The sequence below is a fragment of the uncultured Pseudoflavonifractor sp. genome (genome assembly GCF_944387805.1).
GTDB lineage: Bacteria > Bacillota > Clostridia > Oscillospirales > Oscillospiraceae > Pseudoflavonifractor.
Map to the genome: position 1 here is coordinate 115,064 of NZ_CALXGI010000001.1, position 44,327 is coordinate 159,390.

47 protein-coding genes (1 of these 47 cut by a window edge) are annotated in these 44,327 nt (G+C 61.4%); 34 read left to right on the top strand and 13 right to left on the bottom strand.

The annotated features are described in order from the left end of the window. Positions 1-112, bottom strand: the start of a protein-coding gene (locus Q0K06_RS00490; RefSeq protein ID WP_294547153.1) for a polysaccharide deacetylase family protein. Its footprint begins 464 nt before the window's first position; the window shows 112 of its 576 coding nt (coding positions 1-112); its start codon is at positions 110-112; its stop codon lies beyond the left edge, outside the window. Between the two features lie 502 nt (positions 113-614). Here Q0K06_RS00490 and Q0K06_RS00495 point away from each other — a divergent pair. The 11 genes from Q0K06_RS00495 (at position 615) to Q0K06_RS00545 (ending at position 13,568) form a co-directional block, all read left to right on the top strand. Continuing rightward, positions 615-1,877, top strand: coding sequence for an amidohydrolase family protein (locus Q0K06_RS00495; RefSeq protein WP_294547156.1), 1,263 nt, complete (start codon positions 615-617; stop codon positions 1,875-1,877). Then, complete coding sequence (locus tag Q0K06_RS00500; protein ID WP_294547252.1) at positions 1,870-2,871, top strand: LLM class flavin-dependent oxidoreductase; 1,002 nt, start codon at positions 1,870-1,872, stop codon at positions 2,869-2,871. The genes Q0K06_RS00495 and Q0K06_RS00500 overlap by 8 nt, the downstream gene beginning before the upstream one ends. Positions 2,872-2,903: 32 nt before the next feature. Continuing rightward, positions 2,904-4,340, top strand: coding sequence for a M20 family metallopeptidase (locus Q0K06_RS00505; protein WP_294547159.1), 1,437 nt, complete (start codon positions 2,904-2,906; stop codon positions 4,338-4,340). A gap of 20 nt (positions 4,341-4,360) precedes the next feature. Beyond that, a complete protein-coding gene (locus Q0K06_RS00510) occupies positions 4,361-5,398 on the top strand; it encodes an LLM class flavin-dependent oxidoreductase (RefSeq protein WP_294547161.1) in 1,038 nt (345 codons plus the stop codon). Between the two features lie 389 nt (positions 5,399-5,787). After that, the gene (locus tag Q0K06_RS00515) at positions 5,788-6,801 is read left to right on the top strand and encodes an ABC transporter permease (protein ID WP_294547163.1); all 1,014 of its coding nucleotides are present in this window, start codon (positions 5,788-5,790) and stop codon (positions 6,799-6,801) included. 41 nt (positions 6,802-6,842) lie between these two features. Next, positions 6,843-7,727: an ABC transporter permease gene (locus tag Q0K06_RS00520; protein WP_294547165.1), complete on the top strand. Its 885-nt coding sequence runs from the start codon at positions 6,843-6,845 to the stop codon at positions 7,725-7,727. A gap of 46 nt (positions 7,728-7,773) precedes the next feature. Further along, positions 7,774-8,628, top strand: coding sequence for an ABC transporter substrate-binding protein (locus tag Q0K06_RS00525; RefSeq protein ID WP_294547167.1), 855 nt, complete (start codon positions 7,774-7,776; stop codon positions 8,626-8,628). Then, positions 8,592-9,419, top strand: coding sequence for an ABC transporter substrate-binding protein (locus Q0K06_RS00530; RefSeq protein ID WP_294547170.1), 828 nt, complete (start codon positions 8,592-8,594; stop codon positions 9,417-9,419). Before Q0K06_RS00525 ends, Q0K06_RS00530 begins: the two co-directional genes overlap by 37 nt. A gap of 96 nt (positions 9,420-9,515) precedes the next feature. Beyond that, on the top strand, positions 9,516-10,511 hold the full coding sequence (locus tag Q0K06_RS00535; protein ID WP_294547255.1) for an ABC transporter ATP-binding protein: 996 nt from the start codon (positions 9,516-9,518) through the stop codon (positions 10,509-10,511). Further along, positions 10,504-11,481: a dipeptide ABC transporter ATP-binding protein gene (locus Q0K06_RS00540; RefSeq protein ID WP_294547173.1), complete on the top strand. Its 978-nt coding sequence runs from the start codon at positions 10,504-10,506 to the stop codon at positions 11,479-11,481. The genes Q0K06_RS00535 and Q0K06_RS00540 overlap by 8 nt, the downstream gene beginning before the upstream one ends. Positions 11,482-11,576: 95 nt before the next feature. After that, on the top strand, positions 11,577-13,568 hold the full coding sequence (locus Q0K06_RS00545) for a S9 family peptidase (RefSeq protein ID WP_294547175.1): 1,992 nt from the start codon (positions 11,577-11,579) through the stop codon (positions 13,566-13,568). A gap of 118 nt (positions 13,569-13,686) precedes the next feature. Here the strand turns inward: Q0K06_RS00545 and Q0K06_RS00550 are convergent, their stop codons facing one another. The 7 genes from Q0K06_RS00550 to Q0K06_RS00580 form a co-directional block, all read right to left on the bottom strand. Then, positions 13,687-14,064, bottom strand: a complete 378-nt coding sequence (locus Q0K06_RS00550) for a RidA family protein (RefSeq protein ID WP_294547177.1) — start codon at positions 14,062-14,064, stop codon at positions 13,687-13,689. Between the two features lie 105 nt (positions 14,065-14,169). Continuing rightward, positions 14,170-14,814 carry an NADPH-dependent F420 reductase gene (gene npdG / locus Q0K06_RS00555; protein ID WP_365924101.1) on the bottom strand — a complete coding sequence of 215 codons (645 nt, stop codon included), beginning with the start codon at positions 14,812-14,814 and terminating at the stop codon, positions 14,170-14,172. Positions 14,815-14,849: 35 nt separating this feature from the next. Beyond that, positions 14,850-16,100: a pyridoxal-phosphate dependent enzyme gene (locus tag Q0K06_RS00560; protein ID WP_294547179.1), complete on the bottom strand. Its 1,251-nt coding sequence runs from the start codon at positions 16,098-16,100 to the stop codon at positions 14,850-14,852. A 3-nt stretch (positions 16,101-16,103) separates the two neighbouring features. Further along, entirely contained in the window at positions 16,104-17,288 is a 1,185-nt protein-coding gene (locus Q0K06_RS00565; RefSeq protein WP_294547181.1) for a Xaa-Pro peptidase family protein, read from the bottom strand. A gap of 130 nt (positions 17,289-17,418) precedes the next feature. Next, positions 17,419-18,438 carry an LLM class flavin-dependent oxidoreductase gene (locus Q0K06_RS00570; protein ID WP_294547183.1) on the bottom strand — a complete coding sequence of 340 codons (1,020 nt, stop codon included), beginning with the start codon at positions 18,436-18,438 and terminating at the stop codon, positions 17,419-17,421. Positions 18,439-18,483: 45 nt separating this feature from the next. Next, positions 18,484-19,101, bottom strand: coding sequence for a 2-phospho-L-lactate guanylyltransferase (cofC, locus tag Q0K06_RS00575; RefSeq protein ID WP_294547185.1), 618 nt, complete (start codon positions 19,099-19,101; stop codon positions 18,484-18,486). 31 nt (positions 19,102-19,132) lie between these two features. Then, entirely contained in the window at positions 19,133-19,798 is a 666-nt protein-coding gene (locus Q0K06_RS00580; protein WP_294547187.1) for a PAS domain-containing protein, read from the bottom strand. Positions 19,799-20,202: 404 nt separating this feature from the next. On the opposite strand from Q0K06_RS00580, the gene cofE (Q0K06_RS00585) reads away from it, so the two are divergent. From cofE (Q0K06_RS00585) to cofD, 5 genes are read left to right on the top strand one after another with little or no spacing between them, the layout of a single operon-like run. After that, positions 20,203-21,000, top strand: coding sequence for a coenzyme F420-0:L-glutamate ligase (gene cofE / locus Q0K06_RS00585; RefSeq protein ID WP_294547188.1), 798 nt, complete (start codon positions 20,203-20,205; stop codon positions 20,998-21,000). Continuing rightward, complete coding sequence (locus Q0K06_RS00590) at positions 20,997-21,560, top strand: ECF transporter S component (RefSeq protein ID WP_294547189.1); 564 nt, start codon at positions 20,997-20,999, stop codon at positions 21,558-21,560. The genes cofE (Q0K06_RS00585) and Q0K06_RS00590 overlap by 4 nt, the downstream gene beginning before the upstream one ends. Further along, positions 21,553-22,287, top strand: a complete 735-nt coding sequence (gene cofE / locus Q0K06_RS00595) for a coenzyme F420-0:L-glutamate ligase (protein WP_294547191.1) — start codon at positions 21,553-21,555, stop codon at positions 22,285-22,287. Before Q0K06_RS00590 ends, cofE (Q0K06_RS00595) begins: the two co-directional genes overlap by 8 nt. Before the next feature lie 12 nt (positions 22,288-22,299). Next, the gene (locus Q0K06_RS00600) at positions 22,300-22,908 is read left to right on the top strand and encodes a nitroreductase family protein (RefSeq protein ID WP_294547193.1); all 609 of its coding nucleotides are present in this window, start codon (positions 22,300-22,302) and stop codon (positions 22,906-22,908) included. Positions 22,909-22,932: 24 nt separating this feature from the next. Next, on the top strand, positions 22,933-23,856 hold the full coding sequence (cofD, locus tag Q0K06_RS00605; protein WP_294547195.1) for a 2-phospho-L-lactate transferase: 924 nt from the start codon (positions 22,933-22,935) through the stop codon (positions 23,854-23,856). Between the two features lie 298 nt (positions 23,857-24,154). On the opposite strand, the gene Q0K06_RS00610 is transcribed toward cofD, so the two are convergent. Both Q0K06_RS00610 and bilS read right to left on the bottom strand, forming a co-directional pair. Further along, a complete protein-coding gene (locus tag Q0K06_RS00610; protein ID WP_294547197.1) occupies positions 24,155-25,306 on the bottom strand; it encodes a D-alanyl-D-alanine carboxypeptidase family protein in 1,152 nt (383 codons plus the stop codon). 143 nt (positions 25,307-25,449) lie between these two features. Further along, a complete protein-coding gene (bilS, locus tag Q0K06_RS00615; RefSeq protein WP_294547199.1) occupies positions 25,450-25,968 on the bottom strand; it encodes a flavodoxin family protein BilS in 519 nt (172 codons plus the stop codon). Positions 25,969-26,135: 167 nt separating this feature from the next. On the opposite strand from bilS, the gene Q0K06_RS00620 reads away from it, so the two are divergent. Continuing rightward, on the top strand, positions 26,136-26,501 hold the full coding sequence (locus tag Q0K06_RS00620; RefSeq protein ID WP_294547202.1) for a hypothetical protein: 366 nt from the start codon (positions 26,136-26,138) through the stop codon (positions 26,499-26,501). A 69-nt stretch (positions 26,502-26,570) separates the two neighbouring features. Here the strand turns inward: Q0K06_RS00620 and Q0K06_RS00625 are convergent, their stop codons facing one another. Both Q0K06_RS00625 and Q0K06_RS00630 read right to left on the bottom strand, forming a co-directional pair. Continuing rightward, a complete protein-coding gene (locus Q0K06_RS00625; protein ID WP_294547259.1) occupies positions 26,571-30,365 on the bottom strand; it encodes a M14 family metallopeptidase in 3,795 nt (1,264 codons plus the stop codon). Positions 30,366-30,652: 287 nt separating this feature from the next. Continuing rightward, complete coding sequence (locus Q0K06_RS00630) at positions 30,653-30,955, bottom strand: Dabb family protein (protein WP_294547204.1); 303 nt, start codon at positions 30,953-30,955, stop codon at positions 30,653-30,655. 233 nt (positions 30,956-31,188) lie between these two features. Between Q0K06_RS00630 and Q0K06_RS00635 the strand changes: the two genes are divergently transcribed. Next, positions 31,189-31,620 carry a hypothetical protein gene (locus tag Q0K06_RS00635; RefSeq protein WP_294547206.1) on the top strand — a complete coding sequence of 144 codons (432 nt, stop codon included), beginning with the start codon at positions 31,189-31,191 and terminating at the stop codon, positions 31,618-31,620. Positions 31,621-31,753: 133 nt separating this feature from the next. On the opposite strand, the gene Q0K06_RS00640 is transcribed toward Q0K06_RS00635, so the two are convergent. Next, positions 31,754-33,448, bottom strand: a complete 1,695-nt coding sequence (locus Q0K06_RS00640) for a zinc ribbon domain-containing protein (RefSeq protein WP_294547209.1) — start codon at positions 33,446-33,448, stop codon at positions 31,754-31,756. A gap of 208 nt (positions 33,449-33,656) precedes the next feature. Between Q0K06_RS00640 and Q0K06_RS00645 the strand changes: the two genes are divergently transcribed. The 16 genes from Q0K06_RS00645 to rplE form a co-directional block, all read left to right on the top strand. Beyond that, the gene (locus Q0K06_RS00645; RefSeq protein ID WP_294547212.1) at positions 33,657-34,541 is read left to right on the top strand and encodes a hypothetical protein; all 885 of its coding nucleotides are present in this window, start codon (positions 33,657-33,659) and stop codon (positions 34,539-34,541) included. A 252-nt stretch (positions 34,542-34,793) separates the two neighbouring features. Beyond that, positions 34,794-37,142, top strand: coding sequence for an S-layer homology domain-containing protein (locus Q0K06_RS00650; RefSeq protein WP_294547214.1), 2,349 nt, complete (start codon positions 34,794-34,796; stop codon positions 37,140-37,142). 478 nt (positions 37,143-37,620) lie between these two features. Next, the gene (gene rpsJ, locus Q0K06_RS00655; RefSeq protein WP_006573401.1) at positions 37,621-37,935 is read left to right on the top strand and encodes a 30S ribosomal protein S10; all 315 of its coding nucleotides are present in this window, start codon (positions 37,621-37,623) and stop codon (positions 37,933-37,935) included. 267 nt (positions 37,936-38,202) lie between these two features. Continuing rightward, positions 38,203-38,925, top strand: coding sequence for a 50S ribosomal protein L3 (gene rplC / locus Q0K06_RS00660; protein ID WP_294547216.1), 723 nt, complete (start codon positions 38,203-38,205; stop codon positions 38,923-38,925). A gap of 17 nt (positions 38,926-38,942) precedes the next feature. Next, a complete protein-coding gene (gene rplD, locus Q0K06_RS00665; RefSeq protein WP_294547219.1) occupies positions 38,943-39,563 on the top strand; it encodes a 50S ribosomal protein L4 in 621 nt (206 codons plus the stop codon). Further along, positions 39,563-39,862 (top strand): 50S ribosomal protein L23, encoded by a 300-nt coding sequence (rplW, locus tag Q0K06_RS00670; RefSeq protein WP_294547222.1) that lies wholly within the window; start codon positions 39,563-39,565, stop codon positions 39,860-39,862. The genes rplD and rplW overlap by 1 nt, the downstream gene beginning before the upstream one ends. 15 nt (positions 39,863-39,877) lie before the next feature. Beyond that, positions 39,878-40,714 (top strand): 50S ribosomal protein L2, encoded by an 837-nt coding sequence (rplB, locus tag Q0K06_RS00675; RefSeq protein ID WP_040647163.1) that lies wholly within the window; start codon positions 39,878-39,880, stop codon positions 40,712-40,714. A 14-nt stretch (positions 40,715-40,728) separates the two neighbouring features. Beyond that, a complete protein-coding gene (rpsS, locus tag Q0K06_RS00680) occupies positions 40,729-41,001 on the top strand; it encodes a 30S ribosomal protein S19 (protein WP_006573406.1) in 273 nt (90 codons plus the stop codon). Between the two features lie 14 nt (positions 41,002-41,015). Continuing rightward, a complete protein-coding gene (gene rplV / locus Q0K06_RS00685; RefSeq protein ID WP_006573407.1) occupies positions 41,016-41,360 on the top strand; it encodes a 50S ribosomal protein L22 in 345 nt (114 codons plus the stop codon). Between the two features lie 15 nt (positions 41,361-41,375). After that, a complete protein-coding gene (gene rpsC, locus Q0K06_RS00690; protein ID WP_294547229.1) occupies positions 41,376-42,224 on the top strand; it encodes a 30S ribosomal protein S3 in 849 nt (282 codons plus the stop codon). Further along, positions 42,224-42,658: a 50S ribosomal protein L16 gene (gene rplP / locus Q0K06_RS00695; protein WP_006573409.1), complete on the top strand. Its 435-nt coding sequence runs from the start codon at positions 42,224-42,226 to the stop codon at positions 42,656-42,658. Before rpsC ends, rplP begins: the two co-directional genes overlap by 1 nt. Continuing rightward, complete coding sequence (rpmC, locus tag Q0K06_RS00700; RefSeq protein WP_006573410.1) at positions 42,655-42,858, top strand: 50S ribosomal protein L29; 204 nt, start codon at positions 42,655-42,657, stop codon at positions 42,856-42,858. Before rplP ends, rpmC begins: the two co-directional genes overlap by 4 nt. Positions 42,859-42,875: 17 nt before the next feature. Beyond that, on the top strand, positions 42,876-43,136 hold the full coding sequence (rpsQ, locus tag Q0K06_RS00705) for a 30S ribosomal protein S17 (RefSeq protein WP_087343105.1): 261 nt from the start codon (positions 42,876-42,878) through the stop codon (positions 43,134-43,136). 12 nt (positions 43,137-43,148) lie between these two features. Then, positions 43,149-43,517, top strand: a complete 369-nt coding sequence (gene rplN, locus Q0K06_RS00710; protein WP_294547236.1) for a 50S ribosomal protein L14 — start codon at positions 43,149-43,151, stop codon at positions 43,515-43,517. A 17-nt stretch (positions 43,518-43,534) separates the two neighbouring features. Next, positions 43,535-43,852: a 50S ribosomal protein L24 gene (gene rplX / locus Q0K06_RS00715; RefSeq protein WP_294547238.1), complete on the top strand. Its 318-nt coding sequence runs from the start codon at positions 43,535-43,537 to the stop codon at positions 43,850-43,852. A gap of 17 nt (positions 43,853-43,869) precedes the next feature. Next, positions 43,870-44,327: 50S ribosomal protein L5 (rplE, locus tag Q0K06_RS00720; RefSeq protein ID WP_294547241.1), on the top strand; the 458-nt coding region annotated here is incomplete at its 3' end.

The following is a 44,327-nucleotide window of genomic DNA, read 5'->3' on the forward strand; positions in this document are numbered from 1 at the left end:
CGGCGGACGCGCCTACCACAGCGGGATGATTGACCACGTAGAACATGGCGGCCGCAGCCAGCACACAGGCAAAGGCCGCCAGGATTTTGCGCCGGACCAATAACAACTTCATAGTCAGATACCTCCCAGAGCTTTTTGTGGTATCTATCATATGTGTGGGGAAGAGGCGGCATGTCGGCGGAGGAGAGAGGGCGGAAAACAAAGGCACGCTAAAGAGGGAGAAAGTGGAGACGGATTGTTAAGGAATCCAGACAAATGGGGAATTTAAATCGACTGTGTGAACATTGGTTTTCTCCTGAAAGACACTTGAACACTTTAACCTGATATAGTATGAAAACTTTTTCAGAGAAAACGCCATTCACAAAATGAATAAATATTTAATGGAAATAGATGGGAATATTAAGAGGAAAAAGCGGATGAAGGGGTAAAAATGTCTTAACAAAAATAAAAAAGGCAGACAATGAAACTAAAAAAGTACGAAATGGAAAGAAAAAGAAAGGCGCGCCGCAGAAAACACTTGCATATAGATAAAGACTAGACTATAATAATCAACAATAAAAAACACGACGAATTTGGTCAAGTATTTTTCGTCAGGCAAAAGGAGCAGAGGAACTGTGAGGACAATACTGATTCGCTGCGGAAAGCTGTTCGACGGGATTCGGGACGAGCTGCAGCCTGAAATGGAAATTCTGGTCAAGGGGAATCGGATTGAAATGGTGGGGAAGAACCTGCCGGCAGGTGAGGAGTGCCGGGTGGTGGACCTGTCGGACAAGACGGTGACGCCCGGCATGATTGACGCCCACGTCCACGCCGACGCCTTTGACAACGACAAGATGTTCATGGAGACCATCTTCGCCTCCTCCACTTACCGGGCCCTGGGGACCCTGCACACGCTTCAGCACGCCCTGCGCCGGGGCTTTACCGCCATCCGGGTGCCCGGCACCATCGAACCCTTTGACTACGGCATTGCCGATGTGGCCCGCTCCATCGAGCGGGGGTACTTTGACGGCGCCCGGCTGGTCTACTCCTTCGGCGCCCTGGGCACCCCCGGCGGCCACACCGACCTGAGCCAGCGGCTGTACCAGAACCCCCTGCTGGCGGAGATGTACACCAGCAAGGTCCAGGGGCTGGGCAACGGGGCTGACTTCTTCCGGGGGGCGGTGCGCCAGCAGGTGAAGTACGGCGCCCAGTTCATTAAAATCATGGCCAGCGGCGGTTTTGCCTCCCCCAACGACAGCCCGGAGGACAAACAGCTCACCGACGAGGAGTTCGCCGCCATTATCGACACCGCCCACGCCCTGGGCAAGCCCTGTACCGCCCATGTGTACGCTCCCTATGTGATGCAGTGCCTGCTGGATCTGGGCATCGACGGCATGGAGCACGGCTCCCTCATGGATGAGGAGACGGCGGAGCGGTTCGAGCAGTCGGGGACCTATCTGGTGCCAACCTTCCTGCCCTACGAGGAGATTGTTCACCCCGACGAGGAGAAGCTGGCCAAAAAGGAGCCTGTCTTTCAGCGGAAGCTGCGGCAGTACCAGGCCCGGCTCCAGAACAGCCGGGAGATTATCCGCAAGAGCAATATCCGCCTTGGCTACGGCACCGATCTGGTGGCAGTGTACCAGCCCTACGAAAACGGCAGAGAGTATGCCTGCTGGCTCCGCAGCGGAATGGACCCCTTCCGGGCGCTCAAGGCGGCCACCAGCGTCAACGCCCAGATCCTGGGCCTGGACCAGGTGGGCACCATCGAGCCGGGCAAGCTGGCCGACATTGCCGCCTGGAACCGGGACCTGCTCACCGACGAGAACGCTCTGCTGGACTGCGCCTTTGTCATGAAGGACGGCGTGGAGTACGAGACGGAGTGTGGACTGGATGGATGAGCAGGGCTTTACGCTGGCGGAGACCGGCGTCTCCTTTCCCGGAGGACTGAGCGCCGACGTATTGATGAACACGGTCCGGCAGGCGGAGGCGGACGGCTTCCGCTCCTGCTGGATCTCTGAGGACTATTTCAACGGCGGGGCCATGGCCACTGCCGGGGCTCTGGCCGCCGTCACCAGCCGGATCGAGCTGGGGGTGGGGGTGGTCAACCCCTATACCCGCACCCCGGTGCTCACCGCCATGGAGGCAGCGGCGGTGGACGCGGTATCCCGGGGACGGTTCATGCTGGCCATGGGCTCCAGCAACCGCCGCTGGATTGAGGAGAAGATGTGTATCCCGTTCCAGAAGCCCATCACCCATGTGGCGGAGGCGGTAGAGATGATCCGCACCCTTATCGGCACCGGCCGCCTGGACTTTGACGGACAGTGCCTCCACGCCCACAATGTGGCCCTGGATTTTGTGCCCTACCGGCGGGATATGCCGGTATATATGGGCGTCCGGGGCGAGCGGGCCCTGGGGCTGGCAGGGGAACACGCCGACGGCGTGCTGCTGTCCATTATGAGCGCTGCCCCCTATGTGGCCTGGGCAAGAGAGCAGGTGGATCAGGGGGCTGCCCGGGCCGGCCGCGCGGAACGGGTGCAGATAGCCGCCTACATCCCCCTGTTTGTGGGCGACAGGGAGGAGGGGCGCAGAGCCTTTGCCAATACCTTGTCCTTCTATCTGGGCCGGTCGGCGGAGCAGCCCTTTGTCCGTCAGTCCGGGGCGCTGCCCCGGGAGATCGCCCCCATCGCCGCCAAAATCGCGGCGGGGGAGGACGCGTCTGACCTCATCACCTGGGAGCTGGCCGACCGCTTTGCCGTTATCGGCAGCCCGGATCACTGCCGGGAGCGGCTGGCCGAATACCGCGCCGCCGGACTGGACCAACCCATCCTGTGCGCCTGCGACGGCGTCAGCGCCCTGGATATGATGGGCTTTGCCAAAGAAATTCTGAAGTAATTACATAGATATTTAGAAAGAAGGCATGTGTCATGGAACGGAAAGACGAGATTGATGCACTGGTAGAGGATAACTCCGCCGTATTCGAGGACGTAGCCGACCAGATCTGGGGCTTTGCCGAGATGTGCTATGAGGAAAAGCAGTCCGCTGCCCTCCAGAAGAAGGTGCTGCGGGAGCTGGGCTTTACCATCAACGACCAGATCAAGGGCATGGACACCGCATTTATCGCCTCTTACGGCGAGGGACACCCCATTATCGCCATTCTGGGCGAGTACGACGCCCTGGCCGGCCTGAACCAGACGGCCGACTGCGTCGACCGCAAGCCCATGGAGGAGGGCAAGCCGGGCCATGGCTGCGGCCACAACCTGCTGGGCGCCGGGTCCATGTGCGCGGTGAACGCGGTGAAGAAGTACATGGAGGCCCACAATGTGAAGGGCACCATCCGGTACTACGGCTGCCCTGCTGAGGAGGGCGGCAGCGCCAAGACCTTCATGGTGCGGGACGGCTACTTCAAGGACTGCGACATTGAGCTGTCCTGGCACCCCGCCCAGTTCAACTACGGCTGGGACGGCGTGGACTGCCTGGGCACCTATAACGTTCTGTTCAAGTTCAAGGGCATTTCCGCCCATGCGGCCGCCTGCCCCCAGCTGGGCCGCAGCGCGCTGGATGCCTGCGAGCTGATGAACGTGGGCGTCAACTACCTGCGGGAGCATGTTATCCCCGAGGCCCGCATGCACTACGCCTATCTGAACGCCGGCGGCACCGCCCCCAACGTGGTCCCCGCCGAGGCTGAGCTGAGCTACGTCATCCGCGCCCCCAAGATGAGCGATATGTATGACATCGCCGACCGGGTCATCAAGTGCGCCCAGGGCGCGGCCCTGATGACGGGGACTGAGATGACCTACAAGGTGGTCTCGGGCACTTCCAACCTCATCAGCACCAAGATTGTCCGGGACCGCTTTGACGCCAATCTGGACAAGTACCTCCCCGTGCCCTACACCGAGGAGGAGCTGGCCTACGCCAAAAAGTTTAAGGACACCCTGGACAAGAGCGATGAGAAGCGGCTGATCCACTGCATCCAGCTTGCGTACCCCGAGAAGAGCAGCGAGGAAGTGCGGGCCATGTATGAGGAGCCCATGGCAAACTGGTACTGCCACGAGGTGGGCAACGGCGCTTCCACCGATGCGGGCGACGTGTCCTGGGTGGTGCCCGGCTGCCAGCTCCACGTGGCCTGCTATCCTGCCGGCCTGCCCTTCCACTCCTGGCAGATGGTGGCCATGGGCAAGTCCAGCCTGGCCAAGAAGGGCATGAAAACCGCCGCCAAGGTGCTGGCCATGACCGCCCTGGACTTTATGCTGGATCCCGCCATGCTGGAGCAGGCCCGGAAGGACTATCTGGCAGCGCTGGACGGCGAGACCTACCGCTGCCCCCTGCCCGACGACCTGCAGCCCGGCGACAAGAGCCTTTAAGCCACCGGAAGGAGCACAACATGAAGCGAAAACTGGAATTCGGCGTGGGCATCCCTACCGGCACCGAGGGCCTGATGTACCCCATCCCCTTTGTGGAGGACATCCGGGACAACATCCGCATTGCGGAGAAGGCCGAGGAGCTGGGGTATGACTCCGTCTGGGGCAACGACCATATCGCCACCCAGCGCTATGTGGTGGAGGACTTCGGACAGGCCCCCAACTACTTTGCCCCCCTCATCACCCTGGCCGCCATCGGCGAGCACACCAAGAACCTGAAGCTGGCCACCGCCCTGCTGGTGCTGCCCTTCCGGCAGCCCGGTATCCTGGCCAAGGAGCTGTCCAGCCTGGACCGGCTGTGCGGCGGACGGCTCATGCTGGGCGTGGGCATGGGCGCCTACCGGGAGGAGTTTGAGGCCCTGTTCGGCAGCCGGGCCAAGGGCAAGATGCGGGGCAAGATGGTGGATGAGTCCCTGGAGATTCTTCACCGCCTATTTACCGAGGACGTGGTGACCTACAAGGGAGAGTACTTTGAGGTGGAGAACCTTCAGAGCACCCCCAAGCCGGTGTCCAATCCCTTCCCCTTCTACATTGGCGGAAACAGCGAGAACGGCATGGCCCGGGCTGCTAAGTATGGCCAGGGCTGGCTGCCCAGCGGCTTTACTGTGGCCGAGATGGCCCAGCGGGCGGCCCGCCTGCGGGAGATGCTGGAGCGCAACGGCCGGCCCGCTGATGCGCTTGACATTGCGCCCCAGTTTACAGTGTCTCTGGGGAAAACCCATGAGGAAGCGTGGAATAAATATACCAAATCTCAGCAGTACCGGCACATGCTTACCCTGGCTTCTTCCACAATGAAAGGCATGGATTTAAGCGATTGTGTCAACCGTGACCTGATTGGAACGCCGGAAGAGGTGCTGGAGCGTATTGGGGAATACCGGGAAGCAGGGGTCACAAGTTTCCCAGCCATCCTGTTTACCGCCAATAATATGCCGGAATTCTTTGATGAAATGCAGTGGTTTGCGGAAGATGTCGTAAAAAAGGCGAAGATTGACATCGAATGAAAAAATACAAATTGTCAACCTTGACAATTGGGGAAAAGACGTGTATTCTATCCATAAGGTTTTTTTACAGTGAAGTGTTAAAAAATTTTTATTAGGTTAAATAATTCCTAATGCATGGATTGCGAGAATCCAGTATCCGAACTTCCCAAACCAATACCCGGAGAAGAGCTGGCAAAGGCGCCGATAAGGTTCTCCCGGATCGAAGACGCAACAGGGCGCCGGATACCGAACGAGAGCAAAGCTGCTCCTAAGTAGGTGCCGCTTTGCTCTCGCTGCTTTTCCCGGGTGGTAAGCGGACAGGCTGGAATCGAAACGCAAATCAGGCGATAGAAGCAGGTGACCACGGCCTGTTTTTATACAAGCTGACAGGAAAGGAATGGCCTGACAACATGAACTTAAAGTATATCGCAAAACGACTGCTATACGCGATTCCGGCGGTGGTGCTGGTGGTCATCATCATCTTCCTCCTGACCCGCGTCATGCCGGGCGACCCGGCCCGGGCTTACCTGGGCGAGATGGCCACCCAGGAGCAGGTGGAACAGCTGCGAGAAGAGTGGGGCCTTAACGACCCGCTGCCCGTCCAGTTTGTCCGTTACGTCAGCGGCATCCTCCACGGGGATTTCGGCTACTCCAACCGGACTCACGACACAGTGCTCAACGACTTCATCAAGCGCCTCCCCGCCAGCCTGGAGCTGGCGCTGTGGGCGCTGGCCATCGCCATCCTTATCGGCGTACCCCTGGGCATTGCCTCGGCCACCCATAAGAATTCGCCGCTGGACCACGGCGCCCGAATTTTCTCCATGCTGGGCGCCACCATGCCGGTATTCTGGTTCGGCCTGATGCTTATCCTCATTTTCTATGCCACCGCGGGCATCGCTCCGGCCCCAACCGGGCGCATCAGCATGGGGATCAACCCGCCCACCACCATTACCGGCATGTATGTGCTGGACAGCATTCTCACCGGTGATATGGTGGCGCTGAAGGACTCTGTGTCCCACATCATTCTCCCTGCCATCACGCTGAGCATGTCCACCATGGCGGTCATGGCCCGTATGACCCGGGCCAGCATGCTGGAGGTCCTGGGCCAGGACTACATCCGTACCGCACGGGCCAAGGGCATGAAGGAGCGCATTGTCATCTACCGCCACGCCCTGCGCAACGCCCTTATCCCCATCCTCACCGTGCTGGGCGGCCAGTTCGGAATGATGCTGGGCTACACCGTAGTGGTGGAGACCATCTTCTCCTGGCCGGGCATTGGCTTCTATGTCACAGACGCCATCCTGAACGTGGACTACAACCCGGTCCAGGCCTTCGCCCTGTTCAGCGCCCTGCTGTACGTGGTCATCAACCTGGTGCTGGATATTCTGTACACGGTGGTGGACCGCCGGGTCAAGTACGACTGAGCAGGACCAAACACTTCGGAATGAAAATGTGGGTGTGAAACATGAAGAAGAAAAAACAAATCGAAGGAGAACAGCTGGCGCCGCGGCACGCCTCCGGCTGGCAGATCTTCTGCCGAAACAAGCTGGCTGTGGTGGGGCTGTGCTTCATCCTCTTCTGGGTGGCGATGGCCCTGCTGGCGCCGGTTATCTCCCCTTACGAGCCCAACGCGCTGGACTACTCGGTGAGCCAGCAGCCCCCCAGTCTCCAGCACCTGCTGGGCACCGACCAGTACGGCCGCGACATCCTCACCAGAGTGCTCTACGGCGCGCGGATCAGCATGTGGTGCGGCGTCATCTCGGTGGGAATCTCCCTGATCATCGGCACCGTGCTGGGCGGCATCGCCGGCTACTACGGCGGCGTGGTGAGCATTATCATCATGCGCGTCATGGACGCCATGTGCGCCTTCCCTTCCCTGGTGCTGGCCATCGTCATCGCAGCCGCCATCGGCAAGGGCACCGTCAGCGCCATGCTGGCCGTGGGCATTGTCAGCATCCCGGATTACGCCCGGCTTATGTTCGCCGAGACCTCCAGCATCCGGGGCAGGCCCTACATCGAGGCCGGTGTGGCTATCGGCCTGAAGAACTCCCAGCTGATTTTCCGCCATGTGCTCCCCAACTGCATGAGCCAGCTGCTGGTGAAAGCCACCCTGGGCCTGGGCTTCGCCATCCTGACCGTGTCCAGCCTGAGCTTCCTGGGCATGGGCGTCCAGCCCCCCACGGCCGAGTGGGGCAACATGATCTCCGACGCCCGGTCCTACATTATCAGCGGCCAGTGGTGGATGGCCACCTTCCCCGGCCTGGCAATTATGACTTCTATTCTGGGCTTTAACCTGGTGGGCGACGGCGTCCGCGATATTCTGGACCCCAGAAACCGTACCGGCGTATAAAGGCAGAATTCAAGTAATTCAATCAAAGAGAAAAGAGGTAAAGAGAATGAAGACATGGAAGCGTCTCGCTGCGTTTCTGCTGTGCGGATCCATGGTCCTGGCCCTGGGCGCCTGTGCAGAGAACGCCAACAACCCCGGCACGTCCCCCAGCGTGAATTCTACTGCCAGCAGTAATCCCTCTGACAGCAGTAATCCTTCCGCCTCCTCTGGCAACAATATTGTCGTGGCCGCAGCCTCTCTGGGCAACACCCTGAACCCCTGGGAGCAGACTGACGGCACCACCTCCGCCTTCCAGTATGCCGCCTATGATCGCCTGGTGCAGTACACCACCACCACGGATGAAAACGGCAATGCTGTGGCGGACACCGCCAACCTGGAGGGCGTCATCGCCGAGCGCTGGGAGACCAGCGACGACCAGCTGACCTGGACCTTCTACCTGGATCCCAACGCCACCTTTGCCAACGGCGACAAGGTGCTGGCCAGCGACGTTATCTGGTCCTTTGAGCATGCCAGAGATACCGCCAACTCCAGCTTCCTCTTCGGCCTGACGAACATTATTGACATGCAGGCCCCCGACGATGAGACTGTGGTCTTTACCCTGAGCCAGCGCTGCCACATGTTCCTGCGCCTGCTGGAGACCTACCCCTTCTGCATCGTCAACCAGGACGAGGCCGAGGCGGGCATGGCCGAGGACCCCGACTACCTGACCACCCACATCGCCGGCTCCGGCCCCTATGAGATCACCACCTACGACATCACCAACTCCGTGGTGCTCACCGCCCGGGACGACTACTGGGGCGACAAGCGCGCGGCCCAGAACAAAACGTTACCTGGCAGCTGGTGCAGGAGCCCTCCAACCGGCAGATGCTGCTGGAGAACGGCGACGTGGACGTGGCCCTGAACCTGGACGACAAGAACATCAACACCGTGGCCGAGATGGACGGCATCCAGGTGGTCAAGAACCCCTCCAACATGCACCTGTACCTGTCCATGAACCTGAACGTGGAGCCCTTTGACGACGTCCTGGTCCGCCGCGCCATCGCCTACGCCATCCCCTACGACACCCTGGTCAACGACGTCATGTTCGGCAACGCCACCCGCACCACCTCCATGCTGCCCGACAACGTCACCGGCCACATCAGCGACGAGAACACCTGCTATCCCTACGACCCCGAGAAGGCCAAGGAGCTGCTGGCCCAGGCCGGCTATCCCGAAGGCTTTGAGTGCACCCTGACCCTGGGCAACGGCTTCACCGACTGGAAGGACACCGCCATCACCATCCAGGCCGCCCTGGCGGAAATCAACATCACCATGAACATCGAAGAGATTGACCGGGCCACCTTCCTGACCGATGTGGCGAACAAGACCACCCAGCTGTTCCTCAACCGGTTCAACCCCTTCATCGGCGACCCCGGCTATTTGGTCAACAACGAGTATGTCAGCGACGCGGCCTATAACTACAACAACTACAGCAACCCCGAGTTCGACGCGCTCTACTATCAGGCCGAGTCGGCCGAGACTGAGGAGGAGCGCCTGGCTATCTACGAGGAGATGCAGTACATCTTCGCCGAGGACTGCCCCAACGTGGAGCTGTACCAGTACGATTTCGCCTACTGCGCCCGGGACAATATCTCCGGCTATGTTTTCTACCCCGACCTGACCCTGCGCTTCGAGTACCTGAGCAAGGGCTGAGCGCGGCCAAACAAGGCGGATCCTCCGGGGGGAGCGTTCCCCCCGGAGGGCAGCCGCCCCTCCCGCGCCACGGGAGAGACGCAATATTTGCGAAAGGTGATAAAGTTGGACGAACCGATTTTAAAAGTAAAAGGACTCTGCACAGAGTTCAAGACAGTCGACAGCCGGGTCCGCGCAGTGGACGGCGTCGATCTGGAGCTGTATCCGGGCGAGACCCTTGGCATTGTGGGAGAATCCGGCTGCGGCAAGAGTGTGACCGCCCTGTCCATCATGCAGCTGCTGCCCAAGGGTGTGGGCCAGGTGGTGGGCGGCGAGATTCTCTTCGACGGCAAGGATATGCTCAAGCTGTCCCAAAAGGAACTGCTTTCCCTCCACGGGCGGGATATGGCCATGATCTTTCAGGAGCCCATGACTTCCCTGAATCCGGTTTACACCATCGGTTATCAGCTTTCGGAAGTGCTGCGTTACCATATGGGCATGAACAAGAAGGACGCCTGGCAGAAGTCCATTGACCTGCTCAAGGACGTGGGTGTCTCCCGTCCGGAGCAGATTGTCCGCAGCTATCCCCACGAGCTCTCCGGCGGTATGCTTCAGCGGGTCATGATCGCTATGGGCCTGTCCTGCAATCCTAAGCTCCTCATCGCCGATGAGCCCACCACCGCCCTGGACGTGACCATCCAGGCCCAGATCCTGGAGCTGATGGGCAAGCTGAAGGAGGAGTACAACACCGCCATCCTGATGATTACCCACAACATGGGCGTGGTGGCCGAGGTGTGCGACCGGGTCATCGTCATGTACGCCGGCTATGTGGTGGAGATGGCGGAGGTCAACGAGCTCTTTGACCACCCCAGCCATCCCTATACCCAGGGCCTGCTCAAGTGCATCCCCAACATCAACGAGGACCGTGAGGTCCTGGATACCATTGAGGGTACTGTGCCCCCGCCCTATGCCATGCCAAAGGGCTGCCGCTTCGCCCCCCGCTGCCCCTACGCCACCCCTGAGTGCGAGGCCAGCAAACCCGAGCTCTACGATATCGGCGGCGGACATACCTGCCGCTGCTTCCGTTACAAGGAGGGAAATCCCAATGCCTGAAGAGAAAGAGGTTCTTCTCAAGGTGGACCACCTGAAGACCTATTTTCCCATCCGGAAAGGGTTCTTCAATAAGGTTGTGGGCCACGTCAAGGCCGTGGACGACGTCTCCTTCTTCGTCAACCGGTGCGAGACCTTAGGCGTAGTGGGCGAGTCCGGCTGCGGCAAGTCCACCATGGGTCGGTCCGTCCTGCGCCTGGTGGAGCCTACGGAAGGCAGTGTGGTCTTTGACGGCGTGGACGTGTGCAAGCTCAAGCCTGAGGAGATGCGCAAGTTCCGCAGCCGGATGCAGATTGTATTCCAGGACCCCCTGTCCTCCCTGGATCCCCGGTACACCATCGACCGCACCCTGGCCGAGCCCCTCAAGCAGCACACCAACATGACTGACGCCGAGATTAAGGAGAAGGTGCTGGAGCTGATGGAAAAGGTGGGCCTGCCTGCCTTCCACGCCACCAAGTTCCCCCACGAGTTTTCCGGCGGCCAGCGCCAGCGCATTGGCATTGCCCGCGCCATCTCGCTGAACCCGGAGTTCATCGTCTGTGACGAGCCTGTGTCCGCCCTGGATGTGTCCATCCAGTCCCAGGTGCTCAACCTGCTGCGGGAACTCCAGCGCGAGCTGAAGCTGTCCTATCTGTTTATCTCCCATGATCTTTCCGTGGTCAAGTACATCAGCGACCGCGTGGCCGTCATGTATCTGGGCCATATTGTGGAGATGGCCGAGTCGGAGGAGCTGTTTGCCCACAAGCTCCATCCCTATACCCAGGCCCTTACCAGCGCCATCCCCATCCCCAACCCCCACCTGACCAAGCAGCGCATCGTCCTCCAGGGCGACGTGCCCAACCCGGCCAACCCGCCCAAGGGCTGCCCCTTCCACGAGCGATGCTCCCAGTGCAAGGCTATCTGCCGGGAGGAGCGGCCTGAGTTTAAGGAGGTCTCTCCGGGGCACTATGTCAGCTGTCACCTCTACAACTGAGTCTGAAACCGCTAGAGATGAGAGCTCCCGGCATGACAGGAAAGGGAGCTCTCGTCTCTTTTTCTCTATAATATTCTATTTAGGAGGAGAGACACATGAAACCCTTGGAACTCAAAGACTTTCTCCAGTACCGCTATCTGTCCGGCCTGACCTGGGCCCCTGGCGGCGGCGCCGCCGCTGTCCTGGTGAAGCAGGCCAACCTGGACAAGAATGGCTATGACACCCACATCTGGCTCCACCGGGACGGCAGGCAGACCCAGCTCACCGCAGCTGGCGACGAGACCAACCTGTGCTGGGAGGACGGGAAGCACATTCTGTTCCCCGACCTGCGCACCGACGCCGATAAGAAGCGCCGGGCGGATGGGGAGCAGTTCACTGTGTTCTACCGCATCGGCATTGACGGAGGCGAGGCCCTCCGGGCCTTTGAGCTGCCGTTTACCGTCACCGAGCTGGCGGTGGCAGACGAGAACCACTTTGTGGCCATGGGCAAAATCGACGTCAACTGCCCCGACTACTACGCCATGACGGAGCAGGCCCGGCGGGAGACCGAGAAGTACTGGAAAGAGGAGTCCGACTTCCAGGTTATCGACGAGCTGCCCTTCCGCTTTAACGGTATGGGATATATCAATAAAATCCGCAACGCCATTTTCCTGGTGGACCGGAACACCCTGGAGGTGCGCCGCCTGAGCGCCCCCAATGAGGAGGTCAACGCCTGGACCATGGTGGACGGCAAGGTGTGCTACTGCGCCGAGGCCATTGAGACCAAGATGCTCTACCGCCAGAAGATCTACGTCTGCGACCCTGCTCAGGGGGAGGCTGTGTGTAAGTACGGCGGCGCAGAGTACCAGATCGAGTACATGGTGGGCTATAAGGGCAAGGTGGTCTTTGCCGGCGGCACCCAGGAGCGGTACGGCTACAATGAGAATCCCATGTTCTACCAGATGGATCTGAGCACCGGAGCGGTTACTCTCTTCTCCGACAACCCCGACTCCCTCCATCCGGCCATCGGCAGCGACTGCCGCCTGGGACGCACCCGCCTGGCCAAGGTCTGCGGCGACGAGATCTATTATCTGGCCACCATCCGCAACTCGGTCTGGCTCATGAAAATGGATGAGAATGGCGCCCGCACCCCGGTCATCCGGGAGGAGGGGTCTGTGGACGACTTTGACCTGTGTGAGGAGGAGGGGGATATCCTGGCGGTCTGCCTGTACGACGGCACCCTCCAGGACCTGTATGCCTTTGACAAGAGCGGAGGAAACCGCCGCAAGGTCAGCGGCTTCAACACTGAGATTCTCTCCGGCAAGTATGTGGCCGAGTGTGAGCGGGTGCCCTTCCAGTTCCAGGACTACGACCTGGACGGCTGGGTTCTCAAGCCCATCGACTACGATCCCTCCAAGTCCTATCCCGGTATTCTGGATATCCACGGCGGCCCCAAGGTGGCCTTCGGCGAGACCTTCTACCACGAGATGCAGGCCTGGGCCAGCCGGGGCTACTTTGTGTTCTTCTGCAATCCGGTGGGCTCCGACGGCCGGGGCAACGACTTTATGTTCATGCGGGGCAAGTACGCCACCGTGGACTATGACAGCCTGATGGCCTTTGTGGACACCGTGCTGGCCAAGTATCCCCAGATTGACCAGTCCCGCCTGGCGGTCACCGGCGGCTCCTACGGCGGCTATATGACCAACTGGATCATCACGCACAACCACCGCTTTGCCTGCGCCGCCTCCCAGCGGTCCATCTCCAACTGGCTGAGCTTCTACGGCTACTCCGACCTGGGCTACAACTTCAACGTGGACCAGATGAACACCACCATCTTTGAGGGGGCCGACAAGATGTGGAACGTGTCCCCCATGAAGTATGCAGCCAACATCCAGACCCCAACTCTGTTCATCCACTCCGACGAGGACTACCGCTGCCCTCTGGCTGAGGGATTGCAGATCTACACCTCCATGGTGGACCGTGGTATCCCCACCCGGATGTGCATCTTCAAGGGCGAGAACCACGAGCTCAGCCGCTCGGGCCGCCCCAAGCACCGCATGCGCCGGCTCAACGAGATTACCGCGTGGATTGAGAAATACACAAAGTAAGCGGAATATGTGGAAAAAGAGGCGGCCCATACAACGGTATGGGCCGCCTCTTGGCGTTAAAAAACGCCCCTGATGCACGCGTAAAGTGCACCGGGGGCGGTCTGCTGTGGAAAGCGGGTTACCGAAGGGCGATGGCCTCGATCTCAATGCCTGCGTCCTTGGGCAGGCGGGCCACCTGCACCGCGCTGCGGGCGGGGCAGTCGCCGGTGAAGAAGGTCTTGTAGACCTCGTTGACGGCGGCGAAGTCGTTCATGTCCGCCATAAACACGGTGACCTTCACGGCCTTGTCCAGAGAGGAGCCGGCGGCCTCCAGCACGGCGGAGACGTTCTTCAGGGACTGGCGGGCCTGCTCCTCAATGGTGGCGGGCATCACGCCGGTAGCGGGGTCGATGGGCAGCTGGCCGGAGGTAAATACCAGGTCGCCGGCGGCGATGCCCTGGGAGTAGGGGCCGATGGCGGCGGGCGCCTGCTGGGTGGAGAGAACAGTCTTGCTCATATTAACAAGCCTCCATAAATAAAATAAGGTACGATATCCGCGGGACAGCGCCGGCCGGAGCCGGGAACGCTGCCCCGCGGAGCGCGATATAACAGTAGAAAGGGGTTATACGCCTGCAATACGGATGCCGATGTGGCGCTTGCCATACCGGCGGTTCATGCCGATGAGCATGGGAGTCAGGCTCTCCAGAGTGACGGCGTGGTGGAGGCGGCCGGCGTTGAAGCCACGCAGTCCCATCTCACGGCCCAGCTCCAGGATCATGTCGATGAGCTCGTTGTCGTCGCCCGCCACCAGCAGATCGCCCTCCACCGGGTTGGCGATGTCAGCCAGCATTTCGCCGGCAATGGTGTGAAAGCCGGTGGCAACACGGGAGTTCTCGCCCAGAATGGCCTTGGTCTCCTGCGCATTGGAGCCCTCGGCAGGGGGCGCAAAGCGGATGGGCTTGATGGCCAGAGGGATGGTGATGTCCAGCACGGGGGTGGTGCCGATGTCCTCCTTCAGAGTCTCCAGAGTGGTCCGGTGGCCGGCAGAGGGCACGGAGATGACCACCAGCTCAGCACGGCGGCAGGCGTCGGGATTGGCCATGCCGATAACGTTGTCCCTGCCGGTGGCCTCCTTGGCCCGCTGGGCGGCCTCCCGGGCCTTCTCAGCCTGGCGGGAGCCGATGCACACATCATGGCCGGCCATAATAAGCCGGAGGGCCAGGCCGTAGCCCATGTCCCCGGTGGCGCCGATAATGGAAATTTTCATTGTGTCATTCCTCCTCGGAAAACAGGACGCGCCGGTCAGATGGTCACGCCGTAGGAGTCCTTCAGGGCGGCGCGAAGCTCGTCCATGGTGGGGTTGATGGTGGGCACGGCGGGCAGATGCTCCCGGGTGGTGGCGGGATCCTTCAGGCCGGTGGAGGTAAGGACAGCCACAGCCTTCTGGCCGGGGGCAATCTTACCCTCCTTGGCCAGCTTGGCCAGGGCCACCAGGCTGGTGACGGAACTGGCCTCGGCGTAAATGCCCTCGGTGGAGGCCAGCAGGAGCTGCATGTCCATGGTCTCCTTGTCGTTGGAGGAGCGGGCATAACCGCCGGACTTGCGCACGGCCTCCAGGCCCTGCCAGGTGCACTGGCCGTTGGCGATGGAGAAGGAGATGGACCACTCGGCGGGCACCACCTCCGGGTTCTCCGCCCCGTCGGCCAGGGTCTTCTCCATGGAGCCGAACACCTCGGCGCCCACAAACTTGGGGGTCTTTTCCAGGTAGCCCATCTCAACCAGGTCGGCCATGCCCTTGTAGGTGCCGTACAGACCGTCGGAGTAGCAGGCGGGCACGGCGATGAAATCGGGCGCGGAGTTGCCCAGCTGCTCGTAAATCTCAAAAGCGATGGACTTGTAGCCGTCAATGCCGTAGCAGTTGCTGCCGATAGCGGGGGACATGAAGCCGCTGACCGGCATCCAGCCCAGCTGACGCACGCACTGGCCCATAATGGTCCAGCGGTCCAGAGAGGTGGGCGTGACGATGACCTTGGCGCCGTAGGCCTGCATGAGGGTCTTCATGGTGTCGGGCACCTCGGGAATGGTGAAGATGACGCAGGGCATCCCGGCGGCGGCGGCGTAGGCGGCGGCGGCAGCGCCGTGGTTGCCGGTGGAAGCCATGGTCACCGCAGGCACGCCGTCGTGGCGGGCCTTGGTGATGATGACAGAGCACAGACGGTCCTTATAGGACATAGTGGGGTTGCGGGACTCGTCCTTTACATAGAGGTTCTCAATGCCCAGTTTTTCCCCCAGACGCTCCAGCTTGAGCAGGGGAGTGTTGCCCTCGCCGATACTGACAGGCACGGCGTCGTCGGAGAGGGGATAGAACTCGCGCCACCGGAACAGGCCGGGCTGGCCGTTCTGTCCGGGCAGCTTGGCGCCGGTCAGCTCGTAGGTGGTGGTGAAGTTGACGCCCACGCCCTTCGCCTTACAGGCGGGGCAGCCTTCGTAGAAGGGGTCGTCCCCCAGGGGACGGCCGCAGCGGATGCACTTTACACCTTTAAAATAGCTCATCTCTTATACCTCCAGCACAATAAGAGCGTCGCCGCCCTTGTCCAGATAGCGGCAGCCGTCCTCAGTGACCACCACAGTGTTCTCCATCTGCACGCCGCCCCAGCCCAGCTCATAGTAGGGGGTCTCCACGTTCAGAGTCATGCCGGGCACCAGCACGGTCTTATCCCCGGGAGCCACGGAGGGCAGGTCGTAGCACTCCACGCCGATGCCGTGGCCGCAGTGATGGCGCTCGTAATGGGGAATGCCGTTTTCGCGGGTGACTTTCATAGCGATGTCGAAGATCTCCTCGGCGGTTATGCCGGGCTTGATGGCGGCGATGGCGTCGTGGGTGCCGCGGCGGACCGCCTCAAAGTAGGTGGCGGTCTTTTCGTCGGGCTGTCCCATAACGGCGGTGCGGGCCAGGTCGGAGTTGTACCCGTTCCAGACGCAGCCGAAGTCAAAGCGGATCATATCGCCCTTTTTGGCGGCCAGATCGGTATTCTTGGTGTCGGAGTAGGCGGCCCGGTGGCCGATGGTGGCCACGAAGAACAGGGGCTGGGCATCATACTTGGTCAGCTCGGCCAGATAGGCCCGCTCCAGGTCCAGCTCGGTCATGCCGACCTTGAAGTTCTTCAGGGCGGCTGCCAGGGCGGCCTCGGCAATCTCAGCGGAGCGCTCCAGGCCGGCGATCTCATCCTCGTGCTTCACCAGCCGGGCCTGCATGAACACATCAGAGCCGGGGAAGAACGCAATGTCAGGGCAGGCGGCCAGCACTGCGTTCCAGTTGGTCACGCAGCAGCGGCTCTCGTCGAAGGCCACACGCTTGGCGCCGGAGGCTTTGATTGCGGCCACAAGGGCGCTGATCATGTCGCCGAAGTTGCGCTCCTTCTGGGTCTTGGCCAGCAGTTCGGTGAGAGGGTTCCCCTCCACACCGGCAAAGCGGAAGCCGCCGTAACAGTACAGGTCGGCGTCCATGCCCATTTCCTCCACGATGCTGGGCAGCTCTGCAATGGAGCCCACAACGCTCACGTGGCCGTCGGAGGGGCGGAACAGGGCATAGCTCTCAGTGCGCTGGAGCACGCCCAGGTTGATGTTGTGATAACCGGAGACATACAGCACGTTGGCGGGCAGAGAGGCCACCAGCAGGTCGGCGCCGGCATCCCGGGCGGCCTGAGTGAGCCGCGCGGCGCGGAATTCGGACAGAGTCATTTTGATACGCTTCCTTCCATGATTTGAAGGTTAATTGCCCATTCAATGGGGAGGAACCGGCCCGGCGGCTTTCCGCCGGGCCGGTTCCAAGGGGAGGGCTCCCCTCGGTCAGCGGATTCAGGCGGCAGACTTACTTGCCGTACTTGGAGATGATCTCCTCGGAGAAGAACTGCATGTGATCCCGGGTCTCCTCCAGAGTGCTGTCGGCGAAGATGAGGGCGGAGAAGGTGGTGACACCGGCCTCCATGTAGCGCTCCACCTGGGCCTTGACCTCGTCCACAGAGCCGATGAGGTTGCGCTCCATGTAGTTGGTGGCGTCCTTGCCCTTCATGGTGGACTTGCCCAGAGAGCAGCTGTGGCGGTAAATCTGAGACTTCTCCCAGCGCTCGATGGCCTCCTCGTGGGTCTTGGCGATGGAGACGGAGAGCTGGGGGGCGATATCAATGGTGGACACGTCGCGGCCCACGGCGTCGCAGGCCTCCTTCAGGGCGGCCACGCCGCTCTTGACCTCGGTGGGGGTCAGCAGGGCGGGCAGCCAGCCGGTGCCCCACTTGGCCACGCGGCGGTAGCTGTTGGAGGAGTTGCCGCCGAAGTAGAAGGCAAAGGGATCCTGGACGGGGTGGGGGAAGCTCTGACCATTCTTGATGTCGAAGTACTTGCCCTTCACGGTCACGTTGTCCTGGGTGAACAGCTTGTGCATGATGTCCAGGGACTCGTCCAGCATCTCGCCCCGAACCATCTCGTGGGCCTTGTCGCCGAACTCGGCCTCGAACTCCTCGCGGTAAGCGCCCAGACCGACGCCCAGCAGCAGGCGTCCGCCGGACAGGTGGTCCAGAGTGGCAATCTCCTTGGCCATGACCAGAGGATTGCGGAAGGGGATGACCAGCAGGGCGGTGGCAATCTTCAGCGTTGTGGTGCGCTCAGCGACAGCGGCCAGGGTGATCAGGGGAGAGTAGTACCGGGGCGCCTGGCCAAACTGCTCGCGGACATAGTCCTGGCTGGTGATGTGGTCGTTGCCCCACACGGAGTGGAAGCCCAGCTTCTCCGCGTAGATGGACAGATCCACCACATCGCGGACAGAGGAGTAGGGGATGGGGTACATCAGACCCTCGGTACCGGTGGCAATACCCAAACCAAAATTCGCCTTCATAACAGTTCCTCCTTATATTAGTAAAAAAACGTGGTTGCTTCTCGTTTATTTTCTGCCGGCCTGGAGCAGATGTGCTCCGCTGCGGACGGAAATCAGATCGTCCGGCGTGTCCACATCCCAGGCGAAACCGGGTATATGGAGCACTGCCGGAGTGAGGCCCACAGCCGCGGCAGCGGCCTTGTGGGCGGCAAGGCTGTCCGCTCCAAAGGAGAAGGAGGGAAGCAGATCCGGAGGGGAGAGAATTATGCCGTTGGTGCCTTTGCCATGGCGATCAGGCAGAAGAACCAAGGGGTGCTCTTGCCCCGCGAGCAGGGCCTGGTCCAACTCCTCCGAAGTGAGCAGGGGCAGATCGCCCAGGGCAAAGAGCATGGTGGAGAATCCCTCCGACGCCAGCGTGCGGGAGGCGGTCATGGCCGCCTGATTTAGGTCGCCCGGGTCGGGGAGAAAGCGCACGGCGGGAAATTCCAGGGCCAGCAGCGCCCTTAACTGCTCATCGGGAGAGACCACGGCGGACAGATCCAGCAGGGAGCATGCTTCGGCAGTGCGGAGCATATGGCGCAGCATATCCAGGCACAGACTCTGCCGCTGGCCGGGCGTACAGACGCCGGCCAGCCGGGTCTTGGCCTGGAAAAGCCGCTTGACAGGAATAACAAGCGCGGTCAATGCAATTCCCCTTTTCCGGGGTGGGTATAATTTATCCCCGGTCACTGTTCTGACTCTCTCTCAGATAGCGGTATACAGTCTGCTCAGAGACGTCCAGCTTTTTGGCGACCAGGGACACCGCCCCCTTCAGGGCAAAGATGCCTCTGGCCTGCATGCTGTCCACAGCCTGACGCTTTTCATCCGTGGTGAGCCGGTTGGGCGCCACGTCAAACCCGCTGAGCACCCGGTCAATGGCGTGGAAAAGGGTGTCGTCCACCGAGGAGGAGAAGGTCTCCACGCTGGACACCTGGGGTGCCGGCTCCTTGGGCGGCGCGTCAGGGTCGTCCCGGAGAACGGTGAATGCCTCAATAAGCCGCTGGGCGGCCAGCCAGTCCGTAATGTCAAAGTTGATGCAAAAGAGCCCTACCGTTACCCCGTCGTTATCCCGGATGAAAAAGGTGGAGGACTTGAGGCTTCGCTTTCCGTCAGGCGTAGTGCCGGCGTAGCTGACCACAAAATCCTTGTCCTGATAGCGGGGGTCGTGGACCACCTCCAGGCCAAAGTCGGTGATGTGTCCGCCCACCTCGCGCCCGGTAATGTGGTTGTTGGCGATGGCTACAATGGAGTGCTCCAGGTTGGTTAAGTCGTGGAGGATGACCTCACAGTTTTCGCCAAACACCTGCCCGATATAGTCCACCAGGGGAATATACCGTTTCAAAATGGGGTTGACTTCCATAATTGATAACCTGTCCTTTTTTACATTGCAGTGTTAAACAGAAGGATGCAAAAAGAAGCACAGCGACTCTTGCACGGAATTTGTGCCGGTTGAAGGGGATTGCATACTTCCTCAAGAATAGTGTGCTTTCTGATATTTTAAGATAATATTTTTTTAACATAATAAAAAAGAATTGTCAATATAGTGAGACAATCTTTCTAGACAAATGGGTGAAATCCTTTTCTAAAAACCTTGAAAATGGAAAAATAATACAAAAAATTGAGAGAAATGGTTTGACCCTCAGGAAATGCTGTGCTATTTTATTGAAAGGCAGTTTTATCACACTGTTACACTGAAAGACGGAAAAAGCCCGTTTATACAGTGTTTTACAGAAGAGGAGGGGCGGTATGAGCGGAATTTCCTTGATTCCTCTTACCGGAATTTGCGAGGTGGAGCCGGGAGACAACCTGGCGGAGCATATCTGGAGGGCTATGAGGGCGGACGGTGTGATGCCGGAGCAGGGTGACCTGCTGGTGGTGGCCCACAAGGTGGTGTCCAAAGCGGAAGGCCGGGTGGTGAATATGGCGGAGGTGAAGCCCGGGGCTGAGGCGGTGCGCCTGGCGGAGGAGACCGGCCATACGCCTGAGCTGACCCAGCTGATCCTGGATGAGTCCGAGCAGGTCTATCCTTACCGCGACCGCGGAATCCTGATGAGCCGCCATCGGCTGGGGTGGACCTGTGCCAACGCGGCCATTGACCACTCCAATGCCCCTGAGGGCCAGGCCATTCTGCTGCCGCTGGACCCGGATGAGAGCGCCAGAAAATTGCGTGAAGCGCTGAGGGAGCGGACGGGGGTGTCCATGCCGATCCTGATCAGCGATACTCACGGCCGTTCCCTTCGGGAGGGCATCATTGGCATTGCCGTGGGCTGCTGCGGCCTGGAGGCCGTGAAAAACTATGTAGGACGTACCGACCGCTTTGGACATCGTCTTAATGTGAGCCGGGAAGCGGTGGCCGACGAGCTGTGCGCCGCCGCCACGCTGTGCATGGGTCAGGCTGACGAGTCGGTGCCCGCCGTACTGATCCGGGGGTACGCCTATACCCCGGCGGAAACCGGTTCGGCGCCCCTGAAGCGGAAGCCGGAGCGGGAGCTCTTCCGCCCTGCCTGCGACAGAATCGTAAAAGAAGGAGGAAATTCCCTGTGAATTCCAGACTGAAAAAAGATATTCTCGCCACGCTGCTGGGGACGCTGGCCTTTCTGATTATGCTGCTGGTGAGCATTCCTGTGATCCCCGCTGCAACGTTCCTGAAGTATGATCCCAGCGGGTTCCTGCTGCTTTTGTCGGGCGCGCTGCTGGGGCCCGCCTGCGGCGTGCTCTCCTGCTTTATCAAGGGCTTCCTCTATTTCATCACCGGCGCGGGCAATATTTTCGGTGTGACCAGCGACTTTCTGGCCAACATCATCTTTATGATTCCGGCAGTGCTGGTCATGCGGCGTGGGGGCGGCAGTGTCAAGGCCTCTGCGGCGGGCTGTGCCCTTGGCACTGTGCTGGCCACTCTGGCCATGATCCCCATCAACCTGGTGGTGCTCCGCCTGGAGCTGGGACTGATGCCCGACGCGGTGATGGCCATGATGATCCCGGCCATTCTGCCCTTCAATCTGCTCAAGGGCGTGCTCAACTCTGTTATATACTTCCTGGCCGGCCGGCCTCTGAGCCGTCTGGTGGCCCGGCGCAGCGAGAGAGTGGGGAGCGGCCGTGAATAAACTGGAGCTGTTTGCTGTTGAGGGCATCGGCGCCCTGAACCGGGGGGACGATCTGGCCGGACTGATTGCAGAGCGCTTTTCTCTGGAGGACGGCGACGTGGTGGTGATCTCCTCCAAGGCGGTGTCCAAGACAGAGGGGAACGTGTACACCCGGGAGGAGCTGCCGCCCTCCCCCTTTGCCCATACCCTGGCGGAGCGGACCGGCCACGACCCCTGGTACTGCGAGCTGGTGCTGCGGGAGAGTGCCGATATCGTCCGCATGGCGCCGGGCGTTGTGATTTCCCGTACCCGGCACGGCTTTGTGCTGGCGAATGCCGGGGTGGACGCCTCCAACGCCGGAGGCGAGGGACGCCTGGTGGCCCTGCCCAAGGACCCGGACGCCTCGGCCCGCCGCCTGAGGCAGGACTTCCTGGACAAGACGGGAAAGACTGTGGCGGTGATTGTCTCCGACACCTTTGGCCGGACCTGGCGGGTGGGTCAGACTGACCTGGCGGTGGGGGCGGCCGGCCTGGCTCCCCTCCGGGACTACCGGGGGGAGAAGGATGCCGACGGGAGGCTCATGTCCCGCACCAGCCTGGCCCACGCAGACGAGCTGGCCTCCGCTGCCGAGCTGGTCCGGGGCAAGGCGGAGGGAATTCCGGCTGTGGTGGTGCGGGGATATCCGTATCAGGGGGACGGAGCGGCCTCGGAGCTGATTATGCCCGCCGAGCGGGATCTGTTTCGGTAAAGGGGTACTGACATGAACGAGATGCTGGATCTGATCCGCTCCCGCCGGTCTGTGCGGGAGTACGACACCCGTCTCATAGAGGAAGAGAAGGTGCGGGCCGTGCTGGAGGCCGGACTGCTGGCGCCCTCCGCCCATGACAGCCGCCCCTGGCACTTCGCTGTGGTATCTACGGCCGGGGGCAAAGAGAGGCTGCTCTCCGGCCTGGCCGCCCCCTTCCGTCAGGACATGGAGGCCGCCGGCCTGCCCCCTGAGACGGTGAAAGACCGGCTGACCCGCTCTCAGCGGATTTTCCGGGCCGCGCCGGTGCTCATCCTGGCCTTTGCGCCTGTGAGGCTGCCCGCCAATCCCCTGGACCGGACGGGCGGGCTGGAGGAAGTGCTGGAGATTCAGAGCGGCGCCCTGGCCTGCGGCCAGATGCTGCTGGCCGCCCACAGCCTGGGGCTGGGGATGTGCTGGTTCGCGGCGCCCTTGTTCTGCCCCATGGAGGCCTGCGCCGCCTGCGGCATGGACCCTGCCCAATGGCGGCCCCGCTGCCTGCTCACCCTGGGTTATCCCGCCCCGGGCAGCGCGCCCAAGGACAAGTCCCCGGTGCGCCCCGAGGATTACCTGACATTCTTGTAATTTAAGAGAAAAGAGCTGAACTGTATGGCTACCGTTGTGTTTTCCGGCGGAGTGGGGGGCTCCCGCTTCCTCTCTGGCCTGTGCCGGGTGATGGACCCGGCCGATATCACCGTCATCTCCAACGTGGGAGACGACACCGAGTTCTACGGCCTCTATGTGTGTCCTGACATCGACATTGTCCTCTACACCCTGGCCGGACGCATCAATCCCAAGACCGGCTGGGGATTAGAGGGGGACACTTTCCAGGTGCTGGAGGCCCTGAAGAAACTGGGCCACCCCTGCTGGTTCAACCTGGGGGATCAGGATCTGGCCACTCATCTCCACCGCACCATGCGGCTGAAGGAGGGGTGGCCCCTGAGCCGGGTGACGGAAGAGCTGACCCGGCTCAACGGCCTGCCCCTCACCGTGCTGCCCGCCACAGACCAGCGCCTGGAGACCCGGTTTGATACGCCTCTGGGAGATCTGCCCTTCCAGGAGTATATGGTGAAGCACCGCTGGCAGGTGGACATTGAGAAAATCCGTTTTGTAGGCGCGGAGAAGGCAAAGCCGGCCCCCGGCGTCCTGGAAGCCCTGGAGACCGCCGAGCGCATTGTGCTGGCCCCCAGCAACCCCTACATCAGCATCGGCGCCATCCTGGCCGTGCCCGGCATCCGGCAGGCTTTGGAGAAGGCCAAGTGCCCGGTGATTGCCGTCAGCCCCATTGTGGGCGGAAAGGCTATCAAGGGCCCTGCCGCCCGGCTGCTGGAGCAGTTCGGCCAGCCTGTGTCCCCGGTGGGCGTGGCCCGGGTGTACCAGGGTCTGGTGAGCCGCATGGTCATCGACAACGCCGACCGGAATCTGGCCGGAGAGATCGAAGCCATGGGCATGTCCTGCGGCGTCACCGACACAATGATGGATACCTTACCCCGCAAGGAGGCTCTGGCCCGCTTTGTGCTGGAGCAGAAGTGAATCCAAACAGGAAAGCGCCCGGACCGAGCAGTCCGGGCGCTTTCACATGTTCAGAGAAGGCTGTGTGCTGAATCACAGTCCAAAGGAGGGGCTGGAGGGGAGCGGGAGAGGGACCGCTCTGCTCCGGCTTGAGATGGGGAAACAGAATGACTGCACAGCGGAAATCGTTAGCTAATGCTAACTATCCGTTGGGTAAATACTACCACAGCAATGGGAATATGTCAAGGGCTTTTGCAAAAAAACAGATCCGCGCCGGATTTTCTCCGGCGCGGATCCAAAACGGCGCAGTTGGAAGAACTTACCCGGCCATAAACAGCCGGTTCAGGAAGCGGAGGAAGATGCCGGGCACTGTGAGCCGCGCCACGGCCCGCTCCGCTACAATGGGGATAGTCTGGAGAACCTGACCGTCCACGGTCACCACCATCTCGCCCAGCTTCTGCCCGGCCTCCACCGGGGCCTCCACGTTCTCGCACAGGCTGATCTGGGAGGTCACGCCGTTGAGCTGGGCCTTGTCCACCAGAATACGGCTGGACTGAGACAGCACGGGCTGAACGCAGTCCGCCTCGCCCAGAAGTACGTCGATGGGGGGCAGGGCCTGGTCTGGGTAGACATCCATCAGGGTGTAGTTGGCAAAGCCGTAGTCCAGCAGGGCGCGGGCGGCGTCAAACCGGTCCTGGGAGGTGGGGGCTTTGAGCACCACGGCGATGAGCTCCATGCCGCCCCGCTCCGCTGTGGCGGAGAGGCAGTAGAGGGCGGAGTCGGTAGAGCCGGTTTTCAGACCTGTGGCGCCGTCGTAGAAGCGGATGAGCTTGTTGGTGTTGGTGAGCTGAAAGGCGCCGTCCCGCAGAGAGTCCATCCAGATAGTGGTGTACTCCCGGATGGAGGGGTGGCTGAGAATCAGCTCCCTGCTCATGAGAGCGATGTCGTGGGCAGAGGTCAGATGCCCGGCGGCAGGCAGGCCGGTGCAGTTGACAAAGGTGGTGTCTGCCATACCCAGCTCAGCGGCCCGCTGGTTCATCAGTGATACAAAGCCCTCCTCGCTGCCCGCCACCAGCTCGGCCAGGGCCACGGCGCCGTCGTTGGCGGACACGACGGCCACTGCCTTCAGCAGGTCGCGGACTGTCATCTGCTCCCCCTCCTTCAGCCAGATCTGGCTGCCGCCCATGGACACTGCGTGGGCCGACATGGTCACCATCTGGTCCGGGGAGATGCGGCCGCTGTCAATGGCTTCCATCACCAGCAGCAGTGTCATGATCTTCGTCACGCTGGCGGGCTCCAGCTTGTCGTGGGAATTCTGTTCATAGAGAATGGTGCCGGTCTCCTTCTCCATCAGCACCGCCGCGCCGCAGTTGACTGTGGGCGCGCTGGACGCCGCCTGGGCCGTGGGGACGGAAGGCGCCAGAAGGACAGCGGCCAGCGCCGCCGCAAGGAGCTTTTTTCTGTGGTTCATATGGCAGTTCCTCCGTGGTTGATTTCTAACACAGAGGATATGGAATTCTGTCCGGTTCTATACAGCGCAGAAAAATTTTGATGAACGGACAAAAACACGCCCCGGCGTTTAACCGGAGCGTGTCAGGCAGAGGGGAAAGGGGCTCAGCCCTGGGCCTTGGCGGCCATATTCCTGGCAAAGTCCGCCGCGGCGGACAGGTCCGCCTGGTCAGGGTGGGAGAGGGCCTGGTCAAAATTGGCCAGGAAGCTGGCAACTTTGGGATCTCCCGGGGTCTTGGCGGCCATGGCCTCGTACCGGGCACGGACGGCGGCAGGCATCTTGCCCTGGCACATCCAGCCGCCCAGCACGGTGTTGCCGGCGGGGAGCAGGGCCTGGGTCCGCTGGAGAATGGCGTCAAAGTAGGCCGGGCTGCCGCCGAAGCCGGCGGTGCCGAAGAGGGCTACCTGCTTGCCGGACAGTTTGGCAAGCAGCTTCTGCACGTCCGGGGGGCAGACGCCCTTGTCCGTCCAGAAGCCCAGGAACAGCACCTCCTCCCCAGGGACGGCGGTGTCCGGCCCCACGGACTCCAGCCGGGCCTCGCCGGCGGGGAGGGCGGCATAGATGGCGCGGGCCACCTGCTCGGTGTTGCCGGTGCCGCTGGAATACAAAACTGCATAGCGCATGTGTACACATCCTTTCGGGAAATAAAAGCGAAATAAAACGGCCGGAAAACCTTCGGCTGGATGATCATATCACGTCTCAACGCCCTTGTCGAGGGAAAGACAGGATGTTATAATGGGGCTGTTATGAAAATGCAGGGCCATGAGCGGCCTGTAAGGAGGAGAGCGGGATGGAAGGGATGTTCCTGCCGGTACTGTCTCACTTTCAAAATGAGAATATCTGGATTGCCAGCGACGGCAAGCTGCGCTATCAGGTGACCCCGACCACTGAGACCGGCGAGGACGGAACAGAAAAGCAGGTGCTGATAGCCGAGACCTGGGAGGGACCCTGGAGCAGGGAGTTTTCCGTTATCGAGGAGGTGGAGGAGTTCCCCATGACCGAGGACGGCATTGAGGATCTGCGTGCCTGGCTGATTCTGGAGAGCCTGGAGATCAACGACCGGCCGGATAAGAGCCTGGAGGAGAACATGGCTCGCAGGGAGGCGGCCATTCAGGCCAGAAAGGCCGCTGAAGATGAAAAGGGGAAGGAAAACTGACCTCTATTTCTTATAAAGCTGCAAAAAACCGCGCCTGTCATCTGACAGGCGCGGTTTTTATTATGGGTTTCAGGCCTCCGCGGTGGCGAAGAGGTCGGCGGCCCGGAGAATCAGAACGGCCAGCTCAGCCCGGGTGGCGGTGGCTTTGGGGGAGAGTGTGTCTCCCGTGCCGGTGCCGGCGACCAACCCGGCCTCCACGGCCCAGGCCATGGCGTCGGCGGCGTAGCCGGAGATGTCAGCAGTGTCGGTGTAGGCGCTCAGGTCGGCTCTGCCGCTTACATCCAGCCCCAGGGAGGCGGCGTAGTTGTACAGCATGACCACGGCCTGCTCCCGGGTGAGGGCGGCGGTGGGGTAGAAGGAGCCGTTGCTGCCCTGGACCACGCCGGCGGAGGCGGCCCAGTTGACGGCGTCGGCGTACCAGACGCCGTCGGCCACGTCGGAGAAGCCGGCAGACACAGCCTCGGGGGAGCCGGCCATCCGGTACAGAACCATGGCCAGCGCGCTGCGGTCAGTGGTGCTCAGGGGGAGGAAGGCGCCCTTGCCGTTGCCCTGGAGCAGGTCCTGGGCGGTGGCGCTGCCCACGGCCTCAGCAAACCAGTCGCCGGTATTCACGTCGGTGTACTTGGCGGCGGCCAGAGCCTTGGCGTTGTCGCCGCTGTCAGCGCTGCCGGTGCAGATGCCGCCCAGCAGGCTGGCAAAGGCGGTGTTGCTGATGAAGTTGAACTCATCCCGCTGGTGGACCTTGTTGGTCAGAGTGTTGGCAAAGAGAACCAGGTTCAGGCCGCTGCCGTGGTACTCAATGGCCTGGATGGAGTTGTCCAGGAAGTCGGCATAATGCTCGCCGGTGCTGGGCAGGAAGCCCTCCAGCAGTTCCCTGGAGCCGTCCAGCTGCACCAGCACCTGGGCACCGTCGGGGATGGCGGAGAAGTAACCCGCGCCGTAGCCGTAGAGGACGTCGTCGCCCTCGGCCACATAGCTGGCGGTCACCAGGCTGTCGGTGGGATAGGTCACATAGGCCAGAGCGTCCATGGCGGAGCGGTCCACGGTCTCCCGGACCAGCTGTCCCTCGGCAAAGAGAGACACGGCGGAGCGCATGGCGTTGGAGCCGTAGCCGATGTAGGGGGTGCCGGACTTGACGGCGGCCAGGGCCTGGTCGTCCAGAGCGGCGGCGCCGATGATGAGGTCAGCCTCAGCGGCGTTGTCGGTGACGGTGAAGCCCAGCAGCTCCATGGACTGCCGGTCATAGTTGTACTGGGCGGCGCCGCTGACCAGGGTGCTCTTGACAAAGCCGGTGCTGTTGTCGGCGGGCTTGCCGGAGATGTAGATGACGGGGGCCTTGGTGATGGTCAGGGACAGGGGGGCGTCGGCAGCGGCCACGCCCTTGCCGGTGAGCAGGTAGGTCTGGGAGACAGTCTGCCAGTCGGCGTAGTCGCACAGGAAGGAGCCCTTGTCCTCGCCGGAGATGATCATGGCCACGGTCTTGCCGGCCCGCAGCAGGTCGTTGACGGCGGAGGTGGAATCCTCGGAGGCGTTGGACAGGATGACCTTCTCGCCGGTCACGCCGGTAAAGGCGGAGGACACAGTCCAGTCGTCGGAGACGGAGCAGGCGGCGGCGATGGCCTCATAGGCGGCGGGCTCGGCGCAGGTGACCATGTCAAAGCCGCGGGTATAGTTGAACGCAGTGATGCCCTCGGAGTAGAGCACGGGCCACCCGGTGATGACGGTGCCGTCGTAGAGCACGCCGTTGGCCACGCTCCGCTTGGCCTGGTACATGGAGACCACGGCGGTGCCGGCGGGATACTCCACGCCGTTGTAGGTGAAGGCCTTGCCGGCCACCATGATCTCAACGCCGTTGCGGGTGAGATAGGTGAGCATGTCGTCGGCAGCCTGGAGATTGCTCTGGTTGGCGCCGTCCAGAGGGATGATGTAGCACTCGGGATAGAAGTTGCCGTTCTGGCCCTCGCCGTCGTACTCGGGACGGAACAGGTCAGCTTCGGCGCCCTCTACATCGTACTGGTCGCAGAACCACTGGCCCACCAGGTCATAGGCATCGGAGTTGGCGTTGGTCACGCCGCGCTCGAAGATCTTGGTCTGGCAGAGCAGGTAGCTGTCCTTGTTCTGGGCAATGTAGTCGCTCTGGCCCAGCTGGCCGTAGGCCAGGGCGGTGACCATGTAGTCGTCGTAGGCGGGGACCTCAACGGTGTAGGAGACAGTGCCGTGGAGCATGGCGTACTGGGGGGTGTAGCTGGTGGACATGTCGTCCCAGGGGTCGTACCACTGGGTCTGGTAGCTGCCGTCGGCGTTGACTTCGCCGGTGTAGCTCAGATAGTCGCGCTGGGGGGTAACATAGCTGTTGTGGCCGTCGTTGTTGGCCACAGCGGCAATGCCAAGGGCCTCGCCGCCGGTCATCAGATGCTCGGCCAGCAGGTCGTACTCAAAGTTGGGCTCGTGAGGGGGATCGCAGGGCTCGCACTGGAAGGTCTCCACCCGGCCGTGGAACTCGGCAAAGCTGACAGGGTTCCACTCGGCGATGAGGGCGGTCATGTTCTGAGTCTCAGCCTGGGTCTGGAAGGAATTGTCCCGGTTCAGGTCAAAGCCGCCGGAGGAGGTGCGGGTCAGATAGGTGCGGCCCTCCACGTTCTCCTCGGGCACCAGAATGAAGAACACGTCGCTGAGCAGGTCGTCCACGTTGACGGCCTCGGTCTCGATGGTATAGTACTTCTCCAGATCCACCACGGTGGAGATGTCGGCGGTGGTGCCGTCGGCGTTCTTGCCCTTGATGTAGCCCAGGTAGGTGGCGGTGTCGGACACCAGGTCGGGCACGGCCACGGAACCGGCCTCGCCCTCGGGGCCCATCTGGGCGGCCAGCTCGGCCTCACCTTCGGCGGTGAAGCCGGTGAGCTTGTCGTAGTCGATGGTGCCGTCGCCGGCGGCGGCGTTGAGGAGCATCCAGGCAAAGGCGGTGACGCCGTCGCTGGCGGCCACCTCGTTGGCGTGGACGTTGGAGTACATCACGGGCACCTGATAGTCGCCCAGAGTGCCGTTCTCAATCTTGGCGATGAGGCCGGTGGGGTCGCTCTCGGCCTCCTCCTTAATCTCCTTCCACTTTTCCACGGCGGCCTTGTCCTTGGCCACGATAAGGTAGGGCATATCCAGACTGGTCATGCCGTTGTCGCCCTGGCTCATGCCCATGGAGAACTTCTCCACGTACAGGTCGGTGTTCTCGGCGGCAAAGGCCACCATCTCGTCGATGGCCTCGTAGACCTCGCTCATGGTGTGGAACTGGTCGTAGGGGGCGATCTTCACGCCCACAGCGCCCAGAGTCTCATTGCCGGCCTGGGCGGTCAGGTTGAAGTAGCCGCACACGTCCATGTAGTAGCCGCCGTTGACGTGAGGTACGCTGAAGTCGTCCAGGAAGTAGCAGGTGTTGGCAAAGGTCAGGGTCACATACACCTGGCCGTCAGCCTCTTCGGCGGAGGAGACCAGATTGGTGAAGAAGGGGGTCTCCCCATCCTTGCACATCCAGGTGTCCAGGGCGCCGCCCTCGGTCTGGTTGGGGAACAGGGCGTCGTCCAGGTAGTCCTGGGTTTCATCGGGCACCAGGGACCACACAGCCTCAGCGGCGGCGGCCTTGGCCTGGTCCAGGGTCATGTCCACCGGCAGCATGACTTTGAAGGTCCGCTCGGCGGTGAGGGAGATGGCATTGTCGCCGCCGTCCTCAGTGGTATTGACAAAGGTTGCGGCGGGGGCGGAGCTGGCCTCTGTCTCCGCCGCAGCGGCGGGCAGGGACACCAGCGACAGGCACATGGCCAGCGCCAGAATCAGGGACAGCCACTTTTTGGGCGCGTGGGTACTGCTTTTCATCTGTTTCACCTTTCCTTCTCTCAAATCGCGGGCACACATAGAATAAAAATACGAAAACCTCACAACTTGATGAATAATTATGAAAGAATAATACCACTGAGAGAGAAAAGTGTCAACTGTCCAAATGGTAAAATGCAGACAAAATAGAGCAGTTAAAATGGGGATATATTGTGTAAAACAGAAGATAAGAAGTGAGGAGCTATCCGGAACAGGGCGGAATACCGCTAAAAACGGGAACAAAAAAAGCGCCCTGCCGGAAGGGCAGAACGCTTTTTGCGCCGGAATATTCAGAAAGTAAAGTCCACAGCCACCCGCTGCTCCGCAGCCTTTTTAATGTAATCCGCCACCTTCAGATGTTCGGGGTGGTTGGCGTAGGCGGAGAGGGTGTCCGGGTTGTCGGTCTCTACAATGAGGGCCAGGTCGAAGTTGCCCTGGATGGAGCCAAGGTCAATACCCACCTCCATGTGCTTTACCTCTGGGATGATCCCTGCCAGGGCCAGCAGGCGCTCCCGGACCAGAGCGCAGTTTTCCGCCCGGGATCTGCCCTCAGCCCGGTCTTTGAACTTCCACACGACAATATGCTTGAGCATGGGAATAACCTCCTTTGCAGGGACGCCGGTGCGGACAAGGGGGGACAGCCAAAAATCCGGGGAGAAAACCCGCTGTGTTTTCACCAGAATGACCGTTGCGCCGGGCGTCTTGTTATATTATAATGCCTACGGCGCGGCGGAGCAAGACGGATTTCTGCCGCATACTGGAGCGTACGGGTCCTGAAACGCCATGTTCGAGGCCTGCGGTCTTTCTCATGAAAGAAGGAAAACACATGGAATATCGGATGAATCGGAGCCTGAGGACGTCCTATCAGCTGGCGGGCGTGGTGTTCCTGGCGGCGGCGGTGCTGCTGTGGGTGTGCAGCGCCCTGGAGCTGATGGGGGCGGACAGCCTGCGGCTGATGTGCCGCATCGGCGCTGTGGTGGTGGCGGTGCTGGGCGTCGTGTCCCTGCTGAGGCCCGCACGGGCCTGCGTCCGGCTGGAGGATGACGATACCCTCCGCTGCTGCGACGGCTACGGCCCGGCCAAGCGGATTGCCGCCGGCGACATCACCCGGGTGGATCTGCTGGGCGGCCGCCGGATGGCGATTTACCTGAAGAGCGGCCGGCGTGTAAATCTGGAGTTTCTCTTTGAGAGGCGCGAGATTTTTCTGGCTGAGCTGCGGTCCAGGGGCATCCCGGTGGAGACTCCGGCCAAGCGATAGAAAAATAAGAGAACGGAAGCGGAGCGCCGCGCCCTGGGAAAGGGGCGCGGCGCTCCGCTGTTGCGGGAAGCCGGGGGAGGAGTATGCCGCGGCGGGGCGGAGCGTGGGTTTCACAGCTTCCGTTGCGCGCGGATCAACTGTTCAGCGGATACAGGGTAATGACGTCTTCGGTCAGAAGGGTGAGGGCGCCGTTGGGAGAGACGGTATAGAGGTCTGCAAGGCCCGTGTCCTCGTGGTACAGGGCAAGGCCGGTCTGCCTGCCCATCAGGGCGACATCCAGATAGACGCCGCCGTCCTCCAGTATGGGGAGCTCCAGCGGTATGGGAGCGCCCTCGCCGTCAGAGAGAAGGAAACGGGTAATGCCATTGTCATCGGCGGAACAGAGAATCGTATTATCCATGGTGACCACGGCAAATTCGTTTCCCTGGGTCAGAAGGACCGGCTCGCCGCCGGCCCGGAGGGCATAATAGTCCCGCGATCCCGATGTACCCTCGGGGAGGATGTAGAGCAGGAGGGACAGGTCGGGGGAGGCACTCAGCAGAGAGAGCCTATGTCCCTGAGCCAGCACCTGGGAGGTGGGGGTGCCCCACAGGCCGTCAAAACGGTAGAGGGTATTTTTCTCGCTTGGGCCGGTGGTCTGGACCACAAGGCTGTCTCCGTCCAGGGCGGCATAGGCGGCCGAGATGGCGGTGCCTTCCGGAAATACAGGCGAGGCGGCCGCTTCCCGGTCCAGAAGCCAGAGTCCGCGGTCGGTATTCAAAGCCTTCTCCAGCAGAGTGGGCACATTGTACTGGAAGATCATAACGGTAGTGGCGGTAGTATGGATGCTCCGGGGGGTGGTGTAGGTGGGGGCGCAGATAGACTGGGCCGTAAAGGCCCCGATTTGAATGGGCGCTTCCCCTTCGCGGTAGAACCAGGTGGAAGTGCCGCTGTCATCCTCCGTGACATAGAGAAGCTGGGTGCAGTCCCGGTTGGAGAGCAGGCCTGCCGAGAGGGAGAGGCAATCGGTGAGCTGAGCGCTCTCCCCGTTCTTCCAGGCATACAGGTGGAGACTTCCGCCGTGCATAGAGACATAGTACACAGTGCCGCTGTCAGTGACCAGGATGGGAGAGATGTCGTCCGCGGGCAGGCCCTGGGACTGGCCGCCGTCCAGGGAGAGATAATAGTAGCGGGGGCCGGACTGGGGAACAAGCGCCGTCTCCCATACAAGGGACTTGCCGCTGTAAGAGAGAAAGGCGGAGTAGGAGGCGTCCTCCGCCGCGGTCTCCGGCTGGCCGTCCTCCCGCTGGAAAAAGAGATGGTGCTCTCCGTCCGCCCAGACGGCGGTGCTCCCGTCAAAGGAGAGCGTGCAGCTCTGCGCCTGCTCCGCCAGAGTGGTGCAGCCCTGGGCATCGGCCCGGTACAGGGTGCCGCCGGCGTCGGCCGCCAGAAGTACAGACTTATCCCCGGAGATATCGGCGGAGCGGAAGGCGGCGCTCCCGGCCTGGAGGGCCGCCACCTGTTCCTCGCCGCGCCACAGTTCCACCTGCGTGCCGTTCTCCCTAACGAGAAAGAAGAAGGAAGCCTCGCTGTCCAGGACAAAGGACTGGTCCAGCGGGGCCGGACGGGTGAGAAAGAAAGCCAGGGCGCCCGCTGCCGCGGCCAGGAGCAGCACTGCGGAGAGCACCAGCGGGAGCAGCCGCCGTTTTGGGCGGGCCGGGGCGGCCGGCTGCTTTGGCGCAGCCGCTTGGGGCTGCGGGGGCGTCTCCCGAGTGGGGAGGGGGGCGCCGCAGCGTCCGCAGAAGCGGTCGTCGGGGCCGTAGGGGAAGCCGCAGTTGGGACAGAACACAGGGCATCGCCTCCTGAACATAGGGATTGACCGGGGAGTTTGGATTCAGATTTATCCTAACATACCGGGGGGAGGATGGCAAGAATGGGGGAGGAAAAAGCGGGCTGCCTATCCAAAAGCGGTGAAATGAGTGACAAAAGGGAGAAAATGTGCTATACTGACGCTAATTATGCGTATGCCGCGTTTTGGAAAGAAAGGACAATGCACAATGAAATGGATGAAGCGTACGGCAGCTCTGGGGGCTGCCGTGATACTGACGGTTTCTCTTGCGGCGTGTTCCGGCGGGGACGCCGACGAGACGGTGGCCGCCGCTCTGGAAAAGGTGAAGAGCGCCGCCAGCGTGGATGCTGTGCTTGAGATGACGGCGGAATATGCCTCCGAGGATCAGACGCTGTCAGTCACCAACCGGATGACTCTGACCGCCTTCCAGGACCCGCTGAAGCTCAAGGCGGAGATAGCGCTGAATATGGCCAGCGGGGAGGATGACTATTCTCGTACCATTACCATGTACGCCCAGAGAGATGGGGAGGATCTGGTGCAGTACGCCACCGACGGCAGCTACTGGGCCAAGCAGACCACCACCCAGGAGGTGCTGGATACCTATAATGTGGGGGACACCCTGGCTTTTTATGTGTCTGAGGCCTCCGGCTTCCGCGGAAACGGCACCGAGACTGTCAACGGCGCTGACGCGGAGAAGTACACCGGCGCCATCAGCGGCAAGCCCCTGGTGGAGATTTTGGACGCCGACGGGTACCTGGAGTCCATCTCCTCCATGTCCGAGGACCAGCAGGAGAAGATACGGGCGAATCTGGAGGGCATGCCCGCTGCCGAGATCACTGTATGGGTGGACCGGGAGGGCTATCTGGTCCAGATGGAGATGGATATGCTGAAGGTTGTGAGCAACATGGAAGCCAACATCGACGAGACCCTGGGCCACCCCGCCGCCATGGAGGAGGAGAGCATCAATGAACTGGTGGGCGCATCGATCCGCCTGACCTGCTCCAACTTCGGCGCGGCCACCGACTTTGAAATTCCTGCCGAGGCGCTGGAGGCGGTGGATCTGACCACAGCCGGACAGAGCGCCGGGGAGTAAACATCCTGTATCCGTTTTATAAAATAATAAATATAATAATGTAGCAAAAGGGGGTGGCGCTGCCAGCCCCTTTTCTTTTTTCAGCGGAACTTTTTGGCGGGAAAAACGTCTGAAAAACAGCAGATTCTGGAACAGAGAGAAAAAGACAGGGTTCCCGTTGCTTTTTCCAGGATAAGCCGCTATAATTATGTCAAGTGCAGCAACCCGCCTTACAGCGGGGGGCAAGGACGAGCCCAAATTTGGAGGTGCGCTATGAAACGAAACAGACTGCTCCCCGGAGCGCTGGCCCTGGCGCTGGTGCTCTCACTGACCATGGTCCCCGCATTCGCCGCCACGTTCCCCGACGTGCCGGCCGGATACTGGGCAGAGTCCTATATCAATGACATGGCCGCTCAGGGCGTGTTTAAAGGCTATGACAACGGCGAGTTCCGGCCCAAGAATGAGCTCCAGGGCAGCGAGGCCCTGGCGCTGTGCGCCCGCATCGCTGTGGATACGGATTTGCGGACTCAGATCGGCCAGGACCGGGCAGATGAGATCTCCGCCATTATGGGGGACAAGCAGGCCTGGTTCCGGGACGAGTACGCCACCTGCCTGGAGACTGGCATCCTCTCCTATACCGAGCTGAAGGGACTCTATGACTCCGGCGCCCTGGACAACGGCAGGACCATCACCAAGGAGGACTTCGCCCTCTATCTGGTGCGGGCCATGCAGCTGGCACCCATGGCCGAGCATCTGTCCAGCTATACCCTCACCTTCACCGACAAGGCTGACATTACCCCCGGCCGTGAGCCCTATATCTATCTGCTCAATACATACGGCATTATCACCGGCACGGACCAGAATCAGTTCCAGCCCAAGAGCACCGTCACCCGGGAGGTGGCTGCCACCATGCTCTCCCGGGCCATCGCCTTCATGAAGGAGCGGGGCACCAGCGTGGAGCTGCCCAATTACACCGACTATGAGTGGCAGGCAGGCACCATTGTCTCCGCCACCTCCAGCAGCAAGAACGTGATTCTCCTTACGCTCAACAGCGATCTGTCCGGCTCCTGCACCATCTCTCTGCCGGCGGACACCCCCATCTATGAGAACAGCATGCTGGTGGACAGCGCCCTGCTCCAGACCGGCACCTATGCCCGGGTTTGCTACGACGAGGACGGCACTCCTATGGCGGTGCGCCTGTCCGGCAAGCTGGACACCGTGGCCGGCACTGTGGTGGGCGTCTCCGGCAGCGAGCTGCTCCTCAATGTAAACGGGACCTCCGTCACCCTGCCCTACGACCGCTTCACTGAGGTACAGGTGGGACAGAAGGTGGGGGGATATGAACTCATCGACCCCGAGGCTGGATACACCACCGCCGTCTGCCGGGTGGACCAGCAGGATCATCTGGCCGCCGTCCAGCTCTCCGGCGGCACCCGCAAGGCCGAGGGGCTGATCGCCGCCGTGGAGACTCAGGCTTCCGGCGGGTGCGTGCTCACCATCTCCGGCTTTGACGGCCAGCAGGAGCGGCTCACCGTTCCCGCAGGCGCCGCCATCACTGCAAACGGCCTGGCCGTCTCCGGAATGACCGGCAGCTATGTGGGCAGCTATGTGTCCCTGAGAGCTTCCAATGACAACGGCAATGTGACCGCTGCCGCCGTAGACACAGTCACCCAGTACATTCAGGGCGCGGTGAAGAGCCTGGGCAGCGCCAGCGGCGTCAATAATGTGACCATTACCGACCTGAAAACCAACAAGGCCACGACCTATAACTTCTCCGCCGACGCTGTGGTGACATATGAAGGCAAGGCCATCACCGTAGGCGGCGTCCAGAAGGACTGGTTCGTTACGGTCCGCCTGTCCGGCGGCGAGGTGGCCATGCTCTCCGGCTATCCCGGTTCTGCCGTCACCGAGGGTACTATTACCGACATCAGCTACCCCGCCGGCACCACCACTGAGATCATCAGCGTCACCACCGCCGACGGCCGGGTGATCCCCTTCCAGGTGGACCTGTCCGCGCCGCCCCAGGTCCGCCGCAGCGATAAGACCAGCTCCATTGACAAGCTGCGCACCGGCGACGCCGTCACCGTCACCGTGCGGTACAACGCCGTCACCCTGATTGACTCCGTGCCCCAGAGCGCCAACGTCTCCGGCACTATTACCCGCAAGAGTGAGGATACTTCCGGCATCACCATCGAGGTGGAGCTGGACAACAACGGCGGTACCGCCACCTATGCCATCACCAGCGGTGTTTCGGTGAGCCAGGACGGCAAGCTTATCTCCATGTACGACCTTCGGGTGGGTTACCATGTGGCCATGGTCACCAACGGAGACACTGTGGCCTCCATTGAGGTGGACAAGACTACCACCACCAGCAATCAGCTCAACGGCACCGTCATCTACGTGAACACCTCTGACCGGACCATTACCTTCCGGGCTGACGACGGCACCGGCAACGGGTCGGTTATCCAGGTCAGCGCCCCCGCCGGCACGGTCATGCAGGAGGCTTCCGGCGGCACCTTCTCCCTGAATACGCTGAAGACCGGCGACAGCCTGAATATCTACGGCGGCTACACCACTTCCGGCGACTTCAAGGCCACTATTATCATCCGCACGGCCAAGTAATAGAAAGCCTTACGGCGAGATAAGACCGGGCTGCTCCTCCGGGCGGCCCGGTCTTTCCGCTGTCCGGAGGGCAAAGCGGACAGAAGATGGGGCGGTTGCCCTGTTCCCTTTGTGTAAGTGGCCAAAACCGCGATTTTCTTGAAAAAAGCGCAAAAAAATAACCGAAAACTCTTGACATAGATCCTTGTTTAGGGTATTATATCAGAGCGCCTGTTTAAGGGGCGCGATCTGCGATGATGCGGGAGATTGCGGCGTGAGCCGGTAACTTCCGCGGAGTATGTCCGAGCTAGAATCGGGCGGCTGAGGAATCTGTGCACGGGCGTATATCGCCGGTGCATGGAGTAAACCGGCCTGCTTAGAGCCGGTTTTCTTCATGCCACGGAGTGATACGCACGGAACCGTGGACATAAGATTTCTCACCGTACGAAGCGTGCGAGGAGTACCGAACCCCACTTCGTATGTTTAAGGAGGAAACACCATGGCAGCCCAGAAAGAAATGATTCGCATCCGTCTCAAGGCCTACGACCATCAGCTCATCGACCAGAGCGCCGAGAAGATTGTGGAGACCGCCAAGCGCACCGGCGCGTCTGTCTCCGGTCCCATCCCCCTGCCCACCAAGAAAGAGGTCGTGACCATCCTTCGCGCTGTGCACAAGTACAAGGACTCCCGGGAGCAGTTTGAGCGCCGCACGCACAAGCGCCTCATCGACATCCTCAAGCCCTCCCCCAAGACTGTGGAGGCCCTGATGAGCCTGGAGCTCCCCGCCGGCGTGGAAATCGAGATTAAGCTGTAATTCCAGCGTCTGAGCCGTCGTGAGCGGCGCGGATGGACTGGAGCGAGGACGCGAAACCGAAGGGCCGCACAGCGGACCTGTTTCAAGTCCGAGACGAAGGGAAGCCGCGCGTCGCGAACAGGCGAAGCGTGAGGACAGCGAGTCTCACAACTATGTTGTACCCGCAGTCCGCCGCGTTTTGAGGCGGACGGGTCAAGTTGGCAGACCAATGGGGAGCCTGATGCCCCAAGTCTTCCAACCAATAACCTTATTTAAGGAGGAAAACACATGGAAAAGGCCATTATCGGCAAGAAGGTCGGCATGACGCAGATCTTCGATGAAGCCGGCAAGGTCATCCCGGTCACCGTCATTGAGGCTGGCCCCTGCGTGGTCACTCAGAAGAAGACCGTGGAGAAGGACGGCTACACCGCTGTGCAGCTGGGCTTCGAGGACGTGCCTGAGCGCAAGCTCACCAAGCCCGAGCTGGGCCACCTGAAGAAGGCTGGCGTCAGCCCCAAGAAGGTCCTCAAGGAGTTCGCTCTCAACAATGCCGAGTCCCTGAACATCGGCGACGAGGTCAAGGCTGATACGTTCGCCGCCGGCGACCGCGTGGACGTGACCGGCATCAGCAAAGGTAAAGGCTACGCCGGCGTCATCAAGCGCCACGGCGCTCACCGCCTGAAGGAGTCCCACGGTACCGGCCCTGTGCACCGCCACGCCGGTTCCATGAGCGCCAACAGCGATCCTTCCCGCATCTTCAAGGGAAAGATCGGTGCCGGCCAGATGGGCAACGAGCAGGTCACTGTGCTGAACCTGGACGTGGTCAAGGTTGACCCCGAGCTGAACCTGATCGCTGTCTGCGGCGCCATCCCCGGCCCCAAGGGCGGCATTGTCTGCCTGCGCAGCTCCGTCATCAACGTCAAGGAGAAGGGCGCTTCCGCTGACATCTCCAAGAACCCGCAGAAGGCTTCCGGCCGCAATCCCCAGAAGGCTTCCGCCCGTAACAAGTAAGAAAGGAGAGATACCAAATGCCTAAAGCAACTGTTGTTGATATGACCGGCAAGAAGGTCGGCGAAGTGGACCTCTCCGACGCTATCTTCGGCATTGAGCCCAACGTGAGCGTTGTTCACGAGGCTGTCAAGAATCACCTGGCCAACTGCCGCCAGGGCACTCAGTCCGCCCTCACCCGCGCCGAGGTCTCCGGCGGCGGCATCAAGCCCTGGCGCCAGAAGGGCACCGGCCGTGCCCGTCAGGGTTCCACCCGCGCTCCCCAGTGGACTCACGGCGGCGTGGTCTTCGCTCCCAAGCCCCGCTCCTACAGCTACACCCTCAACAAGAAGGTGAAGCGCCTGGCGCTCAAGTCCGCTCTCTCCGCCAAGGCCGCTGAGGGCAACGTCATCGTGGTGGACGGCCTGAGCCTGGACGCCGTCAAGACCAAGAACATGGCCGCCTTCCTGGGCAACCTGGAGGCCAAGAAGGCCGTTCTGGTCACCCCTGAGGTCAATGAGAACGTGGTCCTGTCCGCCCGGAACATCCCCGGCGTGATCACCACCACCGCCAAGCTCCTCTCTGTTTACGACATCGTAAACGCCAACCAGTTCATCGTGGACAAGGCCGCCCTGGCCGTCATCGAGGAGGTGTTCGCATAATGGCTACCACCGCTTATGATATCATCAAGCGTCCGGTCATCACCGAGCAGTCCATGGAGCAGACCGAGATGAAGCGCTACACCTTCGAGGTGGCCAAGAGCGCCAACAAGATTGAGATTGCCAAGGCCGTCGAGGAGATCTTCGGCGTGAAGGTGGTCAAGGTCAACACCCTGAACATGCAGGGCAAGGAGAAGCGCACCGGCGCCTATCCCAAGGGCCGCCGCCCCTCCTGGAAGAAGGCTGTGGTCACCCTCAGCGAGGACTCCAAGACCATCGAGTTCTTCGAAGGCATGGTGTAAGGAGGATAAGGAACAATGGCTATCAAAACTTATAAGCCCACAACGCCCTCCCGCCGCCACATGACCGTGAGCGCCTTCGAGGGCATTGACAAGAAGGCCAAGCCTGAGCGCAGCCTGATTGAGAACCTGAAGAAGAATGCCGGCCGCAACAGCTACGGCCGCATCACCGTCCGCCACCGCGGCGGCGGCAACAAGAAGAAGTACCGTATCATCGACTTCAAGCGCCAGAAGGACGGCGAGGTCGCTGTGGTGCTCCGTCTTGAGTACGATCCCAACCGCTCCGCCAACATCGCTCTCATCCAGTATGAGGACGGCACCAAGAGCTATATCCTGGCTCCTGTTGGACTGAAGGCCGGCCACAAGATTGTCTCCGGCCCCAACGCCGACATTCTGCCCGGCAACTGCCTGCCCATCGCCAACATCCCCGTGGGCGAGCTCATCCACAACATCGAGCTCTACCCCGGCAAGGGCGCTCAGCTCGTCCGGTCCGCCGGCGTGGCCGCCCAGCTGATGGCCAAGGAGAACGGCATGGCCCAGGTCCGTCTGCCCTCCGGCGAGGTCCGCTATATCCGCGAGGACTGCAAGGCCTGCATCGGTCAGGTGGGCAACACCGACTGGGCCAACATCCAGATCGGTAAGGCCGGCCGTAAGCGTCACATGGGTTGGCGGCCCACCGTCCGCGGCAGCGTCATGAACCCCAATGACCACCCCCATGGCGGCGGCGAGGGCAAGAGCCCTGTCGGCCGTCCCGGCCCTGTCACTCCTTGGGGCAAGCCCGCTATGGGCTACAAGACCCGCAAGACGAAGAACCGTACCGAGAAGTTCATCGTCAAGCATCGTAATTCTAAGTAAGGAGGCAGTAAAAGATGTCCAGAAGCATTAAGAAAGGCCCCTTTTGCGCCCCCGAGCTGCTCAAGCGGGTCGATGAGATGAACAAGACCGGTGAGAAGAAGGTGCTGAAGACCTGGAGCCGCGCCTCCACCATCTTCCCCTCCTTCGTCGGTCACACCTTTGCCGTGCACGACGGCCGCAAGCACGTGCCCGTCTACGTCACCGAGGATATGGTCGGCCACAAGCTGGGCGAGTTCGCCCCCACCCGGACCTTCCGCGGTCACGCCGGCGCCAAGTCCGGTAAGTAAGGAGGAGAGATAACATGGAAGATAAAAAGGTAGCCCAGGCTACTCTGCGTTATGCCCGCATCTCTCCCCGTAAGGTTCAGATCGTCTGCGATCTGATCCGGGGCAAGAGCGTGCCCGAGGCCACTGCTATTCTGATGGCCACTCCCAAGGCTGCTTCCGAGCTCATGCTGAAGATTCTCAAGAGCGCGGCTGCCAACGCGGAGAACAATCACCAGATGGATCCCGAGAAGCTGTACGTGTCTGCCACTTACGCCAACCCCGGCCCCATCATCAAGCGTATGCGTCCCCGGGCCCAGGGCCGCGCGTTCCGCATCAACAAGCGTACTTCTCACATCACCATCGCGGTGAGCGAGCGCTAAGGGAGGAGGAAAAATATGGGACAGAAAGTGAACCCCCACGGCCTTCGCGTGGGCGTCATTAAGGATTGGGACTCCCGCTGGTATGCCCGCAACGAGAAGGTCGGCGACCTGCTGGTGGAGGACAAGAAGATCCGGGACTTCCTGAAGAAGACCCAGTACGGCGCTGGTATCCCCAAGATTGAGATCGAGCGCGACAACGCCAAGGTGCGCATCTACCTGCACTGCGCCCGCCCCGGCGTGGTTATCGGCAAGGGCGGCGAGGCCATTGAGGCCCTGCGCCTGCAGCTGGAGAAGATGCTGGGCAAGAGCGTTGCCCTGAACATCGTCGAGGTCAAGAACCCCGACATGGACGCTCAGCTCATCGCTGAGAACATTGCTCAGCAGCTGGAGAAGCGCATCGGCTTCCGCCGCGCTATGAAGAACGCCATGGGCCGCGCTATGCGCATGGGCGCCCGCGGCATTAAGACTCAGGTGTCCGGCCGTCTGGGCGGCGCCGAGATCGCCCGTACCGAGCACTATCATGACGGCACCATTCCCCTGCAGACCCTGCGCGCCGATATCGACTACGGCTTCGCCGAGGCTGCCACCACCTACGGCCGCATCGGCGTGAAGGTGTGGGTCTACAAGGGTGAGATTCTCTCCCAGGCCCTGCGGACTACCCCCCGCACCCTGGACACCAAGAACTTCAAGGAGCGTCCTGACCGTCCCCGCCGCCGCGACGGCGACCGGAGAGGCGGCTTCGGCGGCGACCGTCGCCAGGGCGGCTTCAACCGGAACGGCCAGGGCCGTCCCCAGGGCCAGGGCTTTAACCGCGGCCCCCGTCCCGCCGCTCCCGCTGCTGCCAAGGAAGGAGGCGCCAACTAATGCTGCTGCCTAAGAGAGTGAAATACCGCCGCGTTCACCGCGGCCGCATGAAGGGCAAGGCCACCCGTGGCAACACCGTGACCTACGGTGAGTTTGGCCTGCAGGCCACTGAGCCCGCCTGGATCACCAGCAACCAGATCGAGGCCGCCCGTGTCGCCATGACCCGTTACACCAAGCGTGGCGGCCAGGTGTGGATCAAGATCTTCCCCGATAAGCCCGTCACCGAGAAGCCCGCTGAGACCCGTATGGGTTCCGGTAAGGGTTCCCCTGAGTACTGGGTGGCCGTGGTTAAGCCCGGCCGCGTTATGTTCGAGATCGCCGGCGTCTCCGAGGAGGTCGCCCGCGAGGCACTGCGTCTTGCTTCCCACAAGCTGCCCGTCAAGTGCAAGATTGTGGCCAAGGAGACCGCTGAGACCGAGAATGGTGGTGAATGAAGATGAAGGCTACTGAAATCCGCAAGATGAGCGCCGCCGAGCTGGAGGCTAAGCTGGGCGACCTGAAGAAGGATCTCTTCCAGCTCCGTCTTCAGCACGCCACCAATCAGCTGGACAATCCCGTGCGGATCGCCCAGGTGAAGAAAGACATTGCCCGCGTCAAGACCCTTATCCGTGAGCAGCAGCTCGCAGGCCGATAAGAAGGAGGAACTAGACAATGGAAAACAGAACTTCTTCCCGCAAGACCAGAGTCGGCCTGGTTGTCTCTGACAAGATGGACAAGACCGTGGTGGTGGCCATCGCCGACCGTGTGGCCCACCCCCTGTACAAGAAGATCGTCAAGCGGACCTACAAGCTGAAGGCCCATGACGAGAAGAACGAGTGTGGCGTGGGCGACCGCGTCAAGGTGATGGAGACCCGTCCCCTGTCCAAGGACAAGCGGTGGCGCGTGGTTGAGATCATCGAGAAGGCGAAGTAAGGAGGTGTCGGTATGATTCAGCAGGAGACTTATCTGAAGGTAGCCGACAACACCGGCGCCAAGGAAATCAAGACCATCCGCGTGCTGGGTGGCTCCAAGCGCAAGTACGGCAACATCGGCGACGTGATCGTGGCCTCCGTCCGCAAGGCTCAGCCCGGCGGCACGGTGAAGAAGGGCGAGGTCGTGAAGGCTGTTATCGTCCGCTCCGCCAAGGGTGTTCGCCGCAGCGACGGCAGCTATGTCCGCTTCGACGAGAACGCTGCCGTCCTCATTAAGGACGACAAGAATCCCCGCGGTACCCGTATCTTTGGGCCCGTGGCCCGCGAGCTGCGCGACAAGGACTACATGAAGATCCTTTCGCTGGCTCCCGAAGTGCTGTAAGGGGGTAGGAGTAGACAATGAATAAGATGAGCATCAAGAAGGGCGACGAGGTCGTGGTTCTGTCCGGCAAGGACAAGGGCAAGCAGGGCAAGGTCATTGCCACCCTGCCCAAGAGCGGCAAGGTCGTTGTGGAGAAGATCAACATGGTGTCCCGCCACACCAAGCCCCGTCAGCAGGGCCAGGAGGGCGGCATCATCCCCAAGGAGGCGCCCCTGTACGCCTCCAAGGTCATGCGCGTCTGCCCCAAGTGCGGCAAGGCTACCCGCCCCGCCCACAAGATCCAGGCCGACGGCAAGAAGGTCCGCGTCTGCAAGAAGTGCGGCGCTGAAATCTGAGAGAGGAGGAGTACAACATGGCTGATAAGAAAGTGCCCAATCTGAAGGCAAAGTACCAGGCCGAGGTGGCTCCTGCTCTGATGCAGAAGTTCGGCTACAAGAGCCCCATGCAGATCCCCCGGCTGGAGAAGATCGTGGTCAACTGCGGCTGCGGTGAGGCCCGTGACAACTCCAAGGTTCTGGAGGCCGTTGTGGGCGACCTGACCAAGATCACCGGCCAGAAGGCCATCATCACCAAGGCCAAGAAGTCCGTGGCTAACTTCAAGCTCCGTGAGGGCATGCCCATCGGCGCTAAGGTCACTCTCCGCGGCGACAAGATGTGGGAGTTCCTGGACCGCCTGTTCAATGTGGCCCTGCCCCGCGTCCGCGATTTCCGCGGCATCAACCCCAACGCCTTTGATGGCCGCGGCAACTACGCCCTGGGCATCAAGGAGCAGCTGATCTTCCCCGAGATCGAGTACGACAAGATCGACAA

Excerpts from the sequence above, each read along its gene's own strand:
- Q0K06_RS00545 (WP_294547175.1), top strand. The coding sequence starts at position 11,577 with ATGAAACCCTTGGAACTCAAAGACTTTCTCCAGTACCGCTATCTGTCC.
- Q0K06_RS00650 (WP_294547214.1), top strand. The coding sequence starts at position 34,794 with ATGAAACGAAACAGACTGCTCCCCGGAGCGCTGGCCCTGGCGCTGGTG.
- Q0K06_RS00625 (WP_294547259.1), bottom strand. The coding sequence starts at position 30,365 with ATGAAAAGCAGTACCCACGCGCCCAAAAAGTGGCTGTCCCTGATTCTG.
- Q0K06_RS00630 (WP_294547204.1), bottom strand. The coding sequence starts at position 30,955 with ATGCTCAAGCATATTGTCGTGTGGAAGTTCAAAGACCGGGCTGAGGGC.
- rplB (WP_040647163.1), top strand. The coding sequence starts at position 39,878 with ATGGCTATCAAAACTTATAAGCCCACAACGCCCTCCCGCCGCCACATG.
- rplD (WP_294547219.1), top strand. The coding sequence starts at position 38,943 with ATGCCTAAAGCAACTGTTGTTGATATGACCGGCAAGAAGGTCGGCGAA.
- Q0K06_RS00635 (WP_294547206.1), top strand. The coding sequence starts at position 31,189 with ATGGAATATCGGATGAATCGGAGCCTGAGGACGTCCTATCAGCTGGCG.
- Q0K06_RS00530 (WP_294547170.1), top strand. The coding sequence starts at position 8,592 with ATGCTGCTGGAGAACGGCGACGTGGACGTGGCCCTGAACCTGGACGAC.
- Q0K06_RS00520 (WP_294547165.1), top strand. The coding sequence starts at position 6,843 with ATGAAGAAGAAAAAACAAATCGAAGGAGAACAGCTGGCGCCGCGGCAC.
- rpsC (WP_294547229.1), top strand. The coding sequence starts at position 41,376 with ATGGGACAGAAAGTGAACCCCCACGGCCTTCGCGTGGGCGTCATTAAG.
- Q0K06_RS00565 (WP_294547181.1), bottom strand. The coding sequence starts at position 17,288 with ATGACTCTGTCCGAATTCCGCGCCGCGCGGCTCACTCAGGCCGCCCGG.
- rplP (WP_006573409.1), top strand. The coding sequence starts at position 42,224 with ATGCTGCTGCCTAAGAGAGTGAAATACCGCCGCGTTCACCGCGGCCGC.
- Q0K06_RS00600 (WP_294547193.1), top strand. The coding sequence starts at position 22,300 with ATGAACGAGATGCTGGATCTGATCCGCTCCCGCCGGTCTGTGCGGGAG.
- rplN (WP_294547236.1), top strand. The coding sequence starts at position 43,149 with ATGATTCAGCAGGAGACTTATCTGAAGGTAGCCGACAACACCGGCGCC.
- Q0K06_RS00540 (WP_294547173.1), top strand. The coding sequence starts at position 10,504 with ATGCCTGAAGAGAAAGAGGTTCTTCTCAAGGTGGACCACCTGAAGACC.
- Q0K06_RS00510 (WP_294547161.1), top strand. The coding sequence starts at position 4,361 with ATGAAGCGAAAACTGGAATTCGGCGTGGGCATCCCTACCGGCACCGAG.
- Q0K06_RS00560 (WP_294547179.1), bottom strand. The coding sequence starts at position 16,100 with ATGAGCTATTTTAAAGGTGTAAAGTGCATCCGCTGCGGCCGTCCCCTG.
- cofD (WP_294547195.1), top strand. The coding sequence starts at position 22,933 with ATGGCTACCGTTGTGTTTTCCGGCGGAGTGGGGGGCTCCCGCTTCCTC.
- Q0K06_RS00525 (WP_294547167.1), top strand. The coding sequence starts at position 7,774 with ATGAAGACATGGAAGCGTCTCGCTGCGTTTCTGCTGTGCGGATCCATG.
- rplX (WP_294547238.1), top strand. The coding sequence starts at position 43,535 with ATGAATAAGATGAGCATCAAGAAGGGCGACGAGGTCGTGGTTCTGTCC.
- Q0K06_RS00550 (WP_294547177.1), bottom strand. The coding sequence starts at position 14,064 with ATGAGCAAGACTGTTCTCTCCACCCAGCAGGCGCCCGCCGCCATCGGC.
- Q0K06_RS00505 (WP_294547159.1), top strand. The coding sequence starts at position 2,904 with ATGGAACGGAAAGACGAGATTGATGCACTGGTAGAGGATAACTCCGCC.
- Q0K06_RS00610 (WP_294547197.1), bottom strand. The coding sequence starts at position 25,306 with ATGAACCACAGAAAAAAGCTCCTTGCGGCGGCGCTGGCCGCTGTCCTT.
- Q0K06_RS00645 (WP_294547212.1), top strand. The coding sequence starts at position 33,657 with ATGAAATGGATGAAGCGTACGGCAGCTCTGGGGGCTGCCGTGATACTG.
- Q0K06_RS00515 (WP_294547163.1), top strand. The coding sequence starts at position 5,788 with ATGAACTTAAAGTATATCGCAAAACGACTGCTATACGCGATTCCGGCG.
- rpsJ (WP_006573401.1), top strand. The coding sequence starts at position 37,621 with ATGGCAGCCCAGAAAGAAATGATTCGCATCCGTCTCAAGGCCTACGAC.
- cofE (WP_294547188.1), top strand. The coding sequence starts at position 20,203 with ATGAGCGGAATTTCCTTGATTCCTCTTACCGGAATTTGCGAGGTGGAG.
- Q0K06_RS00500 (WP_294547252.1), top strand. The coding sequence starts at position 1,870 with ATGGATGAGCAGGGCTTTACGCTGGCGGAGACCGGCGTCTCCTTTCCC.
- rpmC (WP_006573410.1), top strand. The coding sequence starts at position 42,655 with ATGAAGATGAAGGCTACTGAAATCCGCAAGATGAGCGCCGCCGAGCTG.
- rplV (WP_006573407.1), top strand. The coding sequence starts at position 41,016 with ATGGAAGATAAAAAGGTAGCCCAGGCTACTCTGCGTTATGCCCGCATC.
- Q0K06_RS00570 (WP_294547183.1), bottom strand. The coding sequence starts at position 18,438 with ATGAAGGCGAATTTTGGTTTGGGTATTGCCACCGGTACCGAGGGTCTG.
- rplC (WP_294547216.1), top strand. The coding sequence starts at position 38,203 with ATGGAAAAGGCCATTATCGGCAAGAAGGTCGGCATGACGCAGATCTTC.
- rpsQ (WP_087343105.1), top strand. The coding sequence starts at position 42,876 with ATGGAAAACAGAACTTCTTCCCGCAAGACCAGAGTCGGCCTGGTTGTC.
- rplW (WP_294547222.1), top strand. The coding sequence starts at position 39,563 with ATGGCTACCACCGCTTATGATATCATCAAGCGTCCGGTCATCACCGAG.
- bilS (WP_294547199.1), bottom strand. The coding sequence starts at position 25,968 with ATGCGCTATGCAGTTTTGTATTCCAGCGGCACCGGCAACACCGAGCAG.
- npdG (WP_365924101.1), bottom strand. The coding sequence starts at position 14,814 with ATGAAAATTTCCATTATCGGCGCCACCGGGGACATGGGCTACGGCCTG.
- rpsS (WP_006573406.1), top strand. The coding sequence starts at position 40,729 with ATGTCCAGAAGCATTAAGAAAGGCCCCTTTTGCGCCCCCGAGCTGCTC.
- Q0K06_RS00620 (WP_294547202.1), top strand. The coding sequence starts at position 26,136 with ATGGAAGGGATGTTCCTGCCGGTACTGTCTCACTTTCAAAATGAGAAT.